Here is a 52,793-nt window from a genome sequence, read left to right as displayed (position 1 = left end):
ATTCTGGGTCTGCGTCGTTACATTACCATTGCCATCATCATAACTCCACGTTACTACCGTAGTACCCTGCGTCGTTATTGGGAAGCTCGTCGTAGTAGTACCTGTAATACTACCCACACAGTTATCCGTAGCTGTAGGAGCCGTAATAGCCGTTACTTCACACTGCTCAGTAACATCTGGTAAGGTAGCCGTGTCTGCTACTGGGGCCGTAGTATCATCTATAATAACATTCTGGGTCTGCGTCGTTACATTACCATTGCCATCATCATAACTCCACGTTACTACCGTAGTGCCCTGCGTCGTTATTGGGAAGCTCGTCGTAGTAGTACCTGTAATACTACCCACACAGTTATCTGTTGCTGTAGGAGCCGTAATACTTACTACCGCACACTGCTCAGTAACATCTGGTAAGGTAGCCGTGTCTGCTACTGGGGCAATATTGTCTTGTACTACAACAGTGGTCGTTGCTGTACTAACACAACCATTTGCATCGGTAACTTGAACAGTGAAGATTTCGCCATTGACAGATCCAGAAGCTATTGGGCTTTGTAAAGTATTATTGTTAAAAGTGGCAGAGCCATCTGAAGACCATAACCATGATACAGCATCACCGCCAGTTTCATTTAAGGTTAGCGTTGCTCCAGGACATATAGGACCATTATTAGTTGCTGAAGCTGTAGGGTTAGGCGGATCAGAAAGTGTTACGCTTGAAGAATTTCCTGAGCATCCTGATAATGTTGGTATAATGTTGGTATAACTACCAGCATCTAAATTAGAAATAACAACTTGTCCTGAGGCATTCGCAGCAATATTGACAGTTACTGGCGCACCATCATCTAAGTAATTAACAGTATATGTTGCACCAACTGTTAATCCCGATAAGGTAATAGAGCCATCTGTACCTCCACAAGCATCAGGATTATCACTTCCAATTGTGTAGGTAACATCTGGAACCGTTAACGTTGCTGGAATCGAAGTAGCATTATCGCAAGCAAAAGCAGTATTCGTAACTATAACTTGATATTGATGACCGTCTAAACTTTCGGTAACTCCAGTAACTGTTAATGTTGTACCATCAACTCCTGAATAAATACCTCCGTTTGATAAATTTGTAAATCCGCCACCTGTATCAACTTGCCATTGATATACAAGATTTGAACCTGATGCATTTACAGTAAAACTAGCATTACCACCTACACAAACTGTTTGACTTGCTGGTTGAGGATTATCTATTGTAGGAACAGAACCAACTTCAAGAAAATCATAAATAGTATTTGAATTACCATCAGCTGGTGTTGTATATCCGTCAACAACTGTTGTACCAGTTACTTGCCCGTTTGCATTAACCGTTGTTGGTAACTCTCCTAAAATACCATCGTTATTTTGATCGGTAAATCCTGCTTCAATTACATCATTACATCCATCTCCGTCGCTATCTAAATCGAGACGATTTGGAATTCCATCTCCATCTGTATCGCAAAAACCTAAAACACGAAAACGTTGATCATTACTAAATCCTCCTGTTGCTCCTGTAAAAGCTAAATAGGCATTATTTGATCCAATATAGGCTGATGATGATAAATCAATTGTAATAGTATTTATTAAAGCCCCATCTAAAAAAATTTGTAGTGTATTAGTAGCCGCAGTCCATTCTACAGAAAAAGAATGCCAATTACCATCTTCTAAATTATTCAACAACACCGGACTTATAATATTAGTCATAGGAGTTGTGGTTGGATCTCCAGTATCAGTAGGCACTCCTGAATCTGTATCCCAAATTGTAAAATGATCTTCTACTGGGTCTTGAATTGTTCCTCCGTTTTGCCAAGTATCTAATTCAAAAGCTATTCCGTTTTGAATACCCCATGCGCCTAGACCTGGTCCACTAGTAGTACCTATAGCATTTGGTCCTAGCGGATCGTTATGCAAAACCATTGCAATTCCATCAGCACCATTACTATCTTTATTTCCTAAAAATACTTCTAAAGAAATTTGAAAATTTTCATTTAAATCAATTGTAGAAATTGAATTTGCACTACCTAAATTTACACCTGCATCAGGAGTTAGTTGTATCTCATTTGCTGAGATAACTGAGGCATCACCCGATAAGTTAAAATAATTTTCAGCATCTAGACCTCCCATAAAATTCTGAAAACCACATTCAACAACATCTAAAATACCATCGTTATCATCATCTACATCTGTAACATCTGGAATACCATCATTATCACTATCTACATCTACAAATGTATTTGGTGAAAATTCTGAAGTCGTATTACTTAATGTTGCTGTAGCAGTAATAATTGTATCTAAAGAAACACCTGTTGGGACAGGAATTCGAAATTCAAAATAATTGGTATTATCATTATTTCCATCTACAGTATAAGATGACGTTACTGAGCTTAAATCAGCACCACTACCTTCTACCAATGTTGTTATATAGGTTTGTCCTTCGCCATAATCTAATGTTCTTGCTCCAATTTGGTTATCTCCTCTAATAGCAGTACCTTCTGAAATATCTGAAATAAAAAACTCTATAATTGCATTAGGTCTTGCCCAACCTTTAATGATTAAATTTCCTCCTTCAATTAAAAAAGGTCCATCAAAAACTGGAAAGTTAAGTGTACCGTTAGGTCCATTATCTCCATCTCCATTATCATTAAGTGAAACTCCATTATTTGAAATATCAATACCAAGAGCATTGCCAGCGGTTCCGTTTGCAAAAATGGAGTTTTGAGAAATAAGGTTACCTGAAGTATTACCTCCATCAACTACCATTCCGGCTTGACCATTATTTGAAATAGTATTTGTTATAACTGAAGAGTTGTTACCTAATAAACGAATACCATTATTTGAATTTTGTGTAATGTAATTAGTAGTAATTTGAGTTAAACCGCTATTAGTTACTTCTACACCATTTGTTAATGCATTTATAAAACTTCCATCAGCGTTAACTCCAATAAAGTTTTCTGTAATAATTGTTGGATTAGAACTTGTGCCTGCTTCAACACTAATACCTTCACTTCCATTTCCATAAATCGCAATATTTCGTATAGTTACATCATTAGCTTGTACTCTAAAAACATCACCAGAAGAAGCTCCATTTATTTGAATTTCGGGTTGATTAATACCCACCACAGTTCCTATATTGGTATCGCCAATATTAGCAGTTTGCGTTCTGGCATCAATATGTGTATTTACATCAGTAATTGCAGGTAATTGGGCGGTTTGGGTTATTTGAGCAATACCTCCTGTTAAAGCTCCACTAGGGATCATAAAAATCGAAGTATCCTCCCCAGCCGCCGGATCAAAAATACTATTTGCTTCTATGTTTAAAACTGTATTACCTAAATTATTTGAATTAGTAATAAATTGACCTAAAGAACCTTGCCCAGAACTATTTGTATTTACTATGGTATTAAAGTTGAAACCGAAGTCTAATCCATCTACTCCATCAGTATCAATAAATACATTCGCTATAGACTGTGCTCCAGCCAATACACCTACAGAACTATCAACTCCTGAAGGATTGGCTCCTCCAACTTCATTAGGTACGTTTGTAAACCCTCCTCCACTTGTACTATAATTTTTTCTAAAGGTTTGAATTGGCATACAGGTTGAACAAGAATTTCCACCTGCTCTACTTGAGTTAATAGTGTTGTTAACAACTCTAACTTGATAATTACCATTAGCCATTCCGCCAAAAAAATATCTACCGTTTGTGTCTGTTGTTGTGGTACTAATTAAAGCTCCTGTATTATCATATAATTCTACAGTTACATTTACTAATGCAATTCCGTTTGCTGCTACTAAATCTCTACCTAGTCCTCCACCATAATTTACATCTTCAAAAACAGTACCCGCTATAAGGTTACTTGGCACTTTTAACGCCACTGCATTCATAATAACAAAATCTTGTCCAGATCGTACATTTGTTGTGGCCGAAGTATCTCCTTGAGCTATAAACGAAGAAATATTATATGTGTCTAAATCTACACCATACGATGCAGTATTGTTTATTATTGGACTAACGGTATTGTCAAAAATTGTAGAATTAAATGGATTTATTGGGGTGCCATCATTATCTCCATCTCCAAATAAGTTATGTGTTCCAGAGCTAGTTGTAACTGTTAAATTTTCATTATTATTTAAAAGCTGGTCGCCTTCCCAAGCCAGTATTGATGTTTTTGAACCTGAAGAACCTATGGCATAAAACCCAGACATCGTAAAACTAGAACTTGATTCTCTCTCTCCGTTAAACCCTGTGTATAAATTGATTGTTGAAGCTATAAGTGTGGGTTCAGAATAAAAAATCATTAAGGACCATCCTCCTAAAACTACAGTTATATTACAATAATCAAATGAATTATCAACGGTTAAACCAGAAAAATCATATGTATTTGTAGAGGGGCTTGTTATACCAGTTATTATATTTGTTACATCACCCATCATTCCGTAAAAAGGTTCTCCATTAAAAGAAGATCCTCTAACTACACTAGCGTTTACTGATTGTCCTTCAAAAGTAACTTGGGTATCTGGAGTAGCGCCCGAATGCGCCCAAAATAAATAAGCTCTTTCAATAGTTGCTGTCGCTGGTATTGATGATGTTAATGTATTGGATGAATTTGTAGTTATAGCACAAGGATCAGTTCCGTCTGGCTGTGTTCTTAATGTTCCTCCTGTTAGTGCATAATCATAGTACCCATTAAATTGTTGAAACAAGGTTAAAGGCACATTAGATTGTATTGGAGGGTCTGTATCTGTAATAGTACCAATACCTTGTAGATCTGTTAATGTAATAGCTCCTGTACTTAGACCACTTAGATTTACTTCAAATGTCTCTCCGCTATCACTAAAACCATCATCAATAATTGGTACAGTTATCGTTTGACTTTCACCATCATTACCTGCAAAAATTAAAGTACCTGAGGTGGCCATATAATCACTTCCGCTTAAAGCGGTGCCATCTGTAGTAGCGTAATTCACAGTAAAACCTCCTGGAACTGTGCCATTAGATAATGTAACTGTAAAAATTGCATTACCAGCACTTTCATCTACAGTAACATCATTAATTGATAATAGTAATGGTAAAGGCGTACATGAAATCGTAGCATCCCAGCCAGCCCCATTAACAATACCATCTGATGTAAATCTAAACGTTAAGCACCCACTAGCATCACTCGAGACTGCCGTTGGAGGGATTGATGTACCAGAATAAGTACCTATTAATGTTCCTGAAGTATCTGTACCTTGATAGATACGTAAAAAATCAAAACCGCCTTCTGTATTAAAGCTATTAAAGTTTACAGAAACTCCTTCACCAGGTGTATCTGGACAAATAGTATATGTAATATCGAGACCATTAGCATAGTTACCTGTACCACCAGAATCTAAAAAAATATCGTTACAAGAGTTATTAGTAACACCATCTGACATTATTAATGCCCGAACTGCCGAAAATTGAACATTATCAATAAAAACAGTTTCAGTAGGTCCCCAACCCCCACTACCAGAACCAAAAGCTATAGAAGAATTTGCTGAAATTTCTGCTGCAGATAAATTATAACTTAAAGAACCTGTACCATTGAGTGCTGCTATTACATTATAATTAGAACCATCAAATAAGTAAACAAAGATAGTTTCATCACCAACAGTTCTATTGTAATCTAAAGTAAGTGTCGCTGAAACATATGGGCTTAAATCTAAATCTCTCGTGATAAAAACACCATCTAGATCCTGAAAACGAAGTTGATTGTTATTAATTTGAATACGACCCGTAGAGGGATTTGTAGTTTCGTTGTTTTCTACCCAACCAGCAGCAAAGTTTTGTGTACCGTTATTATTAGTATAACTAGTCGCATTAAAATTATCAATAAAAGTTTCCTGAGCATTGATATCAATAAATGATAATGCCACCAATAAAAAGAATAGTGTTGTAACAAAACTGTTACTACTGCTACACAAATTCAAGGTTAGTTTACTTTTTGGTTTACCTAGTATTTTTTTAATCATACACTACTTAACAATGTTAGACCCAAAATATCGACAAAGGTCACATCAATAAAACATTTCTTTAATATATACTAATAGCCTCCTACCACTATTAGAACACCCTTAAAACCAAAAATCCTATATTATATTATATATAACACAAGTAGTTTATTAATATTGCAATTTTTCTTATAAACTTTTAGCTTATTTTTAGTTATTCACAATGAAATTTTTAGATTGTTATTTTACTAATACAACTATCTGATATTTCATAAATTATACAAATATAAAAGCTGACAAATAATTGTTAACATTATGTTGATAACCTAGAATAATTGTTAATAACTCCTTTTTAAAAATCTTAATTAATCACCTATTTAAATTTTAAATTATCTGAAATTACAGCATTTAAGTTTAGTTTCGGTTATAAACATTATCATTCTTTTTTGTAAAGTCTTATTGTTTTAATTATCTAATGATTTAATGTATCTTTGCAAACCGTATTATTTCTGTAAAAATTGAGTTATGATTCAAGTTTCTGATACAGCAAAAAACAAAGTAGTCGAATTAATGCAGCAAGACGGTTTTGATGCCACTAAAGATTTTGTTCGTGTAGGTGTTAAAAGTGGTGGATGTTCTGGGTTGTCTTATGAACTAAATTTTGACAAAACTCAACATGAAAGTGATAAATTGTTTGAAGTTAACGATATCAAGATAATTGTTGATAAAAAAAGCTTCTTATATCTAGTGGGCACTACTCTAGAGTATTCTGGAGGTCTTAACGGAAAAGGATTCGTTTTTAACAACCCGAACGCTAATAGAACTTGTGGTTGCGGAGAGAGTTTTTCGTTATAAAAAACTATTAAAAAATTGAAAGATTTAAGAATTGAAAATGAAGCGATTTGAAGATTTAGAAGTTTACCAAAAAAGCATTTGAGTTTTCAATCAAAATTTGTAAAGTAACAAGTTCTAAAACATTTGATTATAATATCAAAAATCAAATTCAACGAGCATCAATATCAATTGTAATTAATATTGCCGAAGGATTTGAATTACAGTCAAACAAACAATTCGTTAAGTTTTTATATATCAGTAAAGGCTCAAGCGGAGAAGTAAGAAGTTTATTACGAATTTGTGAACGATTACAAATAATAGAAAGCAGTAGAGTACAAGAATTGATAAATGAAGCTGAAGAAATATCAAAGCAGTTATCAAAATTCATTAACTATTTAAACAGAAGCGAGATTAATTAATTTTTTTAATTTTTCAATCTTTGAATAATTGTATGAGTAATAAATATACCGAGGACGATTTAAGAGAAGAATTAAAAACCAAAGAGTACGAGTACGGTTTTTATACAGATATTGAATCTGATACATTTCCTATTGGGTTAAATGAAGATATCGTTCGTGCTATTTCTGAAAAGAAAAATGAACCAGAATGGATGACTGAATGGCGCTTAGATGCCTTTCGTATTTGGCAACAAATGGAAGAACCTGAATGGGCAAATGTAAATTATCAAAAGCCCAATTTTCAGTCAATATCATATTATTCTGCTCCTAAACAAAAGCCAGAATTAGAAAGTTTAGATCAGGTAGATCCTGAATTATTAAAAACCTTCGAGAAATTAGGGATTTCATTAGAAGAGCAAAAGCGTCTTTCTGGTGTCGCTGTTGACATCGTAATGGATTCGGTTTCTGTAGCAACGACATTCAAGGAAACCCTAGCTGAAAAAGGTATTATATTTTGTCCTATTTCTGAAGCGATTCAAGAACATCCTGAATTAGTAAAAAAATATATAGGTTCTATTGTACCAAAAACTGATAACTTCTATGCAGCCTTAAATAGCGCCGTTTTTAGTGATGGTTCCTTCTGTTATATTCCTAAAGGTGTGAGGTGCCCTATGGAACTTTCTACATACTTCCGTATTAACGAAGGCGGGACTGGTCAATTTGAACGAACCTTGGTTATTGCAGATGAAAGCAGTTATGTTAGTTACCTAGAAGGTTGTACAGCGCCTCAACGTGATGAAAATCAGCTACATGCTGCAGTAGTAGAATTAATTGCATTAGATGATGCTGAAATAAAATATTCGACAGTTCAAAACTGGTTTCCTGGTGATAAAGAAGGTAAAGGCGGTGTCTTTAATTTTGTGACCAAAAGAGGCTTGTGCGAAACCAACGCTAAAATCTCTTGGACACAGGTTGAAACAGGTTCAGCTGTTACTTGGAAATATCCTAGTTGCGTATTAAAGGGAAACAACTCAATTGGCGAATTTTATTCAATTGCCGTTACCAATAACTATCAGCAAGCAGATACAGGTACGAAAATGATTCACTTAGGTAAAAATACCAAGTCAACGATCATCTCTAAAGGTATTTCTGCGGGAAAATCGCAAAATTCATATCGTGGATTAGTACAAATAAGCCCTCGCGCTGAGAACGCACGTAATTTTTCACAATGTGATTCATTATTGATGGGTAATGAATGCGGTGCACATACATTTCCATATATAGAAGCTAAAAATAAATCAGCTCAGGTAGAGCACGAAGCAACAACATCAAAAATTGGTGAAGATCAATTATTCTATTGTAATCAACGTGGTATAGATACCGATAAAGCAATTGCATTAATCGTTAACGGATTTAGTAAGGAAGTATTAAATAAATTACCCATGGAGTTTGCTGTTGAAGCGCAAAAATTATTAGAAATCAGCCTTGAAGGCTCAGTAGGATAGAAATTAGAATATGTTAGCAATAAAAAACTTACACGCAAGTATAGAAGATAAAGATATCTTAAAAGGAATTGACTTAGAGGTAAAAGCTGGTGAAATACATGCTATTATGGGACCTAATGGATCTGGTAAAAGTACCTTATCATCGGTAATTGCTGGTCGTGAAGATTACGAAGTAACTAAAGGTGAAATTACTTTAGATGGCGAAGACATTGAAGAATTAGCGCCAGAAGAACGAGCCCATAAAGGTGTATTTTTATCATTTCAATACCCTGTAGAAATCCCTGGAGTTACTGTAACAAACTTCATTAAAACTGCCATTAACGAAACCCGTAAAGCTAGGGGTCAAGAAGAGCTTCCCGCCAAAGATATGTTGAAAAAAATTCGGGAAACTGCCGAACTTTTAGAAATTGACCGTAAGTTTTTATCACGCTCTCTAAACGAAGGTTTTTCTGGAGGTGAAAAAAAGCGAAATGAAATTTTTCAGATGGCGATGTTAGAACCAAAATTAGCAATCTTAGATGAGACAGATTCTGGTTTAGATATTGATGCTCTTAAAGTAGTAGCAAATGGTGTAAATCGATTAAAAAGTAAAGACAATGCTGTGATTCTAATTACGCATTATCAGAGACTTTTAGAATACATTGTTCCAGATTATGTACATGTTTTACATGATGGTAAAATTGTGAAATCTGGTGGTGCAGAATTGGCATTAGCGTTAGAAGAAAAAGGATACGATTGGGTTAAATAACTAAAATGGATCTAAAAGAAAAATTAGCAGCATCATTTTTAGCTTTTGAAAATAAAGTAGGTACTGATACAGAAAGTACGGTTCACGATATTCGTTCTGAAGCTTTTACGCATTTTGAAAAAAACGGATTCCCTACAAAAAAAGATGAAGAATGGAAATACACTTCATTAAAATCTATATTAAAACACGATTATAATTTATTTCCAAAAAGTGAAACTGCACTAGCTTATGCCGACGTAAAAAAATATTTTTTACACGAAATTGATTCGTATAAGATCGTTTTTATCGACGGTGTTTACAGTTCATTTTTGTCTGAAACCACACATGATGGTTATGATATCTGTTTGTTATCTGCGGCATTGAAGCAACCAAAATATAAGATGGTTATTGATCATTATTTCAATACCATTGCTTCAAATAAAGGAAGCTTAACTTCCTTAAACACTGCTTTTTCTAAAGAGGGTGCTTATATTCATATTCCTAAAAACACAATAGTTCCTAAACCTATTCAGGTTGTTCATTTTTCTACTGGTAGTGAAAAAGAAGCCATGCTTCAACCACGAAATTTGATAATGGTAGGCGAAAATTCGCATGTGCAAATTATCGAACGACACCAAAGTTTAAGTAGTAATGTTGTCATGACAAATTCTGTTACAGAAATCTTTGCGAATAAACGCGCCATAATAGATTACTATAAAATTCAGAATGATGATAAATCTGCATCATTAATTGATAGCACATTCGTTAAACAACAAAAAAACAGCATTGTTTCGGTAAATACATTCAGTTTTGGAGGTAATCTTACTCGAAATAATTTAGATTTTTACCAAGAAGGTGAGCATTGTAATTCTAACCTTAACGGAATTACTATTATTGGAAATAAACAACATGTTGACAATCATACATTGGTACATCATAAGTTTCCTAATTGTGAGAGTAATGAATTGTATAAAGGTATTTATGCAGATACATCTACAGGTGTTTTTAACGGAAAAGTGATTGTTGATAAGATTGCTCAAAAGATTAACGCATTTCAACAGAATAATAATATTCTAATGGATGATGGGGCTTCTATTAATTCAAAGCCGCAGTTAGAAATTTTTGCTGATGATGTAAAATGTTCTCATGGTTGTACTATTGGTCAGTTAGACGAAGAATCATTATTCTATATGCGTTCGCGCGGCATTCCTAAAAAAGAAGCCAAAGGATTACTATTATATGCTTTCGCTAATGATGCCCTTGATAAAATTAAAATACCTGAGTTAAAAGCACGCATCACAAAGTTAATTGCTAAAAAATTAGGAGTGGATTTAGGGTTTGATTTATAACGTACGTCTTACTTAATTTCAGACATCTTAGTAACCGAGACTATATTTTTATAACGTTGAATTAACTTTAATTCTTTTTTTTCTGAATCAGAAATCAATACGCCTGGAACAGAATAGTCAAAGAAGAGAATATCAAATTCTTCTATTTTAGAACGATTCCAAAAGATTTTCCTGACACCATTAATAGTAGCCATAGTATCGTTAATAAAGTGAATTGAATCAATCGATTTTTTATTTTCAAGTATGTACTTGCTTCCGATTAAATTAAATTTTGATGTATTGGATTTCAAAGAATCATGTAGTTTATAATATACTTTTTGTCCGTATCCAGTAAATACTAAACTATCACCATTAATAGATTCAATATTAAAGTCATTAACTGAGTCTAAATAGAATTTCCTAAAGAAAAGTTTATAATTCCCATCTTTATCTTCTCTATCAAAGAAAAAATTTCTAGAGGTATACTTTCCATTTCTGAACATTAATACTTCTGTTAAAGGGAAATGTACCGAAGGATCTTTGGAATCAATTTGAGAATACCCTCCTACCCAGACACCATTTAATTCTCTTTCACCGTAGCAAGAAGAAATAGCCACAATTAAAAATAAAAAGCTTATTATAATTCTCATAACTTTAATTAATCGAGGCTAAAATATTTTTCAAAAACTCATTAAAATCCATCGTACTTAGACCCATTCTGACGATTACTAGTTCTTTTGAGGGTACAACAAATACACGCTGCCCCTGATAGCCATTAAACGAATAGAGTTCTTTGGGTGCATCAGGATAATAACCTCCTGCATTTAACCAAATCTGCGCCCCGTACCTACCATCAGAGGTATTGGTAGGACTTGTAGCATATGCAACCCAATTTTCGTTGAAAATTTGCTCTCCGTTCCAGTTACCTCTATGAAGGTATAATAATCCAAACTTAGCCCAATCTCTGGGTGTTGCCCAACCATACGAAGATCCTACATAAGTGCCTACTAAATCAGCTTCAATCGTCATAGAGTGCATTCCTATTTTATCTATCAATTCACTATACCAGGCATTTAAATAAGCTTGATGTGTCGGGTAATAGGATCGTAATATTTTGGATAATAAATTAGTGGTTCCCGAGGAATAATTCCATGTTTCATTAGGCTTACCTACAAACTCTTTCTTGGCTTGTAGTCCTCCCATGTCTTCCGTTAAAAAAAGCATCTCGGTAACGTCTGAGATTGTGTTATAGTCTTCTACCCATTCTAGACCGCTATTCATCTGCAATAGGTTATGTAATGTAATGGTAGCTCTATCATCATTTTTCCATAAATCAATGGGCGCTTTATCATTTACCGTTAGTTTTCCCTGTTGTTGTAAAATACCATACATAGTACCTGTAATACTTTTTGTCATAGACCAACCTAAAATTTTAGAATTCTTATCAAAACCTTCAGCATACTTTTCTGCAATGATTTGGTCTTTATGGATTACCAATACGGCGCGTGTTTTATTTATACTATGAAAAGCTTGAGAAATTGCAGTATCTAACCTACGGTGATTAATATTCTGAAAGAGCGTATCCTTTTGAGGTAAGTCCCCATAAGGGAATGGCAAATTATTTTTTACTTTATTTCGTTTAGGGGCTATCTTCAGAATTTCTTTATCATAATCTTTAGGTACTAAAACACTACCTAGTCCATCTCTATAAACTGCTTTTCTTGTGAGCAATCCGTACACCGATGCTGTAGATGTTCTATCCCTGTTATTTACCTTATCGGTAGCCAAATTTACAGGTGGGAAATTATTGTCATGATTATCTGTAAATTCTACTGTTCTATCGGCAAGAAATACCGAAGAATTCATATTTTTAGCAGAGTAACCCGCCAAAATATTTAATCGTGGATATTGGGTATAAACAACTACAACGAGCGCTAAGACTAACAAAAACGCAAAAATTTTAATGCTTTTTTTCATGTATTTTTAAGTATAGACAAATATAAATATTTATGCTTTGTTTCGTAAATTTGTAGAAGACAATAAATTTATGTTCAACATACAAAAAGTACGAGAAGATTTTCCCATTTTAAAACGTGAAGTAAATGGTAAGCCATTGGTTTATTTCGATAATGCTGCAACTTCGCAAACACCTAAGATAGTCATAGATGCTATCGTTGATTATTACAGTAATTACAATGCCAATATTCACCGAGGTGTTCACACCTTAAGTCAAGAAGCTACCGATGCGTATGAACTTGCACGTCATAAAATTCAAACACATTTTAATGCAAAATATAGTCATGAAATTATTTTTACTTCGGGTACCACAGACAGTATTAATTTAGTTGCTCATGGTTTTGCATCCATACTTAAAAAAGGAGACGAAATACTAGTTTCGGCTTTAGAGCATCATTCTAATATTGTACCATGGCAAATGCTCTGTGAAAAAACAGGCGCTATTTTAAAGGTAATTCCGATGAATGATAATGGGGAATTAGAGATGCCTGCTTTCGCGGAATTACTCTCAGAAAAAACGAAATTAGTTTTTGTAAATCATGTTTCGAATGCCTTAGGAACTGTAAATCCTATCGAAGAAATTATTGAAAGAGCACATACTGTAGGAGCTGCTGTATTAGTTGATGGCGCTCAAGCGGCTCCTCATATAAAAGCCGATGTGCAAAAACTTAATGTCGATTTTTATACCGTCTCAGCTCATAAAATGTGTGGACCAACGGGTGTGGGTGTATTGTACGGAAAAGAGGAATGGTTACATAAATTACCGCCTTATCAAGGAGGAGGAGAAATGATCAAAGAAGTAACCTTTGAAAAGACAACCTATGCAGACTTACCTCATAAATTTGAAGCAGGAACACCCAATATTGCTGGTGGTATTGCCTTTAGTGTCGCTTTAGACTATATGAATGCATTAGGATTTGAAAATATAGCTTCCTATGAAGATGAATTACTAAAATTCGGTACAGAAGAACTTCTAAAAATAGACGGTCTAAAAATATATGGAACTGCAAAAAATAAAACTGCAGTCATTTCCTTTAATATTGAGGGTATTCATCCTTATGATATCGGAACCATTATTGATAAATTAGGTATCGCAGTTCGCACGGGGCATCACTGTGCACAACCCATCATGGACTATTATAAAATACCTGGCACAGTTCGTGCATCTTTTTCTTTCTATAACACTAAAGAAGAAATTCTTAAATTAGTAGATGCGGTAAAACGTGCAAAATCAATGTTATCTTAAAACTTTAAAATCATGTCAAAAATCATCCCTTTATTTATACTCGCTATCTTAATTACTTCTTGTGATACCAAAAAAACAATTTATGTTGCACCAAATCTAGTTGACTGCGAAGGAGTAGGTCAGCAAAAATGTATGCAGATTAAGGAAAATAAAGAAGATGAGTGGACACTTTTTTATGACCAAATAGAAGGATTTGATTATAAAGAAGGATTTACGTACAAGTTAGATGTAAACATTAGCAAAGTAGAAAACCCGCCAGCGGATGGTTCTTCATTAAAATATACATTAGATAAATTGATCTATCAAGAAGCGAGTAAACAAAAACAAGAGGTCGCTCAAACCCTTTCAGGTAGTTGGAAAGTTAAAAAAATGATTGGCATGGAGTCACTCGCCACAAACCCAACTTTGCGTTTTACTGAAGGTAAAGTCTCTGGTAATGCAGGTTGTAATAACTACAATGCAGATTATAGTGTCAAAGAAAATACAATCTCAATAGGCTTAACAATGGCTACCAAAATGTATTGTACGAACATGAAAATTGAAAAAGCTTTTTTTGAATGTTTAAAAAATGCTAAATCATATAAAATAGTAGATAATATGCTAATTATTTTGGATGCCAACAATCAAGAATTACTGTCTTGTTTAACTGCTGAAAATTAAATTATTTTCTACCAAAATCAGCAGGAATTTCACCCCAAGCTTTGGTTTCCCATTTTAAAATAGGATTATTATAAGTATTCTCATGTAACCACTTTTCTGCTCTTTTAATAAGGTCGGTTAACGCTTTATTTTCTTTTGTAAACTCAATATTGGTTCTGCATTGCTTCTTTTTCAACCAAGAAATAGCGATTTTAGAATCAGAATAGATGGGGTAGTCATATAGTTTTTTACTTTTTAGCAATGAAATACCATGCACTAGCGCTAAAAACTCTCCAATATTATTAGTCCCTTTCTTAAAAGGGCCTTGAATAAAAACTTGCTTTTTCGAATCTGTTAATACGCCCCTATATTCTAATATCCCCGGATTACCACTACATGCTGCATCTACAGACAAACTTTTTAAAATAGGCTCTCCATATTTAGCTTTTTCAGCTTTCGTTAGCACTTTCTTTTTTGTAGTCTTTCCTTTAAAATCACTGTATTTTTTCTTAAAAGCTTTTTCAGCTTCAGTTTTATCTATAAATGATTTATATTGAGCGTCCTCAAAACCAGATACTTGTTTTTTACAAGCTTCCCAAGAAGTAAAAATTCCTTTTTTATGACCTTTCCAAACTACGTAGTATTTTTTCTTTTTGCTCATATTCTTTAGATAAAAGAATTTAGACCTTAGAGACTAAAGACTTTAATTTTATAGTGCTCATCTTTTGTCTTTTGTATTTCGTATTTCGTCTTCTAGAATAACTTCTTCAATTACTTTCGGAAAATATTTATATTCTAATTCGTGAATCTTATTCGCGACATCCTTAGGTGTATCATGTGCTTCCAGCTTGACTGATTGTTGAAAAATTATGGCGCCTTCATCATAATTTTCATTTACATAGTGAATTGTAATACCGCTTTCTACTTCTTTATTTGCTACTACTGCTCTATGTACATGCATACCGTACATACCTTTACCTCCGTATTTTGGCAATAACGCCGGATGTATATTAATTATTTTCTTAGGAAAAGCCTCTACTATTTTCTCAGGAATACGCCATAAAAATCCAGCCAAGATTATAAAATCAGCTTCTTTGCGAAGTAAATTCAAGATGGTATCTTCAATCATAAAAGCTTTTTTATCAAAAATCAATGTTTTGATTTTTAGAGCTTTACATCTATCTAAAACTTTGGCATGTTCATTGTTAGTTAGCACTTTGGTAATAATAGCGCTTGTACTATTTTTAAAATACCTTATGATGTTCTCGGCATTTGACCCAGAACCAGAAGCAAAAATTATTATTCGTTTCATAAAGCGCTTTGTGTTATCACAACAAAAAAAAGAATTATTATTAACAATTGGAGTTTAATTAAACTAAAAAAGTGAACATTTTTTTATAAATTAGACCTCATATTTTCGAGGTAAACGATTGTATTAAAACAAAGTTTTATATTTTTGCCCCGATTTTAAATTTAAAAAATTAGAAAATTATGTCAGACATTGCATCAAGAGTAAAGGCAATCATCGTTGATAAATTAGGAGTTGACGAAAATGAAGTAACTACAGAAGCAAACTTTACTAACGATTTAGGCGCAGATTCTTTAGATACTGTGGAGTTAATCATGGAGTTCGAAAAAGAATTCGATATTCAAATTCCAGATGATCAAGCAGAAAATATTGGAACTGTTGGTCAAGCAATAAGCTATATAGAAGAAGCTAAAAAGTAATCAAACGATAACTTAGTACACTACGAGCATCACTCCGGTGATATGCTCGTAGTTTTTATAGTAGTAAACCAATCCTTAAATATTAACATGGCATTAAAACGAGTTGTTGTAACTGGGCTTGGAGCCTTAACTCCAATAGGAAATAACATTCAAGAATATTGGGATAGCCTTGTTAATGGTAAAAGTGGCGCTGCCCCAATTACCTATTTCGATACCGAAAAATTTAAAACGCAATTTGCTTGTGAAGTAAAGAATTTTACAGCGACAGATTTCCTTGATAGAAAAGAGGCTCGTAAAATGGATAAGTTCACACAGTATGCGATGGTTTCGTCTGATGAAGCTATAAAAGATGCCAACTTAAGCCTCGATAAAATTAACAAGCTCAGAGTAGGTGTTATTTGGGGTGCTGGTATTGGCGGTTTAGAAACTTTTCAAGACGAAGTGTTAAATTTTGCTAGTGGTGACGGAACTCCTAGATTTAATCCTTTCTTTATTCCTAAAATGATTGCTGATATTGCTCCGGGTAATATCTCTATCAAACATGGGTTTATGGGACCAAACTATACCACTGTTTCTGCTTGTGCATCATCAGCAAATGCTATGATTGATGCTCTAAATTATATTCGCTTAGGGCATTGTGATGTTGTTGTTACAGGCGGTAGCGAAGCAGCAGTAACGATTGCTGGTATGGGTGGTTTCAATGCGATGCATGCATTATCAACTAGAAACGAAAGCCCCGAAACAGCTTCAAGACCTTTTGATGCTACTAGAGACGGCTTCGTTTTGGGTGAAGGTGCAGGAGCCATCGTTCTTGAAGAATATGAATACGCGAAAGCACGTGGTGCTAAGATTTATGCAGAAGTAATCGGTGGCGGATTATCATCAGATGCGTATCATATGACTGCTCCACACCCTGAGGGAATTGGCGTAATAGCCGTTATGCGTAATTGTTTAGAGAATGCAGGTATTACTCCAGAAGAAGTAGATCATATTAATACACATGGCACTTCTACTCCATTGGGAGATGTTGCAGAATTAAAAGCAATTAGAGAAGTTTTTGGAGAGCATGCAAAAAATATAAATATTAATTCTACAAAATCAATGACTGGTCATCTTTTAGGGGCCGCTGGTGCTATCGAATCTATTGCTTCTATCCTCGCGATGGAGCACGGAATAGTACCACCAACTATAAATCACACAACAGTAGATGAGAATATTGACCCAACGCTTAATCTAACCTTAAATAAAGCTCAAAAGCGTGATATAAAAGTCGCTATGAGTAATACTTTTGGTTTTGGTGGTCATAATGCCTGTGTGTTATTTAAAAAAATTGATGGGTAATTTGTATATATGAATTTTATCAAAAAAATAATACAATCTCGTTCTAAAGAAGACGAGATTTTTTTTGTTGAAATTCAAAAGATTGTAGGTTTTAAGCCTAATAAACTTCGCTACTATAAAAAGGCCTTTACCCACAGCTCAATTAAGAAATCAACTTCAGGTGGCAAACCTATAAATTACGAACGATTAGAGTTTTTAGGTGATGCTATATTAGGAGCCGTAATTGCGCATTACCTTTTTAAAAAAATACCGCTAGGTACAGAAGGGTATTTAACACAAATGCGTTCAAAAATAGTTAGTAGAGAGCACCTTAATGAAATTGGAAGCGATTTAGGTTTAATTCGCCTTGTCTCTAGCAATGTACCTGCAAAAAATTTCGGCGATAATATTCACGGAAATATTTTTGAAGCACTAGTAGGTGCTATATTTCTTGATAAAGGATATAAATATGCTGTAAGATTTATCTACAGAGTTCTTATAGAACCTTATATCGACATTGAACGCTTAGAAGGTAAAATTACAAGTTATAAGAGCTTACTCATTGAATGGTCGCAAAAACAAAAGCGAAGAATAGACTATGAAGTGTATGAAGACACAGGCAATGATTCTATTAAGCATTTCAGCGTGAAACTGTCTTTAGACAAAGATATCATATCGAAAGGAAGAGCAACATCGAAGAAAAAAGCAGAAGAAATAGCTTCAAAACGCGCATATTATAAACTTCAAAAATCAGTATCTTTTTAGTAGTTAAAGACTACAACGATTTCGTCGAATTTCTATCCTTTTTTAGTAAAACTATAGTAAATTAGCATAAAAGTGAATAAATGTCTAAAGTGGTTTTATTAGATTATGAAGATACTCATGATTATGAACTTATCGGAATTCATACGCCTTTAGACGATTTTAGATTAGCTTTTTTTTTAAATAGTATATTAGATATTTGTTTGAAGAGGCATTTCGAAGATCTAGATTTTAGTGTTAGTAATAAAGCTCAATATTCGCTTTATACCTTTGATTGCAAAAGCACCTTCATTAACTGGTCTTTAATAGCCAATAAGTATAACTATATGTATGAAGACACTAGTGAGTTATTTAGCCAACAACAACATACCTCTAAACTAATAAAAGAGAAAAAGCAAATTGATTATTTCTTAAAAATTGAAGGGGAAATCAACACTAAAAAAGCAGAAAAAATAGTATCAAAAATTAATACTATTAAAAGTATTATCACATCATACTCAATTAATCCACAAACCTTAAAATCAAAAGATTTTTTAATTTTTTAATTATGCGAAATCGAAAAAAAACTAAAATAGTCGCTACACTTGGCCCTGCAACAGAAGATTACAAGGTTCTTGAAGAAATGATGACTGTTGGAGTGAATGTTTTTAGAATTAATTTTTCTCATGCAGATCATAATAACGTAGTCAAAAAAATAAAAGAAATACGTGAAATCAATAAGCGTCTTAATTATAACGTAGCCATATTAGCTGACTTACAAGGACCTAAATTAAGAGTCGGCGTAATGGAAGATAAAATAAAGCTTAAAAAAGAGGATATTTTTACTTTTACGACCGAAGAATGTATTGGAACCCATGAGAAAGCATTCATGACCTATCAAAATTTTCCTAAAGATGTTAAAGTAGGCGAAAAAATTTTGGTAGATGACGGCAAATTACTCTTTGAGGTATTAGAAACCGATCGCAATAAAAATGTAAAAACGAAAGTGCTTCGAGGGGGAAAACTAAAATCTAAAAAAGGAGTTAATCTACCCAATACTGCCATTTCACTTCCTGCATTAACCGAAAAAGATGTAAAAGATGCAATCTTTGCTATAAAACAAGAAGTTGATTGGATTGCTTTATCATTTGTAAGAAATACTGAAGATCTTATAATGCTGCGAGATCTTATCGACAAGCATTCAGAATATAAAATACCTATCGTTGCTAAAATAGAAAAGCCAGAAGCAATAGATAATATTAAAAAAATTACGGCTCATTGTGATGGGCTTATGGTTGCGCGCGGTGATTTAGGAGTTGAGGTTGATATGGAAAAAGTGCCTTTGATTCAGAAGAAATTAGTTCTTCAAGCAAAAAAAGCGCGCATACCAGTAATTATTGCTACCCAAATGATGGAAACAATGATTACGAGTCAAGTACCTACCAGAGCAGAAGTGAATGATGTAGCAAATTCAATTATGGATGGCGCTGACGCAGTAATGTTATCTGGTGAAACCTCGGTAGGTGAGTTTCCTGTAGAAGTAATTCAAAAAATGCGTGATATCATCGAAAGCGTCGAAGACTCTCCTCTTATCATTAAGCCAGAATCATTTATACAAAGCGTAAACGAACGTTTTATTTCTAAAACTATTTGTCATCAAGCTGCTACCATGGCTGATGACATTGATGCAACCGTAATTTCTACACTTACCAATAGTGGTTATACAGCCTTTCAAATCTCGGCTTGGAGACCCAAAACACATATCTTAGCCTTTTCTAATAATAGAAGAATATTGCCTATGTTAAATCTTCTTTGGGGTGTAAAAGGTTTGTATTATGATAAAATTGTTAGCACAGATGATACCGTAGAAGATATTAATAAAATAGCATTAGAAAAAGGATATGCTAATGAAGGAGATTTTGTTATTAACCTAACTTCAATGCCCGTTCAAGCACATGGAATGGTGAATACACTCCGTATTTCTAAAATAGAATAAATAACAATGAAAAAGGTTCTATCTATTATTCTAATTGGCTTTCTAACCTTTTTTACGCTATTTTTTCTTAAGAAAAAGAATGATACCACTATACTTAAGGAAGAATCATTGCTCATTCAACAACAACTAAAAAACGTAGGGAAATTAGTCGTTACTGAAGGACATTTCAGTGAAATCTATAATTATAAAAATTCAAAAGCTGTTTTCGGAGATTTTTTCACATCCGACAAAAAAGCATTAGTGGTTGTAAATGCAGATGTAACGGTAGCCTATGATCTCAGTAAACTTGCTTATAATTTAGATATCGAAAATAAAATTCTACAGATCACTTCTATTCCTAAAGAAGAAATAAAAATAAATCCAGACTTCGAATATTACGATGTACAGTCTGGTTTTTTCAATCCATTTGAAGCAAAAGATTACAATCAAATTAAAGAGAGTGTAAAAAAATCGCTTTCACAAAAAATTGAAGCTTCGAATATTAAAACAAATGCGAAGACTCGATTACTAAGTGAATTATCAAAATTCTACATCTTAACAAATTCTCTTGGTTGGCAACTCAAATATGAAGAAAAAGAGATAAACAATTCTGAAGATTTTCAAAAAATAAAATTATAATGAAGTTCGAAAATCGAAAAGACGAAATTTTAAATATTGCTGCCAAACTTTTCAAAGAAAAAGGCTATAGCGCTGTTACCATGCGTGATATCGCCACTACTTTAGGAATAAAAGCAGCTAGTTTATATAATCATATTAATAGCAAACAAGAATTACTTTCAAATATCATAATTTCAATAGCCGAAGAATTCACCAATGGTATGGATGAAATAAAAAAGGCAAACATTACAACCATAAAAAAACTCGAGTTAGTAGTTGATTTGCACATAAGTATTACTACCCAAAATACGAATAAAATGGCCTCTCTAAATAATGATTGGATGCATCTAGAGGAGCAGCTAGACTATTATCTTTCGTTAAGAAATAATTATGAAAATGACTTCAGAAATATTTTAAAAACAGGAATTGAACACAATGAGCTCACTTCATTAAATATTGAAGTTATGCTATTTTCCATTTTATCAACCCTACGCTCGTTGTACCTCTGGATTCCCAAAAAAGAAGACCTAAACACCAAAGAACTTTCAGAAGATTTCAAAAAAATATTAATCGAAGGAATTAAGAACTCATAACAGATTTGTTTCTTAACTTTGTTTCGCAAACTAACAACTGTTAGTCTATGATTTATTCGTTTCAAGGATACATACCTATTGTGCATAAAAGTAGTTTTGTACATCCGCTAGCGGCTGTTACTGGTAATGTTATTATCGGTAGAGATTGTTACATTGGTCCTGGAGCTGCTATTCGTGGTGATTGGGGGCAAATAATCTTAGAAAACGGTGTGAATGTACAAGAAAACTGTACCGTCCATATGTTTCCTGGAAAATCTATTACCCTAAAAGAAAGTGCTCATGTGGGACATGGGGCTATTATTCATGGAGCTAATTTGGGTAAAAATTGCCTTATCGGAATGAATGCTGTTATTATGGATGATGCTGAAATTGGTGATGAAAGTATTATCGGAGCCATGAGTTTTGTGAAAGCTGAAACAATCATACCAAAACGAAGTTTGGTTGTTGGCAATCCCGCGAAGGTGATTAAACAAGTAACTGACGATATGATCTCTTGGAAAACAAAAGGTACCAAACTGTATCAACAGCTACCAAAAGCGTGTCATGAGACCTTAAAAGAAATTGAACCTTTAAGAGAAGTGCCAAAAAATAGAGCTGTTCAAGAAAATACATACGCTACATTACGCGATTTTATGAAGAAATAATATATGGAGCTAGAATTAAAAATGCCCAAAATGGGTGAAAGTATTACTGAAGGTACCATCATTAACTGGATGATGAACGAAGGAGAAACTTTTGAAGAAGGTGATGTGCTATTAGAAGTTGCTACCGATAAAGTAGATAATGAAGTACCTGCTCCTATTTCAGGAACTTTGGTAAAAACATTATTTCAAGCAAAAGATGTAGTTCCTGTAGGAGAAGTAATTGCCATATTAAAAGTTGCTAAAGCATCGAAAACTTCAAAAAAACAGGATGTCATTTCGAACGAAAGTGAAAAATCTTCGAATCTAGCATTAGCTGCATCTAATAAAGCGAAAAAACTGGGTAGTAAAATAAAAACATCTCAAACGACTTCTTACTCAAATTCTAATACATTTTTTTCGCCTTTAATCATTTCAATAGCAAAAGAACATCATATTAGTTTTGAGGAATTAGCTCGGATTCCTGCAACTGGAAATGACGGTCGTTTGCGTAAAAGTGATGTGTTTAATTATATAAGTGGAGGGCGACCATTTAAATTTGCACAACCCGTTGTACAAGACCCTACAGCCTATCGTATTCCGCAACTTAACTTAGACAAAGGCACTGGAAAAATTGTAGAAATGGATCGCATGCGCCAGATCATTGCAGATCGAATGGTCTATTCAAAACACACATCTCCTCATGTTACTGCTTATGTTGAAGCCGACTTAACAGAATTAGTGCATTGGAGGAATGCAAATAAAAAAGCATTCCAAGAAAAGTATGGTGAAAGACTAACATTTACACCTTTATTTGTTGAAGCCGTAGCAAAGGCAGTACACGATTTTCCGATGATTAATGTATCTGTTGATGGTACTAATATTATTGTTAAAGAGAATATTAATATTGGTATGGCAACGGCATTACCAAGCGGTAATTTGATTGTTCCAGTAGTAAAAAATGCTAATCAAAAAAGTTTAAAACAATTAGCTACTGAAGTTAATGATTTAGCTTCAAAAGCCCGTGATAATAAGTTAGGTGGCGATGATATTAAAGGAAGTACCTTCACTATTTCTAATGTCGGAACCTTTGGTAGTGTAATGGGAACTCCCATTATAAACCAGCCAGAGGTAGCTATTCTAGCCTTAGGTATTATCAAGAAAAGAGCAGAAGTAATTGAAACAACAAATGGTGATGAAATTGCCATTAGAAGTATGATGTATTTATCACTGTCATTTGATCATAGGGTAGTAGATGGTTTTCTTGGCGGAAGTTTTGTAAAACGAGTAGCAGATTATCTAGAACAGTTTGATGTTGAAAGAAAAATTTAATAATTTGAAAGTAAAGACACTTAGCACAACCCTATTAAAACAAGCCTTCTCGCATATTTGCACAGCTAAGGCGATGACCGAATTATATGAAGAGAATTTTAAAGTAGTTTCAAAATATGTACATGCCACTTCAAGAGGACATGAAGCTATTCAGATTGCTTTAGGAATGCAACTCCTTCCGCAAGATTATGTATTTCCATATTACCGTGATGATTCCATTTTATTGTCAATAGGAATGCAGCCGTATGATTTAATGTTACAGGTGTTGGCCAAACGAGACGATCCTTTTTCTGGCGGTCGCACCTATTATTCTCATCCTAGTTTAAAAGATGCTGACAAACCTAAAATACCACATCAATCTTCTGCAACGGGTATGCAAGCAATACCTGCTACAGGTGTTGCCATGGGTATGCAGTATTTAGAGAAAAAGGGATTAAAAAACCCTATTTTAGAAAGTGCTAAACTATCTAATGATTTACCAATTACTGTTTGTTCTTTAGGCGACGCTTCAGTTACCGAAGGCGAGATTGCTGAAGCTTTTCAAATGGCAGCTTTAAAACAAATGCCTATTTTATATTTGATACAAGATAACGGATGGGATATTTCTGCAAATGAAGAAGAAACTCGAGCTCAAAACGCGGCAGAATATGCTGCAGGATTTCATGGTTTAGAAGCCATCTCTATTGATGGAACTGACTTTGAAGAGAGTTATAACACCTTACAATCGGTTATTGAAACCATACGTAAAGAACGTCGCCCTTTTTTAGTACATGCCAAAGTCCCTTTGTTAAATCATCATACTTCTGGTGTACGCATGGAATGGTACCGTGATGATCTCGATGAAGCTAGATCTCGTGATCCGTACCCCAAATTAAAAGCATTACTTACCCAAAACGGGGTTTCTTTAGTAGAACTAGAAAACATAGAAGCTTCCGCGAAAGCAAACGTGAAAGAAGACTATGAAAAAGCATTAAAAGCTGAAGACCCAAAACCAGAAGATTTATTCACACATGATTTTGCTCCTACGCCTATTACTGAAGAAGTAGGTGAACGCTCACCAAAAAGTGGAGAAAAAGTTGTTATGGTTGATTGCGCTTTGTTTGCTGTTGAGGAGTTAATGAAAAAGCATAAAGAGTGTTTGTTATATGGCCAAGACGTGGGCGGACGATTAGGGGGTGTATTTCGTGAGGCCGCCACGTTAGCTCAAAAATTTGGTGATGATCGTGTTTTTAATACGCCAATTCAAGAAGCATTTATTGTTGGCTCAACCGTAGGAATGAGTGCCGTTGGATTAAAACCAATTGTTGAAGTACAATTTGCTGATTATATTTGGCCAGGTTTAAATCAATTATTTACCGAAGTAAGCCGTAGCTGTTATCTTTCTAATGGTAAATGGCCCGTAAGCATGATCCTTCGTGTGCCAATTGGTGCCTATGGTAGTGGCGGACCTTATCATTCATCTTCTGTCGAGAGTGTGCTTACCAATATTAGAGGAATTAAAATTGCATATCCTAGTAATGGAGCTGATCTAAAAGGATTACTAAAAGCCGCTTATTATGATCCAAATCCAGTAGTAATCTTAGAACACAAAGGCTTGTATTGGAGTAAAGTGAAAGGAACTAATGGCGCTACCTCTTTAGAACCAAGTGAAGATTATATACTACCCTTAGGAAAAGCTTGGTTATTACAAGAAGTTTGGTCCCAAGAAGAAGTAGAAACAGCTTCTATTATTACATATGGCATGGGCGTTCATTGGGCTTATAATGCGACAAGAGATATGCGAAATACGGTCGAAATAATTGATCTTAGAACTTTATATCCTTTAGATGAAGAAACCATTATGAAATCGGTCAAAAAAACTGGTAAATGTTTGGTTATTACCGAAGAACCTTCAAATAATAGTTTTGCTTTGGCTTTGGCAGGAAAAATTCAAGAAGAATGTTTTAAATTTTTAGATGCACCCGTAATGACTATTGGTAGCGAAAATATGCCAGCAATTCCACTAAATGCTACGTTAGAAGAAACAATGATCCCTTCCACCGAAAAAGTAAGAACTAAGCTAGAGAAATTATTGATTTATTAATCGATAAATTAAGATTGCTGCACGCTTTGTTAAAGCTTCAATAGTATTTAAATTTACTGTTTCTTCAGGTGTATGTGCTCTTGAGCCCATTGTGCCTAATCCGTCTAGGCAATCAACATATTCAGCAACAAAAGAAACATCGGCTGCACCTCGTTTCGATGGATCATATCCTTCAACTTTCCCATAACCAAGATCAACACTGACATCACTTAAAATTTTTAATAATCTCTTATTTCCATCTGTTGGTCCCATTGCTGGATAACTATCAATAAACGATATTTCTGCAGAAGTTTGTGGTAAATTATTAGCTACAATTTCACGCATCTTTTCTCGTGCATTTTCTTTTTGCTCTTCAGAGATAAAACGTAATCCACCATCAACAACTGCTGTTTGTGCTACAACATTGCTTTTACCAAAAGCATCACCTTTACTTTTGGCTTCATCAAAATTCACAAATGTACCTCCTAGCAGTACTCCTGGGTTAAAGGTTAAATATTCTTCGCCTTTAACCTTTGTATAAAATTCATTTAAAATTCGAGACATTTCAAAAATGGCTCCTGCTCCTACCCGATGACTAAATACACTTGACGAATGCGCTCGCTTGCCTGTAACTTTTATTTTCCATCCAGAGGAACCTCTTCTGGCTATAGTTGCGTTACTAAACCCTGTAGCATTTTCAAAACCTAATGCAATATCACTTCGTTTAGCAGCATCGATCAAATCTTTTCTACTAATACTTAATGGCTTGCCAGTACTCTCTTCATCACCTGTAAGTGCAACTATTACTTGTCTATTTTTTAGAAGTCCATTTTCTTGTAATGCCTTAAGAGCATATAAAATAATAACATTACCTCCTTTCATATCATTTCCTCCAGGAGCATGTGCAATACTATCATTAACCATCTTGAACTCTTGAAACGGACTATCTTCCTCAAAAACTGTGTCTAAATGCCCTATTAGTAATACTTTCTTTCCTTTAGTGCCAGAAGACTCAGCAAAAAAATGACCAGCTCGATTCATTTCTTTTGGCATATCTATCCAACTTGTTTTAAAACCAATTCCATCAAAAGCATCTTTAAAAATCATCCCAACTTTTTTTACGCCTTTGTGATTCATAGTACCGCTATTAATATTGACTACATCCTTTAGAAATTTAATAGCTTGTTGATTATTTTTTTCAACCGATTTTGCAATCTTCTTTTCTGTTCTTGATATTTTTTGAGCATTTATAGAAAAGCTAAAAATCACTACAATTAAGCTAAGTAAAAAAGGGGGTTTCATGATTTATTAATTTAAGAATTCTTAAAGTTAAGAAAATCTAACCTAAAATAGATTACACTTAAATTTGTATATTTCAATCTAAAATTTCTCAATGTACACAAAACGTATTTTTCCTATTAACATTGTTATAAGATGGACACGTCGTCACATCTTACTATTTCTAATTATTGCAACTATACCTGTTCTTTTATTTGATATTTTCCGCTGGAAATGGTTGCACGTGCCTTGGTTACCACTAAGTGTTTTAGGTACAGCTGTCGCTTTTATCGTTTCGTTTAAAAACAATGCATCTTACGATCGTTTATGGGAGGCACGAAAGATTTGGGGTGGTATTGTAAATGCTTCTCGCTCATGGACTATAATGGTAAAAGATTTTATTACCAATGATCATGCAGAAAAAAAAGTATCGAATGATAAATTGCATACTATTCATAAAGAACTCGTGCATCGACATGTAGCTTGGCTAACTGCGTTACGCTATCAATTACGTAAAGATAAACCTTGGGAATCTCACTTAAAAAACAATAAATCAAATCAAGAATTTAGAGAATCTCAATACCGCGTTTGTGAAAATGAAATTCCTATTGAAAATGTAATAAAAGACTACATTTCTAAAGAAGAGTATAAAGAGTTGTTCGCCAAAGGTAATCAAGCTTCTCAGATCTTAGGTATTCAGTCTAGAAGATTAAGAGAACTAAAACAACAAGGATATATAGAAGATTTTCGGCATATGGAAATGAACAATATGCTTACTGAATTTTATACATTACAAGGAAAAAGTGAACGTATTAAAAACTTCCCATACCCAAGACAATACGCAACCATTAACTACATTTTTGTTTGGATTTTTATCATTTTACTTCCGTTTGGAATCATGGAAGGCTTCCAAACCATTGGAGATAATGTTGTAAACTATCTTATAAATAACCCTGCATATTTTGAGTTCACTCAAAAATTACAACTGTTTATTGGTAATCATTTTGTTTGGTTTTCTATACCTTTTAGTACACTAATAGCTTGGGTATTCCACACAATGGAAAAAATTGGTGAAAACACTGAAAATCCTTTTGAAGGGGGGCCTAATGATGTGCCTATTACAAATATGAGTAGAGGTATTGAAATAGATATTCGTCAATTAATTGATGACAACAATATTCCTGAACCTTACGAATGGAAGAATGATATCGTTATGTAATGAAAAATTAAAATATTTGTATCTTTAGCACTCATTAATACAAAAACTAAAAAATCATGTTTGGAAGAAGAAGTGGTGGGTTTAAAATACGATTACTAATTGGTGCAGGAATTGTTTTATTTTCACTTTTTAAATATTATTCTCAAAGAGAAACAAATCCTTATACAGGTAAAAAGCAAAGTATCGCTTTAAGTACAGAACAAGAGATTGCGCTAGGTCTAGAAAGTGCACCAAAAATGGCGCAACAACATGGAGGTTTATACCCAGATCAGAAAGCTCAAGATTTAGTTGATAAAGTAGGACAACGTTTAGTAAGTAGTAGTGTTGCTAGACAAACACCATATCGTTATGATTTTCACTTATTAAGAGATCCACAAGCTATTAATGCTTTCGCATTACCAGGAGGACAAATATTTATCACCTATGCACTTTTTTCCAAACTAGAAAACGAAGATCAGTTAGCAGGTGTTTTGGGTCATGAAATTGGCCATGTATTGGGTCGCCATTCTGCTGAACGTATGGCAAATCAAGGTCTAACGCAAGGTATTCTATCGGGTGTTATGGTAGGCGGTGGTGGTGATACTGGGCAAATGGCTGCTATGATCGCCAATGTAGTCAATATGAAATATGGGCGTGAAGATGAACTAGAAAGTGATGATTTAGGCATTAAATTTATGATAGAAGCGGGCTATCAACCAGAAGAAATGATCGGTGTTATGCAAATCTTAAAAGCTGCTGCTGGTCCTAATAGAACACCAGAATTTCAAAGTACACATCCAGATCCAGAAAACAGAATCGAAAAGATTAAAGAAGCTATTCAGAAGTATAGAAAGTAGTAATCGTTGTATCAATTCCTCTTTTATAATTACTGATATTATAAGTAATACGTAGCTATTGCTTCGCAAAAAGCAGTAATCAGAAAATCAACAATTATGCCTGGCTGTTGTTCTATTTAAGGAATGATCACTAGCTTAAAAAACAATAAGCATTCTAGAGTTAGTACATTCGAAAAATTAAAAGAGTACAAAAATAGTAAGTACAAAGGTGGTACCATAGATAAAAAACCGACACCTCAACAACTTAAAGAAATTCGTGAACGTCTTCAAAATGAAAACAAAAAAAATCAGCAGATAAAAAACGTTTTCGTTATTGGGTTTGCTATTATAGCAGCTATTCTGCTCATAATCTTTAACTTTGTAAAGTTTTAACATCTTTATAAAAATATGATGAATCCTTGGCATGAAGTGAGTGTTGGAGAGCATACTCCTAAAGTAGTAAATGCAATCATAGAAATACCCAAAAATACGCGGGCAAAATACGAATTAGATAAAGATAGTGGTATGCTTAAATTAGACCGCGTACTCTATTCTTCTATGTATTATCCTGCTAATTATGGTTTTATTCCGCAAACCTATTGTGATGATAATGATCCTTTAGATATTGTGGTGCTTTCACAAGAAACCATTGTGCCTATGTGTTTGGTTGATGCTAAAGTAATTGGTGTAATGCGCATGTTAGATGGTGGAGAAAAAGATGATAAAATAATAGCAGTGGCTGTCAATGATATGTCTGTAAATCATATCAATTCTATCGAAGAATTGCCACGTCATTTTTTTAGAGAGTTGAAAAATTTCTTTGAAGATTATAAAAAGCTGGAGAATAAAACGGTAGTCGTTGAGAATTTTCAGAATAGAGAGACAGCTTTAGAAATTGTGCAACAAAGTATTGTTGATTATAAAGAAAAGTTCAAAAAATAGATATATGAACAAAAAAGTTATTTTATTAATACTTGATGGATGGGGAATTTCGCCAGATCCGAAAGTATCTGCTATCGATCAAGCGAATACTCCTTTTATCGACTCATTATATAAAAAATATCCCCATGCTACCCTCAGAACTGATGGCTTACATGTAGGCTTACCAAAAGGGCAGATGGGGAATAGCGAGGTAGGGCATATGAATATTGGTGCTGGTCGTATTGTCTATCAAGAATTGGCCAAAATAAATATTGCTACCCAAGAAGGTAAACTTGCTAAAGAAAAAGTATTACAAGATGCTTTTCATTATGCAAAAGAGAATAATAAGAATGTTCATTTTGTAGGCTTGGTTTCAGATGGTGGTGTACATTCACACATCAATCACTTAAAGGGATTGGTAAGTGCTGCAAACGATAACGGATTAAAAAGTTTTGTACATGCCTTTACAGATGGTCGTGATGTTGACCCTAAATCTGGAAAGGGTTTTATTGAAGAACTTCAGAACTTTTTGCCAGAACATAATGCTAAGTTAGCATCAATTATCGGTCGCTATTATGCGATGGATCGCGATAAGCGCTGGGAGCGTGTTAAGCTCGCCTATGATCTACTAGTGAATGGAATTGGTACAAAAACAAGCGATCCTATTACAGCAATTCAAGAAAGTTATGATAGCGATATTACAGATGAATTCATTAAACCAATTCTAATAACAGATGCTAATGGAGATGCTATATCAACAATAAAAGATGATGATGTCGTTATTTTCTTCAATTTTAGAACCGATCGCGGACGTCAACTTACGCAAGCATTAAGCCAAGAAGATTTTCATGAGCAAAATATGCACAAACTTAATTTGCATTATGTAACTATGACCAATTACGATGATACATTTAAAAATATCAATGTAATCTATCCTAAAGAAGATCTAACCGAAACGTTAGGTGAAGTGTTATCTCAACATGGTAAAAAACAAATACGTATTGCCGAAACTGAGAAATATCCGCATGTTACTTTTTTCTTTTCTGGAGGGCGCGAAAAAGAATTTGAAGGTGAAAAACGTCTGCTATGTCCGTCTCCTAAAGTGGCCACATATGATCTTCAACCCGAAATGAGCGCTCAAGAAATTACGGATGCCATTTTGCCCGAATTAGATGAGCAAGAAGCAGATTTTATATGCCTAAATTTTGCAAATACCGATATGGTGGGACATACAGGTGATTTTAAAGCTGCTATTAAAGCTGCTGAAACAGTAGATAGTTGTGTAGAAAAAATCGTAACTAGTGCGGTAAAAAACGACTATACTGGCATCATAATTGCAGATCATGGTAATAGCGATATGATGCTGAACCCTGATGGTTCACCAAATACAGCACACACCACAAATCCGGTTCCAATAATTGTTGTTGATGATGAAATTACATCAATTAAAGATGGTATCTTATCGAATATTGCTCCTACAATTTTAAAGCTATTGGGAGTTGATAAACCAAAAATTATGAATGAAGAATCATTAGTATGAAACAAATTCTAACACTCGTTTTTATCTTGTTTTCTTTCCAATTTTATGCGCAAGAAAAAGAGACGATTACACAAAATAGAGCTGATCATATAGGTATAAAAACCAAAAAAGATTTTAAAGTTAAACCGCATGTAACATGGTATGATGAAAGTTACAATCATTATGAGTTAGATGATAAAGCCATTAAAAAATTACGCAACCTTACAAAAGGCATATCCATAAAGGTATTTATGTCTGTGTGGTGTCATGACAGTCATCGCGAAATACCAAGATTCTATAAAATTTTAGAAGCGATTAATTTTGACGAAAAAAATCTTGAAGTAATCGCACTTGATCGCTCAAAAAAAACTCCGAACAACTTACAAGAAGGTTTTCATATTAAAAGAACACCTACGCTTATTTTCTTTAAAAATGGCAAAGAAATTGCGCGTTATGTAGAAAAACCAAGAAAATCATTAGAGAAGGATTTATTAACAATACTAAAAGGTAAAAACTACAAACATTCTTATCAAATTCATTAAAGTTAAAAAACACTAAATTTGCGGAAAATTAAAAGAGGGAAATGCTACCAAAAAACCATTTGATAATCGCTGTAGATTTTGATGGCACCATCGTCGAAGATGCCTATCCTGATATTGGGAGTGCTAAAATATTTGCTTTTGAAACGTTAAAAGAGCTTAAGGGAGATGGTCATCGCTTGATATTATGGACCTACAGACATGGAGAAAAACTAAACGAAGCTGTTGAATTTTGCAAAAAAAATGGTATTGAGTTTTATGCTGTTAATAAAAATTACCCAGAAGAAACTTTTGAAGGAAAGGTAAGTAGAAAAATAAATGCTGATGTTTTTATCGATGATCGTAATGTTGGTGGTATGTTAGGCTGGGGAGAGATCTATAAAATAATAACCGATAGACCTCCAGAGCATTTAGAGAAAAAAAAGAAAAAAGGCTTTTGGCGTTTTTAAAAAGAAATATGATTAAAACTAAAACAGCAGAAGAAATAGAACTCATGCGCGAAAGTGCATTGATAGTTTCGAAAACACTAGGTATGCTTGCTAAAGAAGTACAGCCCGGTGTTACAACATTACAGCTCGATGCGCTAGCAGAAGAGTTTATTAGAGACCACGGTGGTGTTCCTGGTTTTTTGGGATTGTATGATTTCCCGAATACCCTATGTATGAGCCCTAATGCGCAGGTAGTACACGGTATTCCTAACAATAAGCCTTTAGAAAATGGTGATATTATATCTATAGATTGTGGTGTTATAAAAAACGAATTCTATGGTGATCATGCCTATACTTTTGAAGTTGGTGAGGTTGATGAAGCGACCAAAAAGTTGTTAAGGGTTACCAAAGAAAGTTTATATGTTGGTATTCGTGAGTTCAAAGCTGGAAATCGTGTGGGTGATGTTGGCTTTGCTATTCAAAATTACTGTGAAAAACATGGATATGGTGTAGTTCGTGAACTCGTAGGTCACGGTTTAGGAAAAAAGATGCATGAAGATCCAGAAATGCCAAACTATGGAAAAAGAGGGCGGGGAAAAAAATTCATTGAAAGTATGGTAGTCGCCATAGAACCTATGATTAATATGGGTACGCATAAAATTAAGCAGCTTAAAGACGGTTGGACTATTTTGACCCTTGACGGAAAACCATCAGCGCACTTTGAACATGATGTAGCTATTATAAATGGAAAGCCTGAATTACTTTCTACGTTTGCTTATATCTATGAAGCACTAGGCATTAAAAGTGATGAGGAGAATGAATTTAGACAAGTTAAATTAACAATCTAGTCATTTCGAACCTTTGGGTGAGAAATCTAGATTTCTCAATCGCTCCGAACTTTGGTAGCTCATTTCGAAATGACATTAAAATAATATTTGTGTCGCTTTTCAAACACATCCTTAATACGATTCCTAGGCCTATACTCATAAAGGCAAGTTATTGGGTACGCCCTTTATTTGCTTTGTATTTAAAAGGATCTAAATATACCGACCCTATAGACGGTAAAAGCTTTCGTAAATTTTTACCTTATGGGTACGGAACACAAAGACCTAATGTACTTTCACCAAGTACACTCTCCTTAGAAAGACATCGTTTACTGTGGTTATACTTGCAAAATGAAACTGATTTTTTTGATGCTACAAAGCCCAAAAAAGTCTTACATATGGCGCCTGAACAATGCTTTTTAGACCGTTTTAAGAAACTAAAACATTTAGATATCATTACAGCTGACCTCTACTCACCTATCGTCGATGTAAAAGCAGATATTTGTGATCTCCCTTTTGAGGATGCTAGTTTTGATATTATTTTTTGTAATCATGTCTTAGAACATATTGAAGATGATAAAAAAGCGATGAGCGAATTATACCGTGTACTTAAAAAAGGTGGTTTTGGTATTTTTCAAATACCTCAAGATTATTCTAGAGATAAAACCTATGAAGATTTTAGTATTACTTCACCCGAAGAGCGTGCTAAACACTTTGGGCAATACGACCATGTACGCATTTATGGTAGTGATTATTTTGATCGCTTACGTTCAGTTGGTTTTAAAGTAGATGAAGTAAAATACTCTAAAAAATTATCTAAAATTGAGATTGATACCTATAGATTGATGAAAAATGAAATTTTGCCTGTATGTTATAAGTAATTAATTGTCATTCTGAACTTGTTTCAGGATCTCACCGCTGTATCACTTTAAAATTCTTCTTAGAAAAACACAACAGAAGTATCAACCATACACGATTCGCAACTATACATATATTGGTTTTAAAAATACGATCTAGTGGTTTCTGGGTAGTGCATCATGGTTTCTGGGTATTTTTATTGAATTTCTTAAATTATTTTGTTAAATGCCTTTTTTTTTTTTTTTACTTTTAGAGTACTTAACCAACATTCTTTAGCTTTTTAGCTATCAAATAAACCCAAACATAAGGTGTCAGTTTGTAACTGATATTAATAAACTCCTATTCCAAAAGTATAGGCTAGGAAATATATTGTTATTATCAAAGAACCTCTGATTAGATGTAAATAAGAAAAACATACCGTGAAATATATTTAACTTAAAACCACTTGCCAATGAAATAGCAAACTACCCAAATAACCAGAGGAGCATGTTGCAAAAGTAACATACCTCGTAGACTTATTAAAAAGTTTAACAACATTAAAAATTTATAATTATGAAAAAAATAATTTTAGTACTAGTATTTATGTTTGCTTTTGGTTCTTTTTCTATTGCCAACGCATCAAATGAAAAAAGTAATGATAGTTCTATTGCCTTATTTGTCAATTGTTTTCAAGAGGCTTGGGATTATGGTACAGATATGGGAATTGGAGATCCCTATTGGGAATGGTATTATACAAATAAATACTACGAAGAAAACTGTTAATATTAATCTCTAAATAGAATAGGGCCTAAATGGCCCTTCTTTAAAAAAATGAAAAAAAATATTATTTATATTTTGATAATATCATTTAGTGTAGGTTTTGCTCAAAATTTTGGAATTGTGTCATATAAAAAAGAAATTTTAGAATCTATCACAGAATCCGAGAGGGGTAAAAAATGGAAAGAAACGAATCCTAATTTATATAGGAATGCTGAAAGAATGGAGAAAAACTCAATTGAAACTCTAAAGAGCATTAATTTTGAATTAACATTTAATGAGGATTTAAGCCTTTTTAAAGCTAAAGATGTTTTAGAGCTTGAAAACAAAAGGTATTATGGCTTAGCCGTTGGCCCTGATGGCAGTGGTATTTATTATACAAATAAAAAAAAGGGTATAAGTAAAACTCAATTGGATGCTTATGGTCAAAAGTTTATTATTACCAACCCTAAAATCTCATGGAAATTAGCAGATGAAACTAAAAAAATAGGAAAGTATGATTGTTATAAAGCTACAACTGTTAAAATTACTAAAGGCCGAAATGGCATTATCGAAACTCCAATTACAGCATGGTACGCGCCTAGTTTACCCTACTCCTTTGGCCCTTTAGGGTTTTATGGTTTACCGGGTTTAATAGTAGAATTAGAGCTTCATAATTTTAAATATTATATCAGCGACATTACTCTAAACCCCGAAGAAGAAATAATAATTAAGGAACCCTTAAAGGGGAAAAAAGTAACAAAAAGTGAATTTGACGAAATAGGTATTGAGCTAATGAAGGATTATAGTCGAAACTAAGTATTAAGAATATTTTTTCTATATTAAAATTATTCTATAACAGGAGGTGCAAATTTATAATGTTTAATGTATAGTGTACGTATATTACATAGTGCAGTTCTTTTTTTCGTATTAAGCTCTTTATTTGCTCAGCAAATAATAATAACAGGCAAAGTATCTGGTGAATCAAACCCATTAGCTTTTGCTAATATCCTTGCAAAACCTATTGCTCAGGATATAGATATGACTTTTGCTATTAGTAATGAGAGTGGAAATTACAAGCTTAAGCTTCAAAAAGGCATTACATACAATGTTACCGTAAGTTATCTAAGTTATGAAACAATCAACTTTCAAGTTCAGGCTTCTGAAAATTTTGTCAAAAATATCACACTTAAGCCGAGTGCTAATACCTTAGATGAAGTAGTATTAACTCATAAAATCCCTGTACTGGTTAAAGAAGATACTATTATTTATGATACTAAAGTTTTTACATCGGGTACCGAACGTAAGCTTAAACAAGTACTTAAGAAGTTACCAGGTGTTGAAGTAGAAAAAAATGGGTCTATCACTGTAATGGGTAAAAAAGTCACTAAATTGTTAGTTGACGGTAAAACTTTTTTCGATGGGAGTACAAAATTAGGAGTTGAGAACATACCTGCTAATGCTGTAGATGGTGTAGAAGTGTTAGATAATTATAGCGAAGTTACTTTTTTAAAAGGATTAACAGATAGTGATAAAATGGCACTAAATGTGAAACTTAAAAAAGATAAGAACAAATTTGTCTTTGGCGATCTTGAAGCTGGTGGTGGAGATAATGAACATTACTTAGTACATCCTAACGTATTTTATTATAGTCCCAAAACCAACATTAATTTTATTGGTGATATCAATGATATTGGTTTAAAATCATTTACCATAAAAGAGTACATAAATTTTGAAGGTGGTATTGGCAAACTTTTTACTGATCCTGGTTCCTATTTTAAATTATCTAATAATGACTTTGCCAACTTTTTAGAAAATACTGATTTTATTGCTAATGAAAATAAATTTGGGGCCTTTAATATTACCCAAGAGGTTACTAATAACTTTGATATTTCTGCGTATGTCATTCTCTCAAATACTAAAACAGATACACAAGATGAAAGTGTAAATGAATATATAGCAGGTAACACACAAACCATAGAAAATAGGGTTAATAGTGGTAGAGATAATAACACCTTTTTAATGTCTAAAATTAACTTAGATTATACGCCTACTACAAAAGATGATATAGCATATGCTGCCTTTTATAAAATAGCTGAAAATGAAAATGAAAACTTTCTAAATATAGAAACACTTAATAGTAGTAATAACTTAAATACTAGAAATAGAGTTGATAATAGTACCCTAAAACAAAATTTTGAATGGCATAAAAAGTTTTCAAGAAAACATACTTCGTCACTCTCGATAAATTACGACTATAGTAAAAACGATGCCACAAATAATTGGTTGACAAATCAACAATTTTTACAAGCCATCTTACCTCTTCAAGATGATTCACAATATAATATCAATCAGAATATAGCATTACAACTTCACAACTTGAATACTATTTTTAAACATTATTGGGTTTTAAACAATAGTAATCACATTTATACAACTGTAAGCAATAATTATTTAAATGAGAGCTATACCACCAATGAGTTTCAAGTATTATCAACTAATGAAATAAATAACTTCAATAATAATAGTTTTGGCAATAACCTTGACTTTCGATTAAATGACTTTTCAGTAGGCATTCAACACAAATTTAAAGTGGGCATTGCTACTTTTAAATATGGTATTGCTTTACATAACTACAATTGGAATATAGATCAATCTACAAGAATTAAAAGTAATAAATTAGTTTGGTTACCCGATTTTCTAGCGAAAATAGAATTCAATAAATCTGAGAAATTAAACTTTAAATACAACCTAAGAAGTTCTTTTCCTGACGCTCCAAAATATGTGAACAGATTCCAGCTATTAAGATATAATGCTGTTATAACAGGTAATGAAAACTTAGAAAACGAATTGTTTCATGCAGCTAGGTTATGGTATACAAAATTTAGTTTATATCGAGGTATCGTTATGAATGCTAGTTTGGGATATACTAGAAAAACAGATGTTATAAGAAATCAGTTACAGGTTGACGGGATTAATCAATTTTTACAACCTTTTTTAATAGATAACCCAGAAACGAATTGGAATATTAATACCAATATTAGAAAAAAACTGAATAAGCATTTTACTTTAAAAGTAAAAGGTAGTTTAAGCTTTTCTGATTATATTCAACAGGTAAATAACGTTAACTCTAAAAACACATCTAAATCGCAGAGTTTTGGCTTGGAATTAAACACGAACTTTAAAAAAACACCTAATGTAGAAATAGGTTTCGATAAAAATTTTAGTGATTTTTCTTCTTTAAATACTGATTCTAAGTTTAGTAATGAAAACCCTTACGTAAATTTAGAATACAATTTTTTGAATAGTTTTACCTTATTAGCTGATTATTCAAGAAACACCTATCGAGATAATAATGGTGCTAAAAATAATTATGAAATAGCCAATGCCTCTTTATTTTATCAAAAAGAGGATAGTGCTTGGGGTTTTAAAATAAGTGGTACCAATATTTTAGGAGCTAGTTTCAAAAACAGAAATTCATTTTCTAACTTAGTAATCAGCAATAATAGAACTTTTATCCAACCAAGAATATGGCTCTTTACCATAACTTACAAAATCTAACCCAACGCTCTTATATCCTCACTCTGCAACCATCCTATTTTACCATCTGCTAATTTTATTTTTTCCCAATTATCAACTTTCTCTAAGAGTTTCACTTTAGTGCCCTCATGCAATTCAAAAACGATATCACCCGTTGCTGTAGGTGCGCTTTTTACATGTACCTGCTGTTCAAAAACAATAGCATATCTATTATTCTTTACATATTCAAAATTGTTATACGCAAAGCCTATGGATGCCAAGGCAAACACAGCAGCAATCAAACTACTTACGAAAAAAAATCTTTTCCGAGCAGACTCATAAGCAAAATGATATAATAAAAAGAAGGTGGCAAATATAAAGGCAAATAATACCCCAAGCCACGCCCATGTATTATAAGTTAGCTTTTGAATAAATCCTTCAGAAAAACGTTGTCCAATGGTTTTGGGTAATGCGTCAATAGTATCTATTGCCATCCGTTTTGCAAAGGCTAAATTATGCTTTGCGTCTGCATTGTTTGGATTTAGTAGTAACGCTTTTTCTAAATAATATACAGCGGGTGCTACCTGATTTAGTTTATAATAGGCCGTTCCCATATTATAAAACAAATCATCTGAAACCAGTTGTTGAGATTCTAATTGCTCATAAATAGTAATCGCTTCACTGTATTTTTCTTCTTGATAGAGTTTATTTGCATTCGAAAATAATTCATTTTCCTGCTGGGCAGGTAATAAGCTTATAAATAAAATAAATGCTATGTAAAAAAGTTTTTTCATATTTTTTTGTCATTGCGAGGAATAAAATGACGTGGCAATCTCATTCAACAGATTCCTTCACTTCATTCGGAATGACGCTATAATTGTTTATCTAATTTTGTAATGATATCTCTTGCTCGGTCATAATCGTTTTGCATCATTACATTCGTTGATGGTGCATAGCGAGCAAAATCAGAATCATCTAGTACTTTTATAAAGTCTTTAATATCAGAACCATCTACATCTTTTTCTTTTAAAATTTCAGCTATTTTATCTTTACTAATATCTGAAGTTTCAATCTGCAATTTAGCTTTTAAATAATTATGTAGGGCTTTTTCTAGTGCGATGTAAAAGGCTTCCTTATGTCCTAATTGTTTCTTAGCTTCAGATAAATATTTCCGCGCTAAGCGATCAGCTTTTCTACGTTTATTCCCAACAATATCGCGATCACGCGCTCGTTTCTTTCTCCCGATGAAAATCCCTAAAGGGATTGTAAGTAGCGGTAACGCTAATAAGACATAAAATAAATTAGAATTCAAAAAGTCTTTTTTCTTTTTTGCAGAAGTTAAGTTAGTAGTAGTACTAATATATCGTAACGCAGTACCTGTCGAAACTACATCAACTTTATTCGTATTTGTGCTTGATACGGCATTACCCATCGCTTTGCCTTCATTGACATTTAAAACCAAGGGTTCACTTGTAATGGTTTTATATGTTTTGTCTTTTAAGCTAAAGTAAGAAAACGATACAGGCGGTATTTTATACTTTCCTCGAAACTGCGGTACTACTGTATAGCTATCATACACTTTACCTGTTAGCCTACTAGAATTGTTTCGTATGTTTTCTTTATGTTCTGGCTCATAGCGTTCTAGACCATTAGGAGTTTCAATAGTAGGCAACTCTATTAATTTTAAATTTCCTTGACCTGAGACTTCTACTTTTATCTGAGCAGACTCATTCGCTTTTAATGTCGTCTTACTAGAACTTACATTAAATTCAAATTCACCAACACCTCCCGAAAAGTTTGCGGGCTTATTGGCTACAGGTAGTGGTTTAACATTTATAGTTCTTTTTCCTGAAGAAGCCGAATACGTTACCGTACGCGTTAGTATATTGCCAAACCTACTTCTTCTATTAATAGGCACTTCTACATCAACTTCAACATTCATTCCATCTATAGTAATTGAACCTGATTTTTGAGGAATAAGTACTGCCTTCCCCTCAATTACATATCGCATTTGAGTTCCTTGATACGTTCCATCTTTAGCTCCGGTACCTTGTACATCAACATTTTGACTCCAAAAACCATTAAATGTGGGAAAGTCAACAGTTCTTCTTCCTAATACGGAAACATTGTTCACATTTACATAAAGCTTATAAACTACTGATATAGTTTCCCCTACATACGGATTTGTATTTGAAATCTCAGTTACTAAAAAAATATTCTTAGAAGCAATAAAATTAGGATCGTTCGGGTCTTTTGGTATTTCAACTGGCTTCGTAACCGTAATTTTTAAAGGTTTTGTCGTAATTTTTTCACCCTTATAATTTGCAGTTGCCTCGCCTATAGTTAATACACCTTGTCTTCTGGGTTGCAATGTATAGGTATAGGATTGTTCGAATGACATTTTACCATTGATAGAACTGAAATTAGTGCCTGTCATGGGCCCCGCAACAATTTTAAAATCTTTTAAATCAGGTAATTTAAAATCATCTACACCTTGTCTATTTACTGAAAATTTGAGGCGTATGCGCTCATTAACGCCTAGACTTGTTTTACTCACTTCGACCTTAAAATCTACTTCTTGAGCAAGTACAACAAGATTAAAAAATAATGCTATGATAAAACTAAGTCGCTTCACAAACTACCAATCTTTTTCTTGTTTTATTTTTTTACCTTTTGCCTTCTTTGCATTTACTTTTTTCTGCGTTTTATTCTCTTCATTATTCATCGCTTCTAGTAACTGCTTTATTTGTTGCTTAGATAATTTATTTTTTTGAGGCTTTGGCTGCTGTTTCTTTTCTTCACTATCTCCTTGCTTATCCTTATTAGGATCTTCTTTATTATCTCCTTTCTTATCTTTGTCTTTTTCGCCATTATCTCCTTCATCTTTTTTGTCTTTATTATCTTTATTCTTGTCGTTTTTCTTTTTCTCTTCGTCTTCTTTTTTATCGTTCTTATCTTTATTATTCTTATCGTCTTTTTTATTATCTGCTTCATTCTTTCGCAACTTTTGAGCTAGCGCAAGGTTATAGCGTGTTTCATCATCATTCGGGTTACTTCGTAGTGCATTTTTATACGCATCTATAGCTTTATCATATTGCTTCTGCTTCATCATCGCATTACCGATATTATGAAAGTTTTCTGCTCTCACATATTTATCTTCTGTTGTTTTTGTAACCAAATCGTATTGCGGAACAGCTTCTTTAAACTTACCTTGTTGATATTTCGCATTACCAAGATTATAGGTAGCTTTTTCGTAATTAGGGTTAATTTCTAAAGCTTTTTGATATTGATTTTCTGCTTCAGCGAAATCTGCTTTATTATAAAAATCGTTACCATCGCGAATGATTTGCTTTGCGGGTAACTCAATTTTAGGCTTTTGAGGTTTCTTTTTTTGAGCAAAAGAAACACAAGAAATTAAACAACATACTACTAATAATCGTACCATTTCATTCAGTTTTTTTCTCGTTAAACAAGTTTAATTTTTGAATCCAAGAAGTCTTCTTGTCAAACATAAATATATCTAACACTAAAAATAATAGACCCAAACCAATAAACCACTGAAACTGATCTTTAAAATCTGAAAATTGCTTCGTTTCAAATTCTTTTTTATCTGCTGCCAATAATAATTCATCTATATAATCTACCGTTTTTGAAGTGCTGGTTCCAAGTAAATACTCACCCTTACCATCAGAGGCAATAGTTTTTAGTGTTTTATCATTGAGATGGGTAATAACAACTTCGCCTTTTCTATCTTTTTTATATCCAATTAGCGTACCATCTCTTTTCAACGGAATAGGGCCTCCTTTGTTCGTTCCGATACCAATACTATAAATTTTTATGCCTTCTTCAATAGCTTCATTGGCAATATAACTCACATTCTCTTCATGATCTTCTCCATCTGAAATCACGAACAAATAGCGATTCGTTTGATCATCATCATCAAAGTAACTTTTCGCAAGCTTAAGCGCTTCATTAATCGCTGTACCTTGAGATGAAACCATATTAGGTTCTGCATTTTGCAAAAACATTTTTGCTGCGGCATGATCGGTTGTTATAGGTAATAACGGATATGCATTCCCTGCATAAATAATAATCCCGACCCGATCACTACCGAGCTTGTCAATTATTTTAGAGATAATTTGCTTTGCTTTTTCTAAACGGTTTGGAGCTATATCTTCGGCCAACATACTTCTAGAAACATCTAGAGCAAAGACAACATCTACTCCTTGTCTTTTAATTGTTTTAAGTTTTGTACCCATTTTTGGGTTTACCAATGCTATAATTAAAAAAGATAGGCCCAAGGCAACAGTTATAACTTTTAAAATGGATTTAAAAGAAGAAGATTCTGGACTCAGTCTTTCCAATAGTTCTGCATCTGCAAATTTTTGTTGCTTTTTACGTTTCCATAAAGCCATTAAAAAATATGCAACCAGAAGCAACGCAATTGCTGCGAAATAGATAAAATATTTTTGTTCTTCTAATTGATACATTATTATTGTTTATCTGGTTATGAGTTTAATTGTTAATTTGAGATTTCCGTAAAGAATTTAACATATTAGTAATTTTAGTATTTCTTTTTCTAATTGCTTCTAGCTCTTCTTTTGAAATAAACTTTAGCTCTCTACTAATAATTAGCTGATTTAATACTTCTATAGAAGAACTAAATGCCAGTGTCGTGAAATGAGCCTTGTCCTTTTTTGTTATTCTTGATGTTCCTTCAGCTAAATTAGAAGAAATTGAAACAGAATCTCTTCTAAGTTGACTTGTTAAACCAAACTTTTCTTCTGACGGAAATTCATTTGTAATCTTATAAATTAATTTTACTAATTCAATAGATTCTTTCCAAACCTCTAACCTCTCAAATGAATACTCAAATTCTTTCATATCTAATACACAAACCACCTATAAACAAATCCACATAAATCAAATAAAACTCCTAAATACTGTAAATCTTAAAAGCATTTCTAACAATACTAAAAATCCTGCCAACAAAACCAAAGGTCGATAACGCTCTTGATAATTATAGTATTTAAATTCTTCTATTTCTGTTTTTTCTAGTTTATTAATCTCATCATAAATTGATGCCAATTTTTTATTATCGGTAGCTCTAAAGTAGGTGCCTTCGGTCTGTTCGGCAATGAACTTCAGTAAATCTTCATCAATTTCTACTTGCATATTTCGAAACATCAAAATACCCGATGCATCTCTAGCATAAGGAAACAATGCCGTTCCATTCGTTCCTAAGCCAATGGTGTAAACCTTGATACCGAGTTCTTTTGCTAATTCTGTAGCTGTTCTTGGGTCAACAAAACCTGCATTATTGACACCATCGGTTAACAATATTATTACCTTACTTTTTGCTTTGCTTTCTTTAAGCCTATTTACTGCCGATCCTAAGCCCATGCCAATGGCTGTACCTCCTTCAAGATCTCCCCAACGCAGTTTTCTAATCGTGTTCTTTACAATGCGTTTATCACTAGTAATAGGCGTTTGTGTAAAACTTTCACCAGCATATACAACGACACCAATTCTATCATTTGGTCGTTTATTAATAAAATTAGTAGCAACTTCTTTTAAGGCTTCAAGTCTATTCGGCTTTAGATCTTTGGCCAACATACTTGCTGAAACATCAATAGCCATTACAATATCAATACCTCTGGTAGTTTTAGTGCGCTTGCTTACCTCTACATTTCTGGGCCTAGCCAACGCAATAATTAATGCTGTTAGCGCTAGCAACCTCAGTACATTTAAAAATGGTTTTAGTTTGGCTAAAAAAGACTGTTGCGCAAATCCTTTCGTACTCGCCATTTTAAGCCGAGCACTGCGCTTATTCTTCGTAAAGAAATACCACGTTATCAACAGTGGGATTACTACTAACAACCACAAAAATTCTGGATTTGTAAACTCTAAATTATTCCACAGCTTCATCGTCGTCGTCTTTACTAATTTTGGGTTTCAAATCATCTATTACATGTCTTGCATCTTGTCTATGCAATTCTATTTCATTTACCAATGGCTTATACTTTGCGAACTTGACCAAATCAGATTCTTTAAGTAGTTTATCTAATTTTGCTATCGTCTCTTTAGAAATAGTAAGTTTGGTTGATGAATTACTAAAATCAGTCATCGATTCTATCAACTCTTCGGTAGTAGATTCTAATGCAGGAATGTTAAGATCTCGCTCTATATAGGTTCTCACGATATCTGAAAGTTCTACATAATACTGTTTCATCTTATTCTTTTGCCAAAGTTGTTTAGCGTCTAATTCTTTCAATCGTTTTAACGCTAGTTCATAAGGCGGAATTGCAGCTGCTAATGCTTCTGGTGTTTTCTTCTTTCTAAGTGCAAAGTATAGGATTGCAGCCGCAATAAGGATTAAAACTGCTAAAATCCATAATAAGTATTTTTTAAAATCTTCAAAGGTATAAGGTTCATTTTGAATCGCCTTTATTTCATACATGGGTTGTTTAAGGGTGTCAACAGCAACAGTGCCCACATCTATTGTGAGTGAATCTGTTAAAAATTCTTGACTCCAGATAAAAACACGTTGCTGAGGTAATACATATTGCCCGCTATCAAAACTCGTAAGCGCGTATTTTTTTATCAATTTATCTTTCAATGTATCGATTGGTAGTGAGGCCACTACTTCTATTTTACGAAAACTATCTAATTCTATTTCAGGAAATACAATACCTTTATCAGTGTTCTCGACAATAATTTCATAATTAATTTGTTCACCAATTCTAATCTTAGTAGTATCAGCCTTAACAAAAACCTTAGGTTGTTGTTGTGCAACAACAATTAAGCTTATCAATAGGGCAATATGTGTTAAATATCTTTTCATTTTTACTTATAACCTCATTTAAGATCCACGTCGTTTAAAATAGCTTAATAATTTTTTTACATAACTTTCATCAATTCTTGTATTGATAGTTCCTGAACCACTTCGTGTAAATGTGTTCTGAAAATAAGCAACAGTTTTTAAGTATTGCGCTTTATAATTTGTTCTAACTTGTTTCGAATTCGTGTTAACCAATACAGTCTTGCCCGATTCTGCATCAAGCATCGGCACAATACCTAAGGCTGGAATCTCTTCTTCGTATTTATCATAAACCCTAATACCTGTAACATCGTGCTTTCTACCCACAATTTTCAAAGCATTATCATAATCATCATCTATAAAATCAGACAGAATAAACACGATTGCTTTCTTTTTCATTACATTCGAGAAATAACGCAATGCTTGCTCAATATTTGTCTTTTTACTGTTAGGTTTAAATTCTATTAATTCTCTGATAATACGTAGTACATGTGACTTACCTTTTTTGGGAGGAATAAACAATTCTATCTCATCAGAGAATAATAACAATCCTACTTTATCGTTGTTCTGAATGGCAGAGAATGCCAGTGTTGCACTGATTTCAGTAATGGTATCTCTTTTAAACTGTTGTGTAGTTCCAAAGAATTCTGATCCACTAACATCAACCATTAACACCATTGTTAGCTCGCGTTCTTCTTCAAAGACTTTTACGTAGGGTTCATTATATCTCGCAGTGACATTCCAATCAATAGAACGAATGTCATCACCGTATTGATATTGGCGTACCTCAGAAAAAGTCATACCACGTCCTTTAAAAGAACTGTGGTATTCTCCTGAAAAAATATGATCAGACAAACGACGTGTCTTGATCTCTATTTTACGTACTTTTTTTAGTATTTCTTTAGTATCCATTTTCTTTTAGTGTCATTCCGCATTTAATGCGAAACCTTAGAAATTTGAGTAGTTAATAATCAGATTCCTGTTTTTTCAGGAATGACAGTAAAGATTTAAGGTACTTCAACTTGATTAACAATCTTATTAATAATATCTACTGAAGTTATATTCTCGGCTTCGGCTTCATAGGTGATTCCTACGCGATGTCTCAAAACATCATGAACTACGGCACGAACATCCTCTGGGATCACATAGCCACGACGTTTTATAAAGGCATAGCATTTTGAAGCCATCGCTAAATTGATACTTCCTCTCGGCGAAGCTCCAAAACTAATTAAAGGCTTTAATTCTGGTAATCTAAATTCTTCAGGATAACGTGTAGCAAAAATGATATCGAGTATATATTTTTCTATCTTTTCATCCATATATACAGCTTTCACCGCTTCTCTAGCCGATAAAATCTGCTTAAGATCAACAACTGCATTCACCTTTTCAAAGTTTCCTTTGAGATTATTACGCATAATGAGTTGCTCTTCGGCATGCTTCGGATAATCGATAACTGTTTTTAACATAAAACGATCGACTTGTGCTTCTGGTAATGGATAAGTACCTTCTTGTTCGATAGGGTTTTGAGTTGCCATTACTAAAAATGGTTGTTCTAGTTTAAAAGAACTATCACCAATCGTTACTTGATGTTCTTGCATAGCTTCCAATAATGCAGATTGCACTTTTGCTGGTGCTCGATTGATCTCATCAGCTAGTACAAAATTTGCAAAAATGGGTCCCTTTTTAATAGAAAAGTCATTTTCTTTAATATTATAAATCATAGTTCCTATAACATCGGCTGGTAACAAATCTGGTGTAAATTGAATTCGACTAAACGAACCCTTAACAGCTTTAGACAAGGTGTTAATTGCTAATGTTTTTGCCAAGCCTGGAACACCCTCAAGAAGTATGTGACCATTACCTAAAAGACCTATTAACAATCGTTCGACCATGTGCTTTTGACCAACGATTACTTTGTTCATCTCTAAATTTAGTAAATCTACAAAAGCACTCTCTTTTTCTATCTTTTCACTAATCGCTCTAATATCAACACTTGTACTTGTTTCTTCCATACACTTTTAAAAATTTTTACAATACTAAATCAATTTTTACAGGAAAGCAAACTTAGTGCTAAACCCTTGATTGTCTTGTTAAAAATTGGTTAAATGACGCATGTTTAGAATTTTAAAAGAATAACAATTATTCACACCTAATATTCAATTATACATTCTTTTTCGATAAAAATTTTGCTGTTTATGTAAAAAAAACAATATTTGTTATACTAATAACTAATTAATTCGAATACATGAAACAACTATTAGAAATTAAAAAAGCATTATTTCTAGTATTGTTTATTGCTCCGCTATGTTTGTTTTCGCAAACAATAACAGGAAAGGTAAGTGATACTAAAAATCAATCGATCCCTTTTGCTACCGTTGTAGAAAAAGGAACCTCAAATGGAACAACTACCGATGATGATGGTAATTTTTCAATTGATGTATCTAGTTTGCCTGCAACATTAGTGGTGTCTTCTATAGGTTATATTACCAAAGAAATATCTGTTAGTGATGCAAGTCAACCTGTAAATATTACTTTATCTGAAGATGCTGAAAGTTTAGATGAGGTTGTTGTTACGGGTTTAGCTTCTTCGGTTAAAAGAGCGAATCTTGCTAATGCAGTATCTACAGTTTCGGCTGAAGAGTTAGTAGGTAATACGGGTCAAAGTACTGTTGATGGCGCTTTATATGGTAAATTGACGGGTGTTAATATTACATCATCTTCTGGTGCCCCCGGAGGTGGTATTGCACTTAGACTTCGTGGAATTTCTTCAATAAACGGAAATAATCAACCCTTGTTTATAGTTGACGGAGTTTATATAAATAACGTTGAAATTCCTTCAGGCTTACGTTTTGCCTCGGGAGCCAATAGAGGTAATGAAGAAAATTCAGCGAATAGAATAGCTGATATTGATCCAAATGATATTGCGAATATAGAAGTATTAAAAGGTGCTTCTGCTGCCGCTATTTATGGAACTCGCGCGAATGCTGGTGTAGTAATAATCACGACGAAAAGAGGAAAAAGCGGAAAAACAAGATTTAGATTTGGCCAAGATGTAGGATTCACTGAGATAGCTAATCCTATTGGTCTAAGAAAATGGACTGCTGATAGTGTTTTCAATGCATTTTATTCTCCAAGTGATGACCCAGTTGAAGATGCTAATAATAGAGCAACGGCTCAAGCGGAAGTAGATAAATTCAATGCTACAATAGCTGAAAGAGGAAGTTTATATGATTATGAAGATATTATATATGGAGAAAAAGGACTAATAACCGAGACAAAAATAAGTGCTGATGGTGGTAACGAGAAAACAAAATTTTATGTTGGTGCCTCCTACAGAGATGAAGAAGGAATTATAAAGAATACTGGTTATGAACGCTTATCAATTAAAGCGAATGTAGACCATAAAATTTCTAATACTTTTGACTTTTCACTTAGCTCAAATTATGTTAGAAGTACTTCTAGTAGAAGTTTTACTGGAAATGAAAATGAAGGAGGGTTGAGTTATGGATATACCTTAGCATTTACAAGACCCTGGAATAACTTATTTCCAGACGAGCAGGGCAATTACCCAAACAATCCTAACTATACTGGTAATCCTATTTTTGTTAGAGATCAAGCTAAAAATGAAGATTTAAACAATCGTTTTATTCAAGGTTTAAAAATAAATACAAATCTTTTTAGTGACGATAAAAATAGAGTGAAATTAGTAACTAATTTAGGTTTGGATTACTTAGCAAACCAAACCAATGTTTATGTTCCTGAAACACACCAAGGTACAATTGCCAGCGGTCAAAACGGATTTATTGGTGTTGGTAAAAACGGGTTTACAAATTTTAACTCACAAGTAATTGGAGTTTGGAGTCACGACGCCATAGACGGTGATTTGGGCTTGACAACACAAGCTGGTATAACCTATTTAGATCAAGTAGGGGATTTAGTTCTGAGCAATACTTCAGATTTAATTCCGAATCAAACTAATTTAAATCAAGGTAATAATCAAAGTATTATTCAGAGAACCTTTTCAGTGAGAGAGTTTGGATATTTTGCTCAATTAGAAGGTAATTATAAGGATCGTTTTATTGGAACTTTAGGATATAGATTTGATAAATCTACTTTAAACGGAGATCCAAATAAATTTTATGGTTTCCCGAAAGCTTCGTTGGCTGTTAATTTAAATAATTTTGATTTTTGGAAATCGGAATCAATTAATCAATTTAAGCTTAGAGCAGCATACGGTGAGACCGGTTCTTCGGCTGGATTTGGTTCTCTATTTACTAGCTTAAATGCTACCTCTATCGGCGGCAATGGTGGATCGACAATTAATCCTGCTAAAGGTGATCCTAATATTGAGCCTGAAACATCTCAAGAATTTGAAATAGGTATTGATACACGATTGTTTGATAAGGTTACTTTTGAAGCAACCTACTATAATAGAAATGTAAAAGATCTTATTTTAAGTAGAGGCTTACCTACTTCTTCTGGTTTTACAACAGAAACTACAAATTTGGCTGACTTAAAAAATACAGGTTTAGAATTAGCTTTAGATGTAAATGCTTTTAATACTGAGAATTTTTCATGGAATAGTGGTGTCCGTTTTTGGTTTAACAATTCAGAAGTAACACGACTAGATGTCCCGCCTTTCGCGCAACCAGGTGCTGGTTTTGGATTAGGACTTGGTACATATTATATTGAAGAAGGAAAGCCTGTAACTCAATTAGCTGGTAGTGTTAATGGAGTTCCTACTCAAATAGGTGATGCTGAACCCGATTTTCAAATGTCATTTAATAATAACTTTACATTTCTTAAGAATTTTGATTTTTCTTTCTTGTTACATTGGAAAGAAGGTGGTAATAATATTAATCTTTCAACTTTATTAACTGATTTAGGACAAACAACTCCTGATTTAGATACAGAAGCTGGCCAAGCAAGAGCCGCTTCTGGTTTTGTGGCAACAAGGTTTGTAGAACCTGCTGGTTATGTTAGATTGCGTGAAGTAGCCTTATATTATAGACTCCCTTCGAGTGTTCTTGAATCATTAGGAGGATTAAATAATGTAAAATTAGGCGTTTCGGCCAGAAATTTATTCACAATAACTGATTATACTGGTTATGATCCTGAAGTTTCGACAAATGGTAGTGCTGGATTATCAAGCGGAATTGATGTTACTCCTTTTCCGAGTACAAAACAATTTTATTTTCACATAAATGTTAATTTTTAAAAGAAAAGCAATGAAAATATTTAAAATAAATACAATTAAAGTTCATGCTGTTCTCTTTGCAATACTTTTAATAGGAGCAACATCTTGTACTTTTGAAGAACAAACTGACCCTAATGGACCAAGTTTAGAAGGTGTTCTAACGGGTGCATCCATAAATCAACTAAACAATTTGGTTGTTGGTGTTGAATCTACCATGCGCAATTCTCTAGGTATCCAAACAACAGCGAGCGGAACCATGGCTAGAGAACTCTATCTATTTGATGCTGACCCAAGAAACACAGCTAATTTGTTAGGTATAAATGGATCTACCTTAGAAAATACAGATTTCTACTCAACGGCTCCATGGGCTGGCAGATATCGATCTATCAAAAATGCAAATATTTTAATTCAGTCAGCTAATAATACCGAAGCTGTGACTGAAGCTCAGAAAGCTGGTTACGTAGGCTTCGCTCAAACTATCATAGGATTTGAGCTAATTGAAGTATTGAAGTCATATAATCGAGCAAGAGTTGATGTATCTGATGATTTGAATTTAGGTCCGATTTTAGAATTTAATGATGCCATAGCAGCTGTGAGAAACTTATTAGATGACGGTTTATCAAATTTAAATGCTGCTGGTAGTACCTTTTCGTTTTCATTAGCTGGATTTGAAGGATTTAATACCCCTTCAGATTTTGCAGAGTTTAATAGAGCGGTAGCGGCTATTGCTGCATTGTACGCAGGGGATAAAACTAGTACATTAAATACCTTAAGTAATTCATATTTTAATTTGAATGGAAATTTAACCATTGGACCAAAACATGTATTTAGTACTAGCAGTGGTGATTTAACAAACCCAGTATATAAAGGTCCTTCAACTATAGCCGATCCTAACAATGGTGATCAAATTATTGTTCATAATAGTTGGATTAATGATGCGGAAGCTGGTGATCTAAGAGTTAGTACAAAAGCTGCAATTAGACCTGATCCTTCTACCCAAGATAATCTTAGTGGAACGCATGAAACTCGTTTATACGCAACCAATGTTTCACCAATCGATATGCTTAGAAATGAAGAATTAATTCTAGTCTATGCTGAAGCCCAAATAGGTAATGATAACACCGAAGCTGTTACTGCCTTAAATGTTATTAGAAATGCTTGGGGTTTACCAAATTATTCGGGTGCAACAGATGATGCTTCCTTGGTTACAGAAATGCTTAGACAGCGTAGATATTCTTTATGGAGTGAGAACCATAGAATGTTTGATCTTAGAAGATATGATTTATCAAATATCTTACCAATCGATAGAGCTGGTGATGTTGTTTATAATGTACTTCCTGTACCTTTAACAGATACTCAGAACTAACACTAACAACTAAATAAAAAACCTCGCTATCAGCGCGAGGTTTTTTATTTAGTCAATTTAGTACAAATAATTTAATGCTGTTATATCATAATTTGTAAACTCCCCTGTTTCAAAACCCCCAAAGCAAGCTTTCATTATTGAACTTACATCATTACCTGTTGGAGTTCCAGGAATATGTATTGCTCCTACATTCGCTTGACCTTCATTTGGATTTTTAACATTACCATATTGATCATATTCAATCCCACATGATATTGTTCGATCAAAATAATCAGTGTGCCTTAACCCTATACAATGCCCTATTTCATGCGTATAAACATGTTCACATACATCGACTCCAAATTGTGAAGTTGATCCATTAACTACCACTGAATCATAGGGAACCCCATTAGGGTATGGGAATCCTGCGACACCACCTGCGCTACCACTACCTAATGAAACCAGTATATCACTTTGATTTTGAGCTGCTATTAATTGCCATATAGAAAAAACGTTTCTAAATTCAAGCGTAAAAGATAAATTAATAGGAAGGTTGTTGTAATTCTGAATAGCATTAATTAAACCTTGTCTTAATGTCCCGTTTGCTATATTAACAGCAATAACTTTAATAGTTCTTGGCAATCCAGTAACAAGATTAGTGGTTCTATATTGCTTTGTATTTAAGATGTTAATATTTGCTCTTTCTTTTAATTCATCTTTTCGAATTTCTATATCCCCATCCATTAGGTAAGAGATATGTACTTTACCATTGACTAAATTTGTTTTCTCAAGAACAACACCTGAACTTCCAGAAAAACCAATTGCTTGTAAATATTTTATATCATCAGGCGGAATATTGTATCCTTCAATTACCTTTGACTTGAATAAAGCTAAGTCCTGATTTGATTGTAAATTTTCATTTAGAACAACTTCATTAGAACATGAAAATAAAATGAAAGAAAGTAATAATAGATAAAAAAACTTCATGATTTCTACATTTTTTTAGTTAAACAATAATGTTAATTTATAATACATTTTCTAGTGTACTTTAATTTATTTTCTATTTCATAAGCATATTAATTAAATTAACATTATCTATTAAA

Annotated in this window: 46 protein-coding genes and 1 pseudogene; 31 read left to right on the top strand and 16 right to left on the bottom strand. The window is 33.5% G+C overall.

The window, feature by feature from the left end:
* Positions 1-6,012, bottom strand: a 6,012-nt coding sequence (locus AC1EUY_RS11190; protein WP_480195622.1) for a lectin-like domain-containing protein, incomplete at its 3' end; no start/stop codon positions are given.
* Positions 6,013-6,516: 504 nt separating this feature from the next.
* Here AC1EUY_RS11190 and AC1EUY_RS11185 point away from each other — a divergent pair.
* The 5 genes and pseudogenes from AC1EUY_RS11185 to sufD all read left to right on the top strand — a co-directional run bounded on the left by AC1EUY_RS11185 (position 6,517) and on the right by sufD (position 10,804).
* Positions 6,517-6,846 (top strand): HesB/IscA family protein, encoded by a 330-nt coding sequence (locus AC1EUY_RS11185; RefSeq protein ID WP_480195621.1) that lies wholly within the window; start codon positions 6,517-6,519, stop codon positions 6,844-6,846.
* A 77-nt stretch (positions 6,847-6,923) separates the two neighbouring features.
* Positions 6,924-7,244, top strand: a pseudogene (locus AC1EUY_RS11180) (four helix bundle protein); the annotation flags it as partial.
* Between the two features lie 32 nt (positions 7,245-7,276).
* Positions 7,277-8,728, top strand: coding sequence for a Fe-S cluster assembly protein SufB (gene sufB / locus AC1EUY_RS11175; protein WP_480195620.1), 1,452 nt, complete (start codon positions 7,277-7,279; stop codon positions 8,726-8,728).
* A gap of 10 nt (positions 8,729-8,738) precedes the next feature.
* Positions 8,739-9,476 carry a Fe-S cluster assembly ATPase SufC gene (gene sufC, locus AC1EUY_RS11170; RefSeq protein ID WP_480195619.1) on the top strand — a complete coding sequence of 246 codons (738 nt, stop codon included), beginning with the start codon at positions 8,739-8,741 and terminating at the stop codon, positions 9,474-9,476.
* A gap of 5 nt (positions 9,477-9,481) precedes the next feature.
* Positions 9,482-10,804: a Fe-S cluster assembly protein SufD gene (sufD, locus tag AC1EUY_RS11165; RefSeq protein WP_480195618.1), complete on the top strand. Its 1,323-nt coding sequence runs from the start codon at positions 9,482-9,484 to the stop codon at positions 10,802-10,804.
* A gap of 8 nt (positions 10,805-10,812) precedes the next feature.
* Here the strand turns inward: sufD and AC1EUY_RS11160 are convergent, their stop codons facing one another.
* Together AC1EUY_RS11160 and AC1EUY_RS11155 are read right to left on the bottom strand one after the other, a co-directional pair.
* Entirely contained in the window at positions 10,813-11,433 is a 621-nt protein-coding gene (locus AC1EUY_RS11160; protein ID WP_480195617.1) for a hypothetical protein, read from the bottom strand.
* 4 nt (positions 11,434-11,437) lie between these two features.
* On the bottom strand, positions 11,438-12,760 hold the full coding sequence (locus tag AC1EUY_RS11155; protein ID WP_480195616.1) for a serine hydrolase domain-containing protein: 1,323 nt from the start codon (positions 12,758-12,760) through the stop codon (positions 11,438-11,440).
* Positions 12,761-12,830: 70 nt separating this feature from the next.
* On the opposite strand from AC1EUY_RS11155, the gene AC1EUY_RS11150 reads away from it, so the two are divergent.
* Together AC1EUY_RS11150 and AC1EUY_RS11145 are read left to right on the top strand one after the other, a co-directional pair.
* Entirely contained in the window at positions 12,831-14,045 is a 1,215-nt protein-coding gene (locus tag AC1EUY_RS11150) for an aminotransferase class V-fold PLP-dependent enzyme (protein ID WP_480195624.1), read from the top strand.
* Between the two features lie 12 nt (positions 14,046-14,057).
* Positions 14,058-14,705, top strand: a complete 648-nt coding sequence (locus AC1EUY_RS11145) for a DUF4377 domain-containing protein (protein ID WP_480195615.1) — start codon at positions 14,058-14,060, stop codon at positions 14,703-14,705.
* A gap of 1 nt (position 14,706) precedes the next feature.
* Here AC1EUY_RS11145 and AC1EUY_RS11140 read toward each other — a convergent pair whose 3' ends face one another.
* Complete coding sequence (locus AC1EUY_RS11140; RefSeq protein WP_480195614.1) at positions 14,707-15,345, bottom strand: ribonuclease H1 domain-containing protein; 639 nt, start codon at positions 15,343-15,345, stop codon at positions 14,707-14,709.
* A gap of 57 nt (positions 15,346-15,402) precedes the next feature.
* Complete coding sequence (gene purN / locus AC1EUY_RS11135) at positions 15,403-15,996, bottom strand: phosphoribosylglycinamide formyltransferase (RefSeq protein WP_480195613.1); 594 nt, start codon at positions 15,994-15,996, stop codon at positions 15,403-15,405.
* 179 nt (positions 15,997-16,175) lie between these two features.
* On the opposite strand from purN, the gene AC1EUY_RS11130 reads away from it, so the two are divergent.
* From AC1EUY_RS11130 to AC1EUY_RS11085, 10 genes are all read left to right on the top strand, one after another.
* On the top strand, positions 16,176-16,412 hold the full coding sequence (locus tag AC1EUY_RS11130) for an acyl carrier protein (RefSeq protein ID WP_480195612.1): 237 nt from the start codon (positions 16,176-16,178) through the stop codon (positions 16,410-16,412).
* A gap of 87 nt (positions 16,413-16,499) precedes the next feature.
* Positions 16,500-17,753 (top strand): beta-ketoacyl-ACP synthase II, encoded by a 1,254-nt coding sequence (gene fabF / locus AC1EUY_RS11125; protein ID WP_480195611.1) that lies wholly within the window; start codon positions 16,500-16,502, stop codon positions 17,751-17,753.
* 9 nt (positions 17,754-17,762) lie between these two features.
* Complete coding sequence (gene rnc, locus AC1EUY_RS11120; protein WP_480195610.1) at positions 17,763-18,497, top strand: ribonuclease III; 735 nt, start codon at positions 17,763-17,765, stop codon at positions 18,495-18,497.
* Between the two features lie 80 nt (positions 18,498-18,577).
* The gene (locus AC1EUY_RS11115) at positions 18,578-19,039 is read left to right on the top strand and encodes an IPExxxVDY family protein (protein ID WP_480195609.1); all 462 of its coding nucleotides are present in this window, start codon (positions 18,578-18,580) and stop codon (positions 19,037-19,039) included.
* A gap of 2 nt (positions 19,040-19,041) precedes the next feature.
* Positions 19,042-20,469: a pyruvate kinase gene (gene pyk, locus AC1EUY_RS11110; protein WP_480195608.1), complete on the top strand. Its 1,428-nt coding sequence runs from the start codon at positions 19,042-19,044 to the stop codon at positions 20,467-20,469.
* A 6-nt stretch (positions 20,470-20,475) separates the two neighbouring features.
* Positions 20,476-21,087: a DUF4230 domain-containing protein gene (locus AC1EUY_RS11105; RefSeq protein WP_480195607.1), complete on the top strand. Its 612-nt coding sequence runs from the start codon at positions 20,476-20,478 to the stop codon at positions 21,085-21,087.
* Positions 21,087-21,659 carry a TetR/AcrR family transcriptional regulator gene (locus tag AC1EUY_RS11100; RefSeq protein ID WP_480195606.1) on the top strand — a complete coding sequence of 191 codons (573 nt, stop codon included), beginning with the start codon at positions 21,087-21,089 and terminating at the stop codon, positions 21,657-21,659. Before AC1EUY_RS11105 ends, AC1EUY_RS11100 begins: the two co-directional genes overlap by 1 nt.
* Positions 21,660-21,706: 47 nt before the next feature.
* Positions 21,707-22,303 (top strand): acyltransferase, encoded by a 597-nt coding sequence (locus AC1EUY_RS11095; protein WP_480195605.1) that lies wholly within the window; start codon positions 21,707-21,709, stop codon positions 22,301-22,303.
* A gap of 3 nt (positions 22,304-22,306) precedes the next feature.
* On the top strand, positions 22,307-23,611 hold the full coding sequence (locus AC1EUY_RS11090) for a dihydrolipoamide acetyltransferase family protein (RefSeq protein WP_480195604.1): 1,305 nt from the start codon (positions 22,307-22,309) through the stop codon (positions 23,609-23,611).
* 73 nt (positions 23,612-23,684) lie between these two features.
* Positions 23,685-25,694 carry an alpha-ketoacid dehydrogenase subunit alpha/beta gene (locus tag AC1EUY_RS11085; protein ID WP_480195623.1) on the top strand — a complete coding sequence of 670 codons (2,010 nt, stop codon included), beginning with the start codon at positions 23,685-23,687 and terminating at the stop codon, positions 25,692-25,694.
* Here the strand turns inward: AC1EUY_RS11085 and AC1EUY_RS11080 are convergent.
* Positions 25,680-26,975, bottom strand: coding sequence for a M20/M25/M40 family metallo-hydrolase (locus tag AC1EUY_RS11080; RefSeq protein WP_480195603.1), 1,296 nt, complete (start codon positions 26,973-26,975; stop codon positions 25,680-25,682). The two genes, AC1EUY_RS11085 and AC1EUY_RS11080, sit on opposite strands and share 15 nt — an antisense overlap.
* A gap of 91 nt (positions 26,976-27,066) precedes the next feature.
* Here AC1EUY_RS11080 and AC1EUY_RS11075 point away from each other — a divergent pair, with 91 nt between their 5' ends.
* The 12 genes from AC1EUY_RS11075 to AC1EUY_RS11020 all read left to right on the top strand — a co-directional run bounded on the left by AC1EUY_RS11075 (position 27,067) and on the right by AC1EUY_RS11020 (position 38,370).
* Positions 27,067-28,170, top strand: a complete 1,104-nt coding sequence (locus tag AC1EUY_RS11075) for a bestrophin family protein (RefSeq protein WP_480195602.1) — start codon at positions 27,067-27,069, stop codon at positions 28,168-28,170.
* 56 nt (positions 28,171-28,226) lie between these two features.
* A complete protein-coding gene (locus AC1EUY_RS11070; protein ID WP_480195601.1) occupies positions 28,227-29,006 on the top strand; it encodes a M48 family metalloprotease in 780 nt (259 codons plus the stop codon).
* A gap of 123 nt (positions 29,007-29,129) precedes the next feature.
* Positions 29,130-29,378 (top strand): hypothetical protein, encoded by a 249-nt coding sequence (locus AC1EUY_RS11065; protein WP_480195600.1) that lies wholly within the window; start codon positions 29,130-29,132, stop codon positions 29,376-29,378.
* 15 nt (positions 29,379-29,393) lie between these two features.
* Positions 29,394-29,927, top strand: a complete 534-nt coding sequence (locus tag AC1EUY_RS11060) for an inorganic diphosphatase (protein ID WP_480195599.1) — start codon at positions 29,394-29,396, stop codon at positions 29,925-29,927.
* Between the two features lie 4 nt (positions 29,928-29,931).
* Positions 29,932-31,446, top strand: coding sequence for a 2,3-bisphosphoglycerate-independent phosphoglycerate mutase (gpmI, locus tag AC1EUY_RS11055; RefSeq protein ID WP_480195598.1), 1,515 nt, complete (start codon positions 29,932-29,934; stop codon positions 31,444-31,446).
* The gene (locus AC1EUY_RS11050; RefSeq protein WP_480195597.1) at positions 31,443-31,967 is read left to right on the top strand and encodes a TlpA family protein disulfide reductase; all 525 of its coding nucleotides are present in this window, start codon (positions 31,443-31,445) and stop codon (positions 31,965-31,967) included. Before gpmI ends, AC1EUY_RS11050 begins: the two co-directional genes overlap by 4 nt.
* Before the next feature lie 41 nt (positions 31,968-32,008).
* The gene (locus AC1EUY_RS11045; RefSeq protein WP_480195596.1) at positions 32,009-32,413 is read left to right on the top strand and encodes a BT0820 family HAD-type phosphatase; all 405 of its coding nucleotides are present in this window, start codon (positions 32,009-32,011) and stop codon (positions 32,411-32,413) included.
* Between the two features lie 8 nt (positions 32,414-32,421).
* Positions 32,422-33,240, top strand: a complete 819-nt coding sequence (gene map, locus AC1EUY_RS11040) for a type I methionyl aminopeptidase (RefSeq protein WP_480195595.1) — start codon at positions 32,422-32,424, stop codon at positions 33,238-33,240.
* A gap of 89 nt (positions 33,241-33,329) precedes the next feature.
* Complete coding sequence (locus tag AC1EUY_RS11035; RefSeq protein WP_480195594.1) at positions 33,330-34,097, top strand: class I SAM-dependent methyltransferase; 768 nt, start codon at positions 33,330-33,332, stop codon at positions 34,095-34,097.
* A gap of 529 nt (positions 34,098-34,626) precedes the next feature.
* Positions 34,627-34,836 carry a hypothetical protein gene (locus AC1EUY_RS11030; RefSeq protein WP_480195593.1) on the top strand — a complete coding sequence of 70 codons (210 nt, stop codon included), beginning with the start codon at positions 34,627-34,629 and terminating at the stop codon, positions 34,834-34,836.
* A gap of 48 nt (positions 34,837-34,884) precedes the next feature.
* Entirely contained in the window at positions 34,885-35,628 is a 744-nt protein-coding gene (locus AC1EUY_RS11025) for a GLPGLI family protein (RefSeq protein ID WP_480195592.1), read from the top strand.
* A gap of 66 nt (positions 35,629-35,694) precedes the next feature.
* The gene (locus tag AC1EUY_RS11020; RefSeq protein ID WP_480195591.1) at positions 35,695-38,370 is read left to right on the top strand and encodes a carboxypeptidase-like regulatory domain-containing protein; all 2,676 of its coding nucleotides are present in this window, start codon (positions 35,695-35,697) and stop codon (positions 38,368-38,370) included.
* Here the strand turns inward: AC1EUY_RS11020 and AC1EUY_RS11015 are convergent.
* The 9 genes from AC1EUY_RS11015 to AC1EUY_RS10975 form a co-directional block, all read right to left on the bottom strand.
* Entirely contained in the window at positions 38,367-39,122 is a 756-nt protein-coding gene (locus tag AC1EUY_RS11015; protein ID WP_480195590.1) for a tetratricopeptide repeat protein, read from the bottom strand. The genes AC1EUY_RS11020 and AC1EUY_RS11015 overlap by 4 nt on opposite strands.
* Before the next feature lie 77 nt (positions 39,123-39,199).
* On the bottom strand, positions 39,200-40,963 hold the full coding sequence (locus tag AC1EUY_RS11010) for a BatD family protein (RefSeq protein WP_480195589.1): 1,764 nt from the start codon (positions 40,961-40,963) through the stop codon (positions 39,200-39,202).
* Positions 40,964-40,966: 3 nt separating this feature from the next.
* Entirely contained in the window at positions 40,967-41,773 is an 807-nt protein-coding gene (locus AC1EUY_RS11005) for a tetratricopeptide repeat protein (RefSeq protein WP_480195588.1), read from the bottom strand.
* 1 nt (position 41,774) lies between these two features.
* A complete protein-coding gene (locus tag AC1EUY_RS11000; RefSeq protein ID WP_480195587.1) occupies positions 41,775-42,818 on the bottom strand; it encodes a VWA domain-containing protein in 1,044 nt (347 codons plus the stop codon).
* A 25-nt stretch (positions 42,819-42,843) separates the two neighbouring features.
* On the bottom strand, positions 42,844-43,212 hold the full coding sequence (locus AC1EUY_RS10995; protein ID WP_480195586.1) for a four helix bundle protein: 369 nt from the start codon (positions 43,210-43,212) through the stop codon (positions 42,844-42,846).
* Between the two features lie 39 nt (positions 43,213-43,251).
* On the bottom strand, positions 43,252-44,256 hold the full coding sequence (locus tag AC1EUY_RS10990; RefSeq protein WP_480195585.1) for a vWA domain-containing protein: 1,005 nt from the start codon (positions 44,254-44,256) through the stop codon (positions 43,252-43,254).
* Entirely contained in the window at positions 44,240-45,172 is a 933-nt protein-coding gene (locus tag AC1EUY_RS10985; RefSeq protein ID WP_480195584.1) for a hypothetical protein, read from the bottom strand. The genes AC1EUY_RS10990 and AC1EUY_RS10985 overlap by 17 nt, the downstream gene beginning before the upstream one ends.
* A gap of 18 nt (positions 45,173-45,190) precedes the next feature.
* Positions 45,191-46,060 carry a DUF58 domain-containing protein gene (locus tag AC1EUY_RS10980; protein WP_480195583.1) on the bottom strand — a complete coding sequence of 290 codons (870 nt, stop codon included), beginning with the start codon at positions 46,058-46,060 and terminating at the stop codon, positions 45,191-45,193.
* A 95-nt stretch (positions 46,061-46,155) separates the two neighbouring features.
* Positions 46,156-47,160 carry an AAA family ATPase gene (locus tag AC1EUY_RS10975; protein ID WP_480195582.1) on the bottom strand — a complete coding sequence of 335 codons (1,005 nt, stop codon included), beginning with the start codon at positions 47,158-47,160 and terminating at the stop codon, positions 46,156-46,158.
* A gap of 233 nt (positions 47,161-47,393) precedes the next feature.
* On the opposite strand from AC1EUY_RS10975, the gene AC1EUY_RS10970 reads away from it, so the two are divergent.
* Both AC1EUY_RS10970 and AC1EUY_RS10965 read left to right on the top strand, forming a co-directional pair.
* On the top strand, positions 47,394-50,366 hold the full coding sequence (locus AC1EUY_RS10970; protein WP_480195581.1) for a SusC/RagA family TonB-linked outer membrane protein: 2,973 nt from the start codon (positions 47,394-47,396) through the stop codon (positions 50,364-50,366).
* Between the two features lie 10 nt (positions 50,367-50,376).
* Positions 50,377-51,711, top strand: coding sequence for a RagB/SusD family nutrient uptake outer membrane protein (locus tag AC1EUY_RS10965; RefSeq protein ID WP_480195580.1), 1,335 nt, complete (start codon positions 50,377-50,379; stop codon positions 51,709-51,711).
* Between the two features lie 57 nt (positions 51,712-51,768).
* Here the strand turns inward: AC1EUY_RS10965 and AC1EUY_RS10960 are convergent, their stop codons facing one another.
* The gene (locus tag AC1EUY_RS10960; RefSeq protein ID WP_480195579.1) at positions 51,769-52,677 is read right to left on the bottom strand and encodes a M57 family metalloprotease; all 909 of its coding nucleotides are present in this window, start codon (positions 52,675-52,677) and stop codon (positions 51,769-51,771) included.
* Positions 52,678-52,793 lie beyond the last annotated feature (116 nt).

It is taken from the genome of Maritimimonas sp. 2210JD6-3 (assembly GCF_056591795.1).
The sequence above is the reverse complement of the archived record's forward strand: the minus strand, read 5'-3'. Positions and strand labels throughout refer to the sequence as shown.

Excerpts from the sequence above, each read along its gene's own strand:
- AC1EUY_RS11185 (WP_480195621.1), top strand. The coding sequence starts at position 6,517 with ATGATTCAAGTTTCTGATACAGCAAAAAACAAAGTAGTCGAATTAATG.
- sufB (WP_480195620.1), top strand. The coding sequence starts at position 7,277 with ATGAGTAATAAATATACCGAGGACGATTTAAGAGAAGAATTAAAAACC.
- sufC (WP_480195619.1), top strand. The coding sequence starts at position 8,739 with ATGTTAGCAATAAAAAACTTACACGCAAGTATAGAAGATAAAGATATC.
- sufD (WP_480195618.1), top strand. The coding sequence starts at position 9,482 with ATGGATCTAAAAGAAAAATTAGCAGCATCATTTTTAGCTTTTGAAAAT.
- AC1EUY_RS11160 (WP_480195617.1), bottom strand. The coding sequence starts at position 11,433 with ATGAGAATTATAATAAGCTTTTTATTTTTAATTGTGGCTATTTCTTCT.
- AC1EUY_RS11155 (WP_480195616.1), bottom strand. The coding sequence starts at position 12,760 with ATGAAAAAAAGCATTAAAATTTTTGCGTTTTTGTTAGTCTTAGCGCTC.
- AC1EUY_RS11150 (WP_480195624.1), top strand. The coding sequence starts at position 12,831 with ATGTTCAACATACAAAAAGTACGAGAAGATTTTCCCATTTTAAAACGT.
- AC1EUY_RS11145 (WP_480195615.1), top strand. The coding sequence starts at position 14,058 with ATGTCAAAAATCATCCCTTTATTTATACTCGCTATCTTAATTACTTCT.
- AC1EUY_RS11140 (WP_480195614.1), bottom strand. The coding sequence starts at position 15,345 with ATGAGCAAAAAGAAAAAATACTACGTAGTTTGGAAAGGTCATAAAAAA.
- purN (WP_480195613.1), bottom strand. The coding sequence starts at position 15,996 with ATGAAACGAATAATAATTTTTGCTTCTGGTTCTGGGTCAAATGCCGAG.
- AC1EUY_RS11130 (WP_480195612.1), top strand. The coding sequence starts at position 16,176 with ATGTCAGACATTGCATCAAGAGTAAAGGCAATCATCGTTGATAAATTA.
- fabF (WP_480195611.1), top strand. The coding sequence starts at position 16,500 with ATGGCATTAAAACGAGTTGTTGTAACTGGGCTTGGAGCCTTAACTCCA.
- rnc (WP_480195610.1), top strand. The coding sequence starts at position 17,763 with ATGAATTTTATCAAAAAAATAATACAATCTCGTTCTAAAGAAGACGAG.
- AC1EUY_RS11115 (WP_480195609.1), top strand. The coding sequence starts at position 18,578 with ATGTCTAAAGTGGTTTTATTAGATTATGAAGATACTCATGATTATGAA.
- pyk (WP_480195608.1), top strand. The coding sequence starts at position 19,042 with ATGCGAAATCGAAAAAAAACTAAAATAGTCGCTACACTTGGCCCTGCA.
- AC1EUY_RS11105 (WP_480195607.1), top strand. The coding sequence starts at position 20,476 with ATGAAAAAGGTTCTATCTATTATTCTAATTGGCTTTCTAACCTTTTTT.
- AC1EUY_RS11100 (WP_480195606.1), top strand. The coding sequence starts at position 21,087 with ATGAAGTTCGAAAATCGAAAAGACGAAATTTTAAATATTGCTGCCAAA.
- AC1EUY_RS11095 (WP_480195605.1), top strand. The coding sequence starts at position 21,707 with ATGATTTATTCGTTTCAAGGATACATACCTATTGTGCATAAAAGTAGT.
- AC1EUY_RS11090 (WP_480195604.1), top strand. The coding sequence starts at position 22,307 with ATGGAGCTAGAATTAAAAATGCCCAAAATGGGTGAAAGTATTACTGAA.
- AC1EUY_RS11085 (WP_480195623.1), top strand. The coding sequence starts at position 23,685 with ATGACCGAATTATATGAAGAGAATTTTAAAGTAGTTTCAAAATATGTA.
- AC1EUY_RS11080 (WP_480195603.1), bottom strand. The coding sequence starts at position 26,975 with ATGAAACCCCCTTTTTTACTTAGCTTAATTGTAGTGATTTTTAGCTTT.
- AC1EUY_RS11075 (WP_480195602.1), top strand. The coding sequence starts at position 27,067 with ATGTACACAAAACGTATTTTTCCTATTAACATTGTTATAAGATGGACA.
- AC1EUY_RS11070 (WP_480195601.1), top strand. The coding sequence starts at position 28,227 with ATGTTTGGAAGAAGAAGTGGTGGGTTTAAAATACGATTACTAATTGGT.
- AC1EUY_RS11065 (WP_480195600.1), top strand. The coding sequence starts at position 29,130 with ATGATCACTAGCTTAAAAAACAATAAGCATTCTAGAGTTAGTACATTC.
- AC1EUY_RS11060 (WP_480195599.1), top strand. The coding sequence starts at position 29,394 with ATGATGAATCCTTGGCATGAAGTGAGTGTTGGAGAGCATACTCCTAAA.
- gpmI (WP_480195598.1), top strand. The coding sequence starts at position 29,932 with ATGAACAAAAAAGTTATTTTATTAATACTTGATGGATGGGGAATTTCG.
- AC1EUY_RS11050 (WP_480195597.1), top strand. The coding sequence starts at position 31,443 with ATGAAACAAATTCTAACACTCGTTTTTATCTTGTTTTCTTTCCAATTT.
- AC1EUY_RS11045 (WP_480195596.1), top strand. The coding sequence starts at position 32,009 with ATGCTACCAAAAAACCATTTGATAATCGCTGTAGATTTTGATGGCACC.
- map (WP_480195595.1), top strand. The coding sequence starts at position 32,422 with ATGATTAAAACTAAAACAGCAGAAGAAATAGAACTCATGCGCGAAAGT.
- AC1EUY_RS11030 (WP_480195593.1), top strand. The coding sequence starts at position 34,627 with ATGAAAAAAATAATTTTAGTACTAGTATTTATGTTTGCTTTTGGTTCT.
- AC1EUY_RS11025 (WP_480195592.1), top strand. The coding sequence starts at position 34,885 with ATGAAAAAAAATATTATTTATATTTTGATAATATCATTTAGTGTAGGT.
- AC1EUY_RS11020 (WP_480195591.1), top strand. The coding sequence starts at position 35,695 with ATGTATAGTGTACGTATATTACATAGTGCAGTTCTTTTTTTCGTATTA.
- AC1EUY_RS11015 (WP_480195590.1), bottom strand. The coding sequence starts at position 39,122 with ATGAAAAAACTTTTTTACATAGCATTTATTTTATTTATAAGCTTATTA.
- AC1EUY_RS11005 (WP_480195588.1), bottom strand. The coding sequence starts at position 41,773 with ATGGTACGATTATTAGTAGTATGTTGTTTAATTTCTTGTGTTTCTTTT.
- AC1EUY_RS11000 (WP_480195587.1), bottom strand. The coding sequence starts at position 42,818 with ATGTATCAATTAGAAGAACAAAAATATTTTATCTATTTCGCAGCAATT.
- AC1EUY_RS10995 (WP_480195586.1), bottom strand. The coding sequence starts at position 43,212 with ATGAAAGAATTTGAGTATTCATTTGAGAGGTTAGAGGTTTGGAAAGAA.
- AC1EUY_RS10990 (WP_480195585.1), bottom strand. The coding sequence starts at position 44,256 with ATGAAGCTGTGGAATAATTTAGAGTTTACAAATCCAGAATTTTTGTGG.
- AC1EUY_RS10985 (WP_480195584.1), bottom strand. The coding sequence starts at position 45,172 with ATGAAAAGATATTTAACACATATTGCCCTATTGATAAGCTTAATTGTT.
- AC1EUY_RS10980 (WP_480195583.1), bottom strand. The coding sequence starts at position 46,060 with ATGGATACTAAAGAAATACTAAAAAAAGTACGTAAAATAGAGATCAAG.
- AC1EUY_RS10975 (WP_480195582.1), bottom strand. The coding sequence starts at position 47,160 with ATGGAAGAAACAAGTACAAGTGTTGATATTAGAGCGATTAGTGAAAAG.
- AC1EUY_RS10970 (WP_480195581.1), top strand. The coding sequence starts at position 47,394 with ATGAAACAACTATTAGAAATTAAAAAAGCATTATTTCTAGTATTGTTT.
- AC1EUY_RS10965 (WP_480195580.1), top strand. The coding sequence starts at position 50,377 with ATGAAAATATTTAAAATAAATACAATTAAAGTTCATGCTGTTCTCTTT.
- AC1EUY_RS10960 (WP_480195579.1), bottom strand. The coding sequence starts at position 52,677 with ATGAAGTTTTTTTATCTATTATTACTTTCTTTCATTTTATTTTCATGT.